The sequence below is a fragment of the Variovorax boronicumulans genome, from assembly GCF_029892485.1.
GTDB classification, from domain to species: domain Bacteria; phylum Pseudomonadota; class Gammaproteobacteria; order Burkholderiales; family Burkholderiaceae_C; genus Variovorax; species Variovorax boronicumulans_B.
Genome location: NZ_JARXVG010000018.1, coordinates 1 through 54482, shown reverse-complemented (window position 1 = coordinate 54482; position 54482 = coordinate 1). Strand labels below are relative to the sequence as shown.

The 54482-nt window shown below is 66.3% G+C and carries 57 protein-coding genes (1 of these 57 running past the window's edge); 33 read left to right on the top strand and 24 right to left on the bottom strand.

The genetic code is table 11. From position 1 onward, the window contains the following. On the top strand, positions 1-467 hold the 3' portion of the coding sequence (locus M2282_RS28665) for a LysR family transcriptional regulator (protein ID WP_280812175.1). 421 nt of this gene lie to the left of the window's left edge; the window shows 467 of its 888 coding nt (coding positions 422-888); the start codon falls outside the window, past its left edge; its stop codon occupies positions 465-467. Here M2282_RS28665 and M2282_RS28660 read toward each other — a convergent pair. From M2282_RS28660 to M2282_RS28635, 6 genes are all read right to left on the bottom strand, one after another. Beyond that, positions 458-1492, bottom strand: a complete 1035-nt coding sequence (locus M2282_RS28660; protein ID WP_280812174.1) for a serine/threonine protein kinase — start codon at positions 1490-1492, stop codon at positions 458-460. The two genes, M2282_RS28665 and M2282_RS28660, sit on opposite strands and share 10 nt — an antisense overlap. Positions 1493-1526: 34 nt before the next feature. Beyond that, positions 1527-2642 (bottom strand): DUF2855 family protein, encoded by a 1116-nt coding sequence (locus tag M2282_RS28655; RefSeq protein ID WP_280812173.1) that lies wholly within the window; start codon positions 2640-2642, stop codon positions 1527-1529. A gap of 170 nt (positions 2643-2812) precedes the next feature. After that, the gene (locus M2282_RS28650; RefSeq protein WP_013543998.1) at positions 2813-3238 is read right to left on the bottom strand and encodes an organic hydroperoxide resistance protein; all 426 of its coding nucleotides are present in this window, start codon (positions 3236-3238) and stop codon (positions 2813-2815) included. A gap of 84 nt (positions 3239-3322) precedes the next feature. After that, positions 3323-3778, bottom strand: coding sequence for a MarR family winged helix-turn-helix transcriptional regulator (locus M2282_RS28645; RefSeq protein ID WP_280812172.1), 456 nt, complete (start codon positions 3776-3778; stop codon positions 3323-3325). An 82-nt stretch (positions 3779-3860) separates the two neighbouring features. Continuing rightward, a complete protein-coding gene (locus tag M2282_RS28640) occupies positions 3861-4703 on the bottom strand; it encodes an ABC transporter permease (RefSeq protein WP_280812171.1) in 843 nt (280 codons plus the stop codon). Positions 4704-4706: 3 nt separating this feature from the next. Next, positions 4707-5687: an ATP-binding cassette domain-containing protein gene (locus M2282_RS28635; protein ID WP_280812170.1), complete on the bottom strand. Its 981-nt coding sequence runs from the start codon at positions 5685-5687 to the stop codon at positions 4707-4709. Between the two features lie 88 nt (positions 5688-5775). Here M2282_RS28635 and M2282_RS28630 point away from each other — a divergent pair, with 88 nt between their 5' ends. Beyond that, entirely contained in the window at positions 5776-6618 is an 843-nt protein-coding gene (locus M2282_RS28630) for a hypothetical protein (protein ID WP_280812169.1), read from the top strand. After that, on the top strand, positions 6615-7295 hold the full coding sequence (locus tag M2282_RS28625) for a hypothetical protein (protein ID WP_280812168.1): 681 nt from the start codon (positions 6615-6617) through the stop codon (positions 7293-7295). The genes M2282_RS28630 and M2282_RS28625 overlap by 4 nt, the downstream gene beginning before the upstream one ends. A gap of 2 nt (positions 7296-7297) precedes the next feature. On the opposite strand, the gene M2282_RS28620 is transcribed toward M2282_RS28625, so the two are convergent. Next, positions 7298-8188, bottom strand: coding sequence for a LysR family transcriptional regulator (locus M2282_RS28620; RefSeq protein ID WP_280812167.1), 891 nt, complete (start codon positions 8186-8188; stop codon positions 7298-7300). 126 nt (positions 8189-8314) lie between these two features. Between M2282_RS28620 and M2282_RS28615 the strand changes: the two genes are divergently transcribed. Both M2282_RS28615 and M2282_RS28610 read left to right on the top strand, forming a co-directional pair. After that, positions 8315-8971 (top strand): glutathione S-transferase family protein, encoded by a 657-nt coding sequence (locus M2282_RS28615; RefSeq protein ID WP_280812166.1) that lies wholly within the window; start codon positions 8315-8317, stop codon positions 8969-8971. Further along, positions 8968-9939, top strand: a complete 972-nt coding sequence (locus M2282_RS28610; protein WP_280812165.1) for a pyridoxamine 5'-phosphate oxidase family protein — start codon at positions 8968-8970, stop codon at positions 9937-9939. Before M2282_RS28615 ends, M2282_RS28610 begins: the two co-directional genes overlap by 4 nt. A 5-nt stretch (positions 9940-9944) precedes the next feature. Here the strand turns inward: M2282_RS28610 and M2282_RS28605 are convergent, their stop codons facing one another. After that, the gene (locus M2282_RS28605) at positions 9945-11117 is read right to left on the bottom strand and encodes a cytochrome P450 (RefSeq protein WP_280812164.1); all 1173 of its coding nucleotides are present in this window, start codon (positions 11115-11117) and stop codon (positions 9945-9947) included. 83 nt (positions 11118-11200) lie between these two features. Here M2282_RS28605 and M2282_RS28600 point away from each other — a divergent pair, with 83 nt between their 5' ends. Then, positions 11201-11896 (top strand): ArsR/SmtB family transcription factor, encoded by a 696-nt coding sequence (locus tag M2282_RS28600; RefSeq protein WP_280812163.1) that lies wholly within the window; start codon positions 11201-11203, stop codon positions 11894-11896. A 9-nt stretch (positions 11897-11905) separates the two neighbouring features. Here M2282_RS28600 and M2282_RS28595 read toward each other — a convergent pair whose 3' ends face one another. Further along, positions 11906-12868 carry a Bug family tripartite tricarboxylate transporter substrate binding protein gene (locus M2282_RS28595; protein ID WP_280812215.1) on the bottom strand — a complete coding sequence of 321 codons (963 nt, stop codon included), beginning with the start codon at positions 12866-12868 and terminating at the stop codon, positions 11906-11908. A 151-nt stretch (positions 12869-13019) separates the two neighbouring features. After that, entirely contained in the window at positions 13020-14537 is a 1518-nt protein-coding gene (locus tag M2282_RS28590; RefSeq protein WP_280812162.1) for an AMP nucleosidase, read from the bottom strand. 61 nt (positions 14538-14598) lie between these two features. Here M2282_RS28590 and M2282_RS28585 point away from each other — a divergent pair, with 61 nt between their 5' ends. Then, entirely contained in the window at positions 14599-15498 is a 900-nt protein-coding gene (locus tag M2282_RS28585; protein ID WP_280812161.1) for a ketopantoate reductase family protein, read from the top strand. Positions 15499-15608: 110 nt separating this feature from the next. On the opposite strand, the gene gorA is transcribed toward M2282_RS28585, so the two are convergent. Continuing rightward, on the bottom strand, positions 15609-16967 hold the full coding sequence (gene gorA, locus M2282_RS28580; RefSeq protein ID WP_280812160.1) for a glutathione-disulfide reductase: 1359 nt from the start codon (positions 16965-16967) through the stop codon (positions 15609-15611). A 125-nt stretch (positions 16968-17092) separates the two neighbouring features. On the opposite strand from gorA, the gene M2282_RS28575 reads away from it, so the two are divergent. Then, positions 17093-19126 carry a PEP/pyruvate-binding domain-containing protein gene (locus M2282_RS28575; RefSeq protein WP_280812159.1) on the top strand — a complete coding sequence of 678 codons (2034 nt, stop codon included), beginning with the start codon at positions 17093-17095 and terminating at the stop codon, positions 19124-19126. A 33-nt stretch (positions 19127-19159) separates the two neighbouring features. Here the strand turns inward: M2282_RS28575 and M2282_RS28570 are convergent, their stop codons facing one another. The 3 genes from M2282_RS28570 to M2282_RS28560 all read right to left on the bottom strand — a co-directional run bounded on the left by M2282_RS28570 (position 19160) and on the right by M2282_RS28560 (position 22976). Further along, positions 19160-21109, bottom strand: coding sequence for a TRAP transporter large permease (locus M2282_RS28570; RefSeq protein WP_280812158.1), 1950 nt, complete (start codon positions 21107-21109; stop codon positions 19160-19162). Beyond that, positions 21106-21774: a TRAP transporter small permease subunit gene (locus tag M2282_RS28565; protein WP_280812157.1), complete on the bottom strand. Its 669-nt coding sequence runs from the start codon at positions 21772-21774 to the stop codon at positions 21106-21108. The genes M2282_RS28570 and M2282_RS28565 overlap by 4 nt, the downstream gene beginning before the upstream one ends. A 92-nt stretch (positions 21775-21866) precedes the next feature. Beyond that, positions 21867-22976 (bottom strand): TRAP transporter substrate-binding protein, encoded by a 1110-nt coding sequence (locus M2282_RS28560; protein ID WP_280812156.1) that lies wholly within the window; start codon positions 22974-22976, stop codon positions 21867-21869. Between the two features lie 218 nt (positions 22977-23194). On the opposite strand from M2282_RS28560, the gene M2282_RS28555 reads away from it, so the two are divergent. Beyond that, a complete protein-coding gene (locus tag M2282_RS28555) occupies positions 23195-23605 on the top strand; it encodes a rhodanese-like domain-containing protein (protein WP_280812155.1) in 411 nt (136 codons plus the stop codon). A gap of 321 nt (positions 23606-23926) precedes the next feature. Here the strand turns inward: M2282_RS28555 and lysM are convergent, their stop codons facing one another. Then, positions 23927-24391 (bottom strand): peptidoglycan-binding protein LysM, encoded by a 465-nt coding sequence (gene lysM, locus M2282_RS28550; protein WP_280812154.1) that lies wholly within the window; start codon positions 24389-24391, stop codon positions 23927-23929. A gap of 134 nt (positions 24392-24525) precedes the next feature. On the opposite strand from lysM, the gene M2282_RS28545 reads away from it, so the two are divergent. Beyond that, a complete protein-coding gene (locus tag M2282_RS28545) occupies positions 24526-25302 on the top strand; it encodes a type III pantothenate kinase (protein ID WP_280812153.1) in 777 nt (258 codons plus the stop codon). A 15-nt stretch (positions 25303-25317) separates the two neighbouring features. Here the strand turns inward: M2282_RS28545 and M2282_RS28540 are convergent, their stop codons facing one another. Genes M2282_RS28540 through M2282_RS28530 form a run of 3 tightly spaced genes read right to left on the bottom strand, consistent with a single transcriptional unit; the run spans position 25318 to position 28377 of the window. Continuing rightward, a complete protein-coding gene (locus tag M2282_RS28540; protein ID WP_280812152.1) occupies positions 25318-26646 on the bottom strand; it encodes a serine hydrolase domain-containing protein in 1329 nt (442 codons plus the stop codon). A gap of 30 nt (positions 26647-26676) precedes the next feature. Beyond that, on the bottom strand, positions 26677-27492 hold the full coding sequence (locus M2282_RS28535) for a crotonase/enoyl-CoA hydratase family protein (RefSeq protein ID WP_206175992.1): 816 nt from the start codon (positions 27490-27492) through the stop codon (positions 26677-26679). A gap of 36 nt (positions 27493-27528) precedes the next feature. Beyond that, a complete protein-coding gene (locus M2282_RS28530) occupies positions 27529-28377 on the bottom strand; it encodes a 3-hydroxybutyryl-CoA dehydrogenase (protein ID WP_280812151.1) in 849 nt (282 codons plus the stop codon). Between the two features lie 194 nt (positions 28378-28571). On the opposite strand from M2282_RS28530, the gene purT reads away from it, so the two are divergent. From purT to M2282_RS28480, 10 genes are all read left to right on the top strand, one after another. Beyond that, positions 28572-29786, top strand: coding sequence for a formate-dependent phosphoribosylglycinamide formyltransferase (purT, locus tag M2282_RS28525; RefSeq protein ID WP_280812150.1), 1215 nt, complete (start codon positions 28572-28574; stop codon positions 29784-29786). 120 nt (positions 29787-29906) lie between these two features. Further along, the gene (locus tag M2282_RS28520; RefSeq protein WP_280812149.1) at positions 29907-30848 is read left to right on the top strand and encodes an alpha/beta hydrolase; all 942 of its coding nucleotides are present in this window, start codon (positions 29907-29909) and stop codon (positions 30846-30848) included. A 124-nt stretch (positions 30849-30972) separates the two neighbouring features. Then, complete coding sequence (locus M2282_RS28515; protein WP_280812148.1) at positions 30973-31803, top strand: helix-turn-helix domain-containing protein; 831 nt, start codon at positions 30973-30975, stop codon at positions 31801-31803. Between the two features lie 16 nt (positions 31804-31819). Continuing rightward, positions 31820-32695 carry a branched-chain amino acid ABC transporter permease gene (locus M2282_RS28510; RefSeq protein WP_198788684.1) on the top strand — a complete coding sequence of 292 codons (876 nt, stop codon included), beginning with the start codon at positions 31820-31822 and terminating at the stop codon, positions 32693-32695. A gap of 6 nt (positions 32696-32701) precedes the next feature. Then, the gene (locus tag M2282_RS28505) at positions 32702-33778 is read left to right on the top strand and encodes a branched-chain amino acid ABC transporter permease (protein WP_280812147.1); all 1077 of its coding nucleotides are present in this window, start codon (positions 32702-32704) and stop codon (positions 33776-33778) included. After that, on the top strand, positions 33775-34599 hold the full coding sequence (locus M2282_RS28500; RefSeq protein WP_280812146.1) for an ABC transporter ATP-binding protein: 825 nt from the start codon (positions 33775-33777) through the stop codon (positions 34597-34599). Before M2282_RS28505 ends, M2282_RS28500 begins: the two co-directional genes overlap by 4 nt. 469 nt (positions 34600-35068) lie before the next feature. After that, positions 35069-35842, top strand: coding sequence for an ABC transporter ATP-binding protein (locus M2282_RS28495; RefSeq protein ID WP_176661852.1), 774 nt, complete (start codon positions 35069-35071; stop codon positions 35840-35842). A 4-nt stretch (positions 35843-35846) separates the two neighbouring features. Continuing rightward, positions 35847-37727, top strand: a complete 1881-nt coding sequence (locus M2282_RS28490) for an AMP-dependent synthetase/ligase (protein WP_280812145.1) — start codon at positions 35847-35849, stop codon at positions 37725-37727. 41 nt (positions 37728-37768) lie between these two features. After that, a complete protein-coding gene (locus M2282_RS28485) occupies positions 37769-38932 on the top strand; it encodes an ABC transporter substrate-binding protein (RefSeq protein WP_280812144.1) in 1164 nt (387 codons plus the stop codon). 65 nt (positions 38933-38997) lie between these two features. After that, positions 38998-39459, top strand: coding sequence for an EVE domain-containing protein (locus tag M2282_RS28480; RefSeq protein WP_280812143.1), 462 nt, complete (start codon positions 38998-39000; stop codon positions 39457-39459). A gap of 10 nt (positions 39460-39469) precedes the next feature. Here M2282_RS28480 and M2282_RS28475 read toward each other — a convergent pair whose 3' ends face one another. Together M2282_RS28475 and M2282_RS28470 are read right to left on the bottom strand one after the other, a co-directional pair. Beyond that, complete coding sequence (locus M2282_RS28475) at positions 39470-40123, bottom strand: MarC family protein (protein ID WP_280812142.1); 654 nt, start codon at positions 40121-40123, stop codon at positions 39470-39472. Positions 40124-40128: 5 nt separating this feature from the next. After that, positions 40129-40875: an SDR family oxidoreductase gene (locus tag M2282_RS28470; RefSeq protein WP_280812141.1), complete on the bottom strand. Its 747-nt coding sequence runs from the start codon at positions 40873-40875 to the stop codon at positions 40129-40131. A 74-nt stretch (positions 40876-40949) separates the two neighbouring features. Here M2282_RS28470 and M2282_RS28465 point away from each other — a divergent pair, with 74 nt between their 5' ends. Beyond that, entirely contained in the window at positions 40950-41552 is a 603-nt protein-coding gene (locus tag M2282_RS28465; protein ID WP_280812140.1) for a 2-hydroxychromene-2-carboxylate isomerase, read from the top strand. A gap of 55 nt (positions 41553-41607) precedes the next feature. Continuing rightward, positions 41608-42291 carry a dienelactone hydrolase family protein gene (locus M2282_RS28460; protein ID WP_280812139.1) on the top strand — a complete coding sequence of 228 codons (684 nt, stop codon included), beginning with the start codon at positions 41608-41610 and terminating at the stop codon, positions 42289-42291. 45 nt (positions 42292-42336) lie between these two features. Here M2282_RS28460 and M2282_RS28455 read toward each other — a convergent pair whose 3' ends face one another. Beyond that, on the bottom strand, positions 42337-43251 hold the full coding sequence (locus tag M2282_RS28455; protein WP_280812138.1) for a LysR family transcriptional regulator: 915 nt from the start codon (positions 43249-43251) through the stop codon (positions 42337-42339). A 108-nt stretch (positions 43252-43359) separates the two neighbouring features. On the opposite strand from M2282_RS28455, the gene M2282_RS28450 reads away from it, so the two are divergent. Together M2282_RS28450 and M2282_RS28445 are read left to right on the top strand one after the other, a co-directional pair. After that, on the top strand, positions 43360-43692 hold the full coding sequence (locus M2282_RS28450; RefSeq protein WP_280812137.1) for an alpha/beta hydrolase: 333 nt from the start codon (positions 43360-43362) through the stop codon (positions 43690-43692). A gap of 215 nt (positions 43693-43907) precedes the next feature. Then, entirely contained in the window at positions 43908-44276 is a 369-nt protein-coding gene (locus M2282_RS28445) for a DUF4148 domain-containing protein (protein WP_280812136.1), read from the top strand. A 74-nt stretch (positions 44277-44350) separates the two neighbouring features. On the opposite strand, the gene M2282_RS28440 is transcribed toward M2282_RS28445, so the two are convergent. The 3 genes from M2282_RS28440 to M2282_RS28430 form a co-directional block, all read right to left on the bottom strand. Then, positions 44351-45529: a magnesium transporter CorA family protein gene (locus M2282_RS28440; protein ID WP_280812135.1), complete on the bottom strand. Its 1179-nt coding sequence runs from the start codon at positions 45527-45529 to the stop codon at positions 44351-44353. A gap of 64 nt (positions 45530-45593) precedes the next feature. Further along, a complete protein-coding gene (gene hemB / locus M2282_RS28435) occupies positions 45594-46607 on the bottom strand; it encodes a porphobilinogen synthase (protein ID WP_280812134.1) in 1014 nt (337 codons plus the stop codon). A gap of 112 nt (positions 46608-46719) precedes the next feature. After that, positions 46720-46974, bottom strand: coding sequence for a hypothetical protein (locus M2282_RS28430; protein ID WP_280812133.1), 255 nt, complete (start codon positions 46972-46974; stop codon positions 46720-46722). Here M2282_RS28430 and M2282_RS28425 point away from each other — a divergent pair. The 9 genes from M2282_RS28425 to M2282_RS28385 form a co-directional block, all read left to right on the top strand. Then, positions 46951-47379: a CopD family protein gene (locus M2282_RS28425; protein ID WP_280812132.1), complete on the top strand. Its 429-nt coding sequence runs from the start codon at positions 46951-46953 to the stop codon at positions 47377-47379. The two genes, M2282_RS28430 and M2282_RS28425, sit on opposite strands and share 24 nt — an antisense overlap. A 4-nt stretch (positions 47380-47383) precedes the next feature. Next, positions 47384-48508, top strand: coding sequence for a VanZ family protein (locus M2282_RS28420; RefSeq protein WP_280812131.1), 1125 nt, complete (start codon positions 47384-47386; stop codon positions 48506-48508). 37 nt (positions 48509-48545) lie between these two features. Beyond that, positions 48546-48899 carry a (2Fe-2S) ferredoxin domain-containing protein gene (locus M2282_RS28415; RefSeq protein ID WP_257864168.1) on the top strand — a complete coding sequence of 118 codons (354 nt, stop codon included), beginning with the start codon at positions 48546-48548 and terminating at the stop codon, positions 48897-48899. 70 nt (positions 48900-48969) lie between these two features. After that, positions 48970-49602: an alpha/beta hydrolase gene (locus tag M2282_RS28410; protein ID WP_280812130.1), complete on the top strand. Its 633-nt coding sequence runs from the start codon at positions 48970-48972 to the stop codon at positions 49600-49602. Positions 49603-49642: 40 nt separating this feature from the next. After that, positions 49643-50812, top strand: coding sequence for a D-alanyl-D-alanine carboxypeptidase family protein (locus M2282_RS28405; protein WP_280812129.1), 1170 nt, complete (start codon positions 49643-49645; stop codon positions 50810-50812). A 194-nt stretch (positions 50813-51006) separates the two neighbouring features. After that, positions 51007-51384, top strand: a complete 378-nt coding sequence (rpsL, locus tag M2282_RS28400; protein WP_013543948.1) for a 30S ribosomal protein S12 — start codon at positions 51007-51009, stop codon at positions 51382-51384. 150 nt (positions 51385-51534) lie between these two features. Continuing rightward, positions 51535-52008, top strand: coding sequence for a 30S ribosomal protein S7 (rpsG, locus tag M2282_RS28395; RefSeq protein WP_093023827.1), 474 nt, complete (start codon positions 51535-51537; stop codon positions 52006-52008). Positions 52009-52104: 96 nt separating this feature from the next. Continuing rightward, positions 52105-54204: an elongation factor G gene (gene fusA, locus M2282_RS28390; protein ID WP_280812128.1), complete on the top strand. Its 2100-nt coding sequence runs from the start codon at positions 52105-52107 to the stop codon at positions 54202-54204. A 141-nt stretch (positions 54205-54345) separates the two neighbouring features. Beyond that, the coding region (locus M2282_RS28385) for a GTP-binding protein (RefSeq protein WP_280812214.1) at positions 54346-54482 on the top strand (137 nt) is incomplete at its 3' end.

Genomic DNA, 54482 nt, shown 5'->3' with positions numbered 1-54482 from the left:
TCGACCTCGGCTTCGTTCACACGAGCCGCATGCCGCCCGAGCTGCGTCACCGTCTGCTGCTGTCGGAGCCCTTCGTGTGCTGCCTGCCCGCAGGGCACTCGCTGGCACGCAAGAAGGTGCTGGCCCCGGCCGACCTGCGCGACCAGCCTTTCGTGCTGTTCTCGCGCGAAGCCTCACCCGACTACCACGAGCGCATCCTGTCGATCTGCGCCGATGCGGGCTTCCTGCCCGAGGTGCGGCATGAAGTGCGTCACTGGCTGGCCGTCGTGTCGCTCGTGTCGCAAGGCATGGGCGTCGCGCTGGTGCCGCAGGCAATGCGCAATTCGGCCCTGCGAGGCGCGGTGTTCCGGCCGCTCGACAGGGCCGTGGCGCAATCGGAGGCTTATGGCGTGTGGCGCAACGGCCCGCCCAACGTGCTGGTCGAGCGGTTGCTGCAGGGCGTCGCGGAAACCGCGGCTCAGGCGTAGAGCGGCTCTTCCGCCATCTGTTCGCACTGGTCTTCCAGCACGAGGATCTGCCCCTTCCAGTAGTCGCTGGAGCCGAACCACGGGAAGTTGATCGGGAAGATCGGGTCTTCCCAGCGGCGTGCGAGCCAGGCGCTGTAATGAATGAGCCGCAGCGTGCGCAGCGGCTCGATCAGCGAGAGTTCGCGGCGGTCGAATTCGCGGAATTGCTCGTAGCCGTCGAGCAGGCCCGACAGCTGCGAGGTGCGCTGGGCGCGGTCGCCCGAGAGCAGCATCCAGAGGTCTTGAACGGCAAAGCCGGTGCGCGCGTCGTCCAGGTCGACGAAGTGCGGGCCGCCGTTGGGGCGATCGGTCGGCGTCCACAGGATGTTGCCGGGGTGCACGTCGCCGTGCAGGCGCAGCTTGCGTGGCTTGAAATCGGAGGCCGGCGGCTGCAGCGCGAGGGCGGTCGCGCGGACCATGTCCAGCGCCTCGTTGCAGGTCTTTTCCCATTCGCGTTGCATGTCGAGCGGAATCTTGTCGTTCTCCAGCAACCAGTCGCGCGAGTCGAGTCCGAAGGTCTGCAGGTCGAGCGCGGGGCGGGCCTCGAAGGGCTTGGCGCTGCCCACGGTGTGAATGCGTGCCAGAAAGCGGCCCACCCATTCGAGCACCTCGAAGTTGTCGAGTTCGGGCGCGCGGCCGCCGCGGTACGGGCTCACGCTGAAGGCGAAGCCCGCGTGGTGATGCAGTGTCTTGCCGTCGAATACCAGTGGCGGCACCGCGGGCACTTCGGCAGCGGCCAGTTCGAGCGAGAAGCCGTGCTCTTCGAGGATTTCGGCTTCGCTCCAGCGTCCGGGGCGGTAGAACTTCACCACCACGGCGCTGCGGTCCTCCAGGAACACCTGGTAGACCCGGTTTTCATAGGAGTTCAGGCCGGTGAGCCGGCCGTCGCCGTGCAGGCCGAGCGTCGCGAGCGCGTCGAGCACCACGTCGGGCGTGAGGCTCTCATAGGGATGGGTGTTGGCGGGCGCCGCGGGGGAAGGGGTCATGCAGCGATTGTCGCTACCCCCGCTCCGGCCACCATTACAAAGCGCCGGGTTGTTTGTAAAGCGAAAGGATATGCCCGGTGCGCGGGTCGCCCTTGCCGGCCAGCACCTGCGCGTAGGCGGCCTGCACCGCCTCGCCGCCGCGGTGCTGCTCGGCGTGCAGCCAGGGGTTGCTGGGGTCGGTCACCTTGGCGAGGAAGTTGCGCCAGGCAGCCACCATGCGCCGGCCGAATTCTTCCGCGCCCCATTCGGCGGTGCGCTTCTTGATCTGCGCGGGTGCGAAGAACAGCGTGGCGCGGGGGCCCGGCAGGTCCTTGCCCGCGCCCTTGGAGGCGAGCTGCTCCACGTGCGTGCCGCCGATCGAGCAGCTGTACCTGAGGTCCGCGAAGCGCGTGTGGATGGCGTTGCGCAGCCCGGCGTTGCCGGCGAAGTCGACATACACAGCCGGCGTATCGGCCGCGATGCTGTCCAACGCGTCGTAGGTCACCACGCGGTGGTAGCAGCCCAGGCTTTCGCAGAAGGCCACGTTGCCGGGCGAGGTGAGGCCGATCACCTCTAGCCCCAAGCGTTGATGCAGCTGGAACGCCGTGCCATAGGCCGTCTTGCTCGATGCGCTCGACAGCAGCATGGTGGTGGCGCCGAAGAAGTCGTTGTCGGCCATGAAGTCGTCGATCAACCACGAGGTGATGAACAGCGGGCGCAGCAGCGCCTGCAGGTCTTCGGTGTCGGTGGTGTAGAGCGGGTCGGCATTGCAGCGGAAGTACTGGTTGTAGACCGCCGGCAACTCGGCGCGGTGCGCTGCCGCGTCGGTGAAGCGCCCGGGCGAGAGACGGTCGGGGCTGAGCACCGCGCTCGATGCCATCGGCCAGTAGCCGTAGAGCCGTTCGCCCACCGCCACGCCCGGATGCAGCGACTGCACCACGCTCGCGAAACCCCACACAGGAATGCTGCCCCAGCCCTCTTCCTCGGAGGGAAAGAACTGCCAGTAGCTCATCGCGTCGCCGAAAGCGGCGTAGGTGATGTTGTTGGAGGTGAGCGCAAAGCTGTCGATGCGCACGCGCACCTGGCCATCGGCCAATGGCTGGTCGGTGGCGGTGTGCAGGCGGGTGGTGGCGAGCTGGTCTTTGCGGATGAGGAAATTGGTGGTGCTCATGGGGGCTATCTCCACGGGTCGTTGGAAGGGCGTGCGGCCACATTAGCCAAGCTTGATGAAAGGCGCTATCGCGTTGTCCCTTTCCGCGTCACCCGTGAGACAACGCCGGCCATGAAAAAAGCGCCCCTGCTTGTGGCCGGGACGCCTTGTTGGCTGCGCTGATCGGGAGATCAGACGATCGTCAGTTCGACGTCGATGTTGCCGCGCGTTGCGTTCGAGTACGGGCAGACCTGGTGAGCCGTGTCGACCAGCTTCTGCTTCTGTTCTGCGTCGAGGCCGGGCAGGGTGATCGCCAGTTGCACCGAGATGCCGTAAGCAGCACCGCCGTTCGTCGGGCCGAGGGAAACCTTCGAGTCGATGGACACGTCGTCGGGCACTTTCACGCTGATCTTCGGGCCGACGGCCTTCATCGCACCGATGAAGCAGGCGGCATAGCCGACCGCGAACAGCTGCTCGGGGTTGGTGCCGGGCTTGCCCGAACCGGGCGAGCTCAGCTTGACGTCGATTGCGCCGTCGCTGGACTTGCCTGCGCCGTCACGGCCGCCGACGGTGTGGGCTTCTGCGGTGTAGAGCACTTTGTCGAGCTTGGTGGTCATGGTGATTCCTTTGATGATGGAGGGAGGGTCAGGTAAAAAGCTTCTCTCGTTTTTTCGATCGAAGCAGGGAGAAAAGCGTGTGTGTCAGGCCGCCTTCTTGATGCGGTCGCGAAGGATTTGTATCTGCTGGGTGAGCGCAATGAGTTCGGGCACCGAGCATTCGGTGGCGGCCAGCAGGCAGCCCGGCACGTTGGCCGCGCGGGTCTTGAGCTTGCGGCCGGCGGCAGTGAGCGTGATGTGCACGCGGCGTTCGTCGGCCACGTCGCGCACCCGGGCCACATAGCCATTCGCTTCGAGCCGCTTGAGCAGCGGGGTGAGCGTGCCGGAGTCGAGCGAAAGGCGTTCGCCGAGTTCGGAGACCATGGGGCCGTCCTGCTCCCAGAGGGCCAGCATGACGAGGTATTGGGGATAGGTGAGCTGCAGCTTTTCCAGCACCGGCTTGTAGAGCCGGGTCATCGCCAACGAGGCGGAATAGACCGCGAAGCACAACTGGTTGTCCAGCTTGAGCATTTCGTCGGCGGAAACGGTGATGGAGCGCATGGCTCGAATTCTATCGAGCAATTGAATTGTGTGCAATGTAATTTGAAAGCATCCATTTCGGAATGCTTTCGGCCGCAGGTCTTCAGGCCTTGAATCGCTTGCGCGTCAACGCCAGCGCGATCCAGAACGCCACGACCGCATACACCGCCAGCACGCCCGCATGCAGCCACCAGTCGGCCGGCCACTGGTCCATGAAGAGCGGCCGCACCAGCGCCACCGCATTGGTCAGCGGCAGCCACGCGGCCACCGCTTTCACTGCCGAGGGCAACTGCTCCAGCGGAAAGAACACACCGCTCAGGAACATCATCGGCGTCATGAACAGCGTGAAGTAGTAGGTGAAGAAGTCGTAGCCCTTGGCGAGCGCATTGAAGATCAGCGCGATCGACGAGAAGGTGATGCCTGCGCCGATCAGCACCAGCCAGGCGACGATGAGCTTCGGACTGTGGCTGATGCCCAGCCCGAGCATCACGAACAGGATCGCGGTGACGGTGAAGATCGACTTGAACGCCGCCCACAGCATCTCGGCCATCACGATGTCGTCCAGGCCGACGGGCGCATTCATGATGCCGTCCCATGTCTTCTGCACATGCATGCGCGAGAACGCCGAATACAGCGCCTCGAAGCTCGCCGCATTCATCGCGCTCATGCAGATCGAGCCGCTCGCCAGGAACAGGATGTAGGGCACCTTCACGCCGTCCACCGCTACTTGACCCACGAGAGCGCCCATGCCGTAGCCGAAGGCCACGAGCCAGATCAGCGGCTCGGCGATGTTGCCGATGAGGCTGGGTATCGCGAGCTTGCGCCACACCAGCAGATTGCGCAAAAACACGGGCCACCAGCGCAGCGAGATCTCGGGTGCGCGCCACACGGAGGGCGGGGGCGGCGCGGAGTTCGTCGTCGTTGTCGTTGCAGTCGTCGTGTTCATGGCCTAGCCGTCCTCGCGGATCTGCCGCCCGGTGAGCTTGAGAAAAAGGTCTTCTAGGTTCGCAGGCCGGTGAAAGGTGCGCAGGCCGCCGTGCTGCGTCAGCGCATCGAGCAGGCGCCGCGCATCCTGCGTATAGAAGAACACCGTCTCACCGCTCACCTCGACACGCGCGGCCATGGCCTTCAGTTCCGGCGATTCGGCCAAAGACAGCGCACCGTTGCCATACACCTCGACCACGTCGGGCTCCAGGTGCTCGGCGATCAGGTCGCGTGGCTTGCCTTCGGCGATCTTGCGGCCGTGGTCGAGCACCAGCAGGCGCGAGCACAGGCGCTCGGCCTCGTCCATGAAGTGCGTGGTCAGCAGGATCGACTTGCCCTGCTGCAGCAGCACCTGCAGCCGCTCCCACATCAGGTGGCGTGCCTGCGGATCGAGCCCGGTGGTCGGCTCGTCGAGCAGCAGCAGCTTGGGGTCGTTCACCAGTGCGCGCGCCAGCGAAAGCCTCCGGCGCATGCCGCCCGAGAGCTCCCCCGGCTTCGCATCCGCCTTGTGCGAGAGCGCCGCGAACTCCAGCAGCTGCGGCACGCGCGCACGTACCTCTGCCTTGCCGAAGCCGAAGTAGCGGCCGTACACCACGAGGTTCTCGGCGCAGCTGAAGTCGGGGTCCAGCGTGTCGAACTGCGTGACCACGCCCAGCTGCGCCTTGATGGCGAGCGCATCGCGTGGCATCTGCAAGCCCAGTGCGGAGATCTCGCCGCCGTCGGGCGCGGTGAGGCCCAGGCACATGCGGATGGTGGTGGTCTTGCCGGCGCCGTTCGGGCCGATCACGCCCAGGCACTCGCCGGGCGCGATCTCGAACGACAGGTCGTCCACGACCGTGGTGTCGCCATAGCGCTTGCGCAGGTGGCTGGCGCGAAAAAGGGGGGGAGTGGGGGAAGAAGAGGGCACGCGGTCATTCTGACGCAGGCCCCTTGCGGATGTCGCCATCGCTTCAACCGATGGACAACCCGCGCATGTTCGTCGCAACTCCCGGCACAATCGACGCCCACCGAATACCGCGAGAGAAGATCCGAAGATGCTGCGTTCCCTGTTGGCGTTGTCCCTCGTGCTGCTGCTTGGCGCGTGTGCCCAGTTTCACCGGCCGCTCGCGGCGGCGGACCGGGCGAAGGTCCGGGAGGTCGATGTTCGCGTGGTCGTCGCGCAGGAGAACTTCATGTTCTCCGCACAGGCCCCTGGCGTGGCCGAGGCCACGGGCGGCGGCCTGCTCGGTGCGCTGATCGACTCCTCGGTGCAGCAGGCGCGGCAAAAGGAAATGAGCGCGGAAGTCGGTGCCATCGTCGGTCCCCTGCTCGATTACGACTACCGGGTCGAAGCCGGCCTGGCCCTGGGCGAGCTGCTGAACACGCCCAATGCGTTCCCGCTGAAGATCGCCTCGTCGCAGGTGCTTGCGGGCATGCCGCCCAAGGCCGAGCAGAACGCCCGCATCGCCGCCACGAAGACCGGCCCCGCCTACCTGGTGCTGTTGCTGCAGTACGTGCTCGAACCCGACCTGAGCGCCTTCACCACGCGCACCACGGCGCTGCTCTGGCAGGACGGCAACAAGGAGCCGTCGTACCGCTCCGCCACGATCTTCCAGACGCCGGTCGGCGGCGGAACGCGCGCCACGGTCGTGCGCCGGCTGGCCGCCAACGACGGACGGCAGCTCAAGGCCGTGATGCGCGATTCGATCAGGCAGACGCTGCACGTGGTGGGGCTGGACTTGATCGGCGCGCCTTCCGGCGCCATCCGCACCGCGCGGTTCAACGTCAACGGCACATGGTTCACGCTGGGTGGCCAGGGATTCGACAACCAGCCCGGCGGCGTGGTGTTCCGCGACCAGGACAACGCGATGTATTCGGTCCGGAGCGCCGCCCCATGAAGTCACAAGCGCAACGCGGCGGCATGGCCGCGGCAGTCCTCGTCGCCCTGTGCGCCGTGCCCGGCTTCGCGCACGCGCTCAGCGAGAGCGAGCCGCTCGACATGGTCTACGAGCAGGCACCCGAACAGGAGCAGCGCCCCAACGGCCCGCCGGTCGAATTGCTGCGTGCGCCGCAGGGCTGCACGCTGTACCTCCCGGCCATTGAGGACGCCCGCAACAACCAGCTCTACGCGGGCAACCTGACGCTGATGCTGCCGACGGTGCATGCCACGCCGAAAGCGGTGGAATCGCTGCGCAGCGGCGATGCGGGCATGTGGACGCGCACCGCGCTGCTGTCGACCAAGCGCTACGGTTTCCAGACCGTCGTCGGTGCGCCCGCTGCGGCTTCCGCTTCGGCACGACAGGTCTCGGCCGTCGTCGCGCTGCGGCTGGCCCATGCATGGTCCGCGGGGCTCAACCTGGTCTCGCATGTGGTGCTGAAGGTGAACTACCGCCTGCCCGGCGGCGAGACGGCAACGCGCCTCTACAGCGGCATGGGCACGCGCACCAACTGGGCCAGCGGCAACGGCGAGTTCATGGCGGTGCTGAACCTGGGCATGGAAGAAGCGGTGCGCAGCATGGCCACCGATGCCGCGGCGCTGTGCGAGGGCAAGCCCCTGCCAGCGCCCGCGCCGTAGCGCTACATCCGCAAGCCGCTGAACTCCGTCTTCATCCAGTCGATGAAGGCCCGCGTGCGGGCCGGCAGCAGCCGCGCATTCGGATAGATCACGCTCACCGGCCGCGGCGGCGGCTCGAAGTCTTCGAGCACGATCTGCAGGCGCCCCTGTGCCACGTAGGGCAGCACCTGGTACGAGAAGAAGGTGCCGAAGCCCATGCCCGCGGCGCAGGCCTCGATCGCGGGCGCGAGGTGGTTGAACTCCAGCCGGTTGCTCGGCGTCACGCTGATGGTCTTGCCGCCTTCGTGAAAGAGCCATTGCGGCGGCGCGTCGATGCGGCCGCGCACGCATGGCGCGCCGTTCAGGTCGCGCGGATGCCGTGGCGTGCCGTGCTGCGCGAGGTAGTCCGGGCTCACCGCCACCACGCGCCGGATGGTGCCGAGCGACTGCGCGACGAGCGACGAATCCTCCAGCGGGCTGATGCGGATGCCGACGTCGATGTTCTCCTCCAGCAGGTTCACCGCGCGGTCGTACAGCAGCACGCTGCAGCGCACCTTGTCGTAGCGCTTCATGAAGCGGGTGATGGCCGGCGCCACGTACATGTGGCCGAACAGCACCGGTGCGGTGATGGTGAGCTGGCCCGCCGGTTCGCGCGCCTCGGCGTTGAGCGCGCGGTCGGCGGCATCGGCCGCGAGCAGCACCTCGCGTGCGCTCGGCAGATAGTGGCGCCCTTCCTCGGTGAGCGACAGGCGCCGTGTGGTGCGATGGAAGAGGCGCACGCCCAGGTGCGCCTCGAGTGCGGCGAGCGCACGCACCACCGCCGGCAGCGAGGTGCCCAGCACCTCGGCGGCGCGGGTCATGCTGCCCTGCTCGGCAATCTGCACGAAGGTCTGCATGGCTTTGAAGCGGTCCATGCCGCGATTAAACCGGAAAACGCAGCAGTCAAATACAGAAATGGCTATTCATTCATTGGATGCAAGAGAGAAGAATCGGGAATACGCCAGCACGGCCCTCGTCTCGACATTCCAAAGGACCCTTTCATGAACGCCATCGCCACCCGCCCCACGCAGCCCATCAAGCTCTATGGCAGCGCCATCTCGGGTCATGTGCACCGCGTGCGCCTGTTCCTCTCGATGCTCGGACTGCCTTTCGAGGTGATCGAGCTCGACCTGAAGCAGCGCGCCAACCGCACACCCGAATTCCTGGCGCGCAATCCCTTCGGCCAGGTGCCGGTGATCGAGGACGGCGACGTCACGCTGGCCGATTCCAACGCGATCCTGGTCTACCTCAACGCGCGCTATTCGGCCGACCCGTCGCGCTGGATGCCGCAGGACGCGGTGGGTGCAGCGCGCGTGCAGCGCTGGTTCTCGGTGGCGGCCGGCCCGCTGGCCTACGGCCCGGCCGCTGCACGCGTCATGGCGCTGTTCGGCCTCGCGGTCGACCCGACCGAGACGGTGACGCGCTCGCACGCGCTGCTCGCGGTGATGGAGATCCATCTGACGCAGCAATCCTTTCTTGCCGCGCCTCACGCCACGCTGGCCGACATCGCGAACTACGCCTACGTCGCGCATGCGCCCGAAGGCCGCGTGGCACTCGACGCCTATCCGCATGTGCGCGATTGGCTCTCGCGTGTGGAAGCCTTGCCCGGCTTCGTACCAATGGTGCGCACGCCCGTCGGGCTGGCGGCGGCCGCATGATCGCCGCGCCGTTTCATGCCGGCGAGCGCGCGCTGCAAGTGCAGGCCGGTTCGCGCGAGCAGATGGCCGCCGCGGGCCCGCGCGTGATCCGCGACTACATGCCCGACCAGCACCGCGAATTCTTCGCGCAGTTGCCGTTCGTCGTGGTCGCCAGCCTCGATGCGAACCTGCAGCCCTGGGCCAGCGTGCTCGCCGCGCCCGCAGGTTTCGTGCATTCGCCCGATGCGACGCACCTGCGCATCGATGCGCTGCCCACGGCCGGCGATCCGCTCGCGGGCCAGCTCGCGCAGGGCGCCACGCTCGGCCTCCTGGGCATCGAGCCGCACACGCGGCGGCGCAACCGCATGAACGGCACGGTCGAATCGCTCGACGCGACGGGCTTCATGCTCGAGGTGCAGCAGAGCTTCGGCAATTGCCCTCGGTACATCCAGGCGCGCGAGCCGATGTTCGCTCCCGTGCGCACAGACAGCGCATCCGTGCAGCGGCTCGACGTGCTCGATCTCGCTGCGGAGCGGCTCATCGGCAGCGCGGACACGCTGTTCATCGCGACGGCCTACCCGCACGAAGCAGCAGTGGGCGACGAGGCCGATGCCAGGTCGCACGGCGTCGATGTGTCGCACCGCGGCGGCCGGCCGGGTTTCGTGCGCGTCGACGAAGGCGGCGTGCTGACCGTGCCCGACTTCAACGGCAACCGCTTCTTCAACACGCTCGGCAATCTGTTGGCGCATCCACGCGCGGGCCTGCTGTTCATCGACTATGACAACGGCGAGTTGCTCCATGTGGCGGCCACTGCGGAGATCGTGCTGGACGGGCCCGAGCTTGCCGAGTTCGAAGGCGCCGAGCGGCTGCTGCGCCTGCATGTGGAGCACGCATTGCGCCGGTCGGCCGCGTTGCCGTTGCGCTGGGGCGATGCGCAGCTGTCGCCGCACCTGGCGGGCACGGGGCACTGGGCCACCGCGCGCGGCTGAACTTCTCAGTGGAAGACAGGGATGCGCGCGTTGGCCGAGGGGCGGTAGCTCCAGCCACGCGCCCGGATCGCGTCGAGGTCGGGCTCGCGGTGCAGCAACGCATCGAGCCCCGCGGCTGCGAGCGTGCAGGCCAGCGCCTGGCCCGGGCAGGCATGCATGCCATGGCCGAAGCCGAGCATGCGGCGCCGTTCGCGAACGAGCTTGAAGCGGTCAGGGTCGGGGTTGAAGGCCGGATCGCGGTTGGCCGCGGCCAGCACCAGCAGCACCGCATCGCCCGCTGCCAGTGGCGTGCCTGCGATGGTGATGGGCTCGATGGTGAAGCGGCGCGTGTTGTGGACCGAAGGGTCGTGCCGCGCCGTCTCTTGCACGATGGCTTGCAGCCCGTCGCGCGTGCGCGCGGCCTGGCGCAACGCGGGCTCGCGCAGCAAAGCGATGAGGCTATTGCCCAGCAGGCCCGCCGTCGCGTCGCAGGTCTGCGAGAGCAGGCCGACGATGTTGGCGAGCAGGGAGCGCGGGACCGGCGCGCCGGCGCCGCTTTCGGCCAGCACGGCCGCGAGCAGCGTGCCGTGGCGAGGCGGTGCACTGGCGGTCAGCGCCTCGAACCGCGTCATCAGTTCGCCCGCCGCAACACTTGCGCTTTGCAGTTGATCGTCCGTGGACAGCGGCGACAGGCAGGCGACGAAGTCGCGCATCCAGCGGTCTATTTGCGGCAGCGTTTCATCCGCAAAACCGAGAAGCTGCGCGACCGCTTGCACGGGCATGGAGAACAGCGCATCGGACAAAGGTTCTGCCGGGACGTTGCGTGCGATCTGCAATGCCGCTGCATGCGCGGCATTCAGGTCCAGCCCGGCCAGTGCGCGTTGCAGCGCAGGCCGATGGGCCTGGTGCGCCGTGCCGTCGTTCATGCGCACCAGGTGGCCGAACACTTCACCGGCGGGGCTGCCCACGATGGCGCTGGGAACCGGTTCGGCGGCCGGCCGCACGCGCAGCGCGCCGTGCGCGAGCAGCACCGATCCGACGACCTCCGCACGGCTCGCGACCCAGACGCGCAGCTTCTGGTTCCACACGAGCGCGGGGCCCGCACGCAGCCCGGCATAGAAGGGATAAGGATCGGCATGCGTGACGGCCGCGACCGGATCGACGGGCATGTCGGAGAGCGAAGTGGGGCTTGTATTCATGGCGCGCAGTGTGCAATTGCCGCCGCCGTCACACTTCGCCCGCGAACGAAGTGTCGATTGCGGCCGCGTTTTACGATGGGCGCATGGACACGACTTCATCTTCCAACGCGGACCTGCAACTGGCCCGCCTCGCCGGCGCCATCGCCGAGCCGGCCCGCGCCCGCATGCTGAACTGCCTGATGGACGGCCACGCGCGCACCGCGACCGAGCTTGCCACTGTCGCCGAGGTGGCCGCCTCCACCGCGAGCGCGCACCTCGCGCGCCTGAAGGAAGAGCGATTGGTCGAAGTGCTCGTGCAGGGCAAGCACCGCTACTTCAGGCTCGCCGATGACAACGTCGCGGCCGCGCTCGAAAGCCTGATGGTCGTGGCCGGCGCGCCGCGCGCGGTCGAGTTCAAGCCGAACACGCCGAGCCGCCTGCGCGCCGCGCGCACCTGCTACGACCACATGGCGGGCACGGCCGGCGTTGCGCTGCACGACCGGCTGCATGCGCAGGGCTGGCTCAGCGGCCTGCAGAGCGGCTCGTACGAACTCACGCCCGAAGGCGCGATCGCGTTGGAAAGCCTGGGTGTGGAAATCGATGCGGTGCGCCGCTCGCGCCGTCGTTTTGCCTGCGCATGCCTCGACTGGAGCGAACGCCGCCCGCATCTTGGCGGTGCGCTGGGGGCTGCATGGCTGCAGTTGTCGCTGCGCCGCGGCTGGGTGCGGCAGGAACTCGACGGGCGCGAACTCAAGCTCACGCCCAGGGCGCAGCGCGAGATGCCGGAGCTGTTCGCCTGAAGGCTGTTCTCAGGCCTTGAGTTTCAGCAGATAGATCATCGGCCCGGCCATCGCCAGGTCGAGTTCGAGGAAGCTCTCGAAGTCCTTGCCCGCCATCCAGTACGCATCCCAGTTGTTGCGCTTGATGGTCTTTTGCCAGACATCGGCGCCGGTGGCGCGGCGCACGGCTTCCAGCAGCACGGCGCGGCGCTCGGCCGGCACCTTCTTGCCGGTGAGCACGCCGCGCCAGTTGGCGAGGTCGGCGTCCACGCCCTGTTCGCGCACCGACGGAATGCCCTGGAACGGACGCTTCGCCGACACGCCGATCGCGCGCAGCTTGCCGCCGGCCAGCGCCTCGCTGAATTCGCTATAGCCGGAAATGCCGGCCACGGCCTTGCCCGTTTCCAGCGCCTCCACCACCTGTGCGCCGCCCGGGTACGGCTGGTAGACCAGATTCGCGGCGTTGCCGGCCACGCGCGCCAGCATGCCGGCGTACATGTGGTCGACGCCGCCGGCCGAGCCGCCGGCGATGACGGTCTTGGCCGCATCGGCACGCAGCTGGGCGATCAGGTCCTTGGGGGTCTTGATGGGCGAATCGGCCTTCACTGCCACGACTTCGTAGTCGCTGGTCAGGCGCGCCACCGGGGCGACCTGGGCCATGGTGACTGCGGGTTTCTGCAGTGCGACCGCACCGACCATCACCATGCCGCTCATCAAGAGGGTGTCGGGGTCGGCGTCGTATTTCTCGACGTACTTTGCCAGGCCGATGGTGCCGCCCTTGCCGCCGATGTTCTCGTAGACCACGTCGCCCACCGCGCCCGAGGCCAGCAGCGCCGCGCCGAGCGCGCGGCCGGTCTGGTCCCAGCCGCCGCCTTCATTGGCGGGAATCACGATGCGCAGCTTGGCAACCAGCTGCGATTCGGCCGCGCCGGCCGACCGGGGCCACAGCAGCGCGGCCTGGCCGGCGCCTGCGGCGGCAACGCCGCCCGCCATCCATGCGCTGAAGTTGCGGCGGGAAAGGCCCGCGGTCGACGATCTAGACATTTTGTTTCCAGTTGCTTACAAAGGTAACCGGATGATGTCTGCGAAACGTGAAAAACGCCCGCATCCATGTCTAGGTGAAAACCCTAGGTGACGCCAACTATTACTGGAAAGCGACCTCCGCGAAGCTGCGCAGCTTGCGGCTGTGCAGCCGGGTCGAACCCTCTTCCCGAAGGATGTCGATGGCCCGCATGCCGATGCGCAGGTGCTGCTCCACCCGCTCGCGGTAGAAGTGGTTGGCCATGCCGGGCAGCTTGATCTCGCCGTGCAGCGGTTTGTCGCTCACGCACAACAAAGTGCCGTAGGGCACGCGGAAACGGAAGCCGTTGGCCGCGATGGTCGCGCTTTCCATATCGAGCGCCACCGCGCGGCTCTGGCTGAAACGGCGCTGCGGCTGGTTGCCGGGCAGAAGCTCCCAGTTGCGGTTGTCGGTGCTCGCCACGGTGCCGGTGCGCATGATCTTCTTGAGGTCGGGGCCTTCGTAGCGCGTGATGTCGGCCACGGCCTTTTCCAGTGCGAGCTGGATCTCCGACAGCGCCGGAATCGGCACCCACAGCGGCAGTTCCTCGTCGAGCACATGGTCCTCGCGCACATAGGCGTGCGCCAGCACGTAGTCGCCCAACTGCTGCGTGTTGCGCAGGCCCGCGCAGTGGCCCAGCATCATCCAGGCGTGCGGGCGCAGCACGGCGATGTGGTCGGTGATGGTCTTGGCGTTGGCCGGACCCACGCCGATGTTCGTCATGGTGATGCCGCTGTAGTCCTCGCGCACCAGGTGGTAGGCCGGCATCTGCGGCAGCCGCGGCGGTGCCGTGCCTTGGCTGCCGTCGAGCAGGTGGCCGAAGGTGGCGCTAGCGCCGGCATCGAGCCCGCGCCGGCGCGTGACCACGTTGCCCGGCTCTATGAAGGCGATGTATTCGCTGTTCTCGTCGGCCATGGCTTCGTGGCCCAGCCGCACGAACTCGTCGATGTAGAACTGGTAGTTGGTGAACAGCACGAAGTTCTGGAACCACTCGGGCGCGGTCCCGGTGTAGTGGCGCAGGCGGTGCAGCGAGTAATCGACGCGTGCGGCCGTGAAGAGCGACAGCGGCTGCGCCTCGCCGTCGCGCGCCTCGAAGGTGCCGTTGGCGATGCCGTCGTCCATCACGCCCAGGTCGGGCAGGTCGAACACGTCGCGCATCAGCGCGCGGCGGTCGTCGCTCATCGTGCCTTCGATGTGGTCGTTCTCGGCGAACGAGAAGTGAATTGGAATGGGCTGGGTGCTGGTGCCCACCTCGAGTTCGACCTGGTGGTTTTCCAGCAGCAGGCGGAACTGGTCGAGGTAGTAGCGCGAGAAGAGATCGGGCCGCGTCAGCGTGGTCTCGTAGCGGCCGGGCCCGGCCACGAAGCCGTAGCTCAGGCCGGCATTGGCCGGCGGCGTGTGGCGCGAAACGGTGTGGGTGTGCACCCGGACGAACGGATAGCAGGCCCGCACCCGGCCCGGCAGCGCCTCGCCGGCCACGAAGCGCAGCATCGACTCGCGCAGATGGGCGAGCCCGCCCTGGTAGATGGCCTTGACCTGGTCGAGCGCGGCAGCGGCGTCGGTGAAGCGGGCGGGGGCGACGAATGTGGGCATGTAGGGCATGGCGGCATTGTGCAATGGGCCGTTAACCTATGGCTGGACAGACAACCAGGAAAACGAATCGATGAAAGTCGCAGTCATGGGCGCCGGCGCAGTCGGCTGCTACTACGGCGCCATGCTGGCGCGCGCGGGCCACGAAGTGGTGCTGATCGGGCGGCCTTCGCATGTGGAGGCCGTTCGCGCGAACGGCCTTCGGCTGGAGACGAAGAGCTTCGACGAACAGGTGCGGCTCGGTGCGAGCACCGAGGCGAGCGCGGTGCAGGGCGCCGATCTCGTGCTGTTCTGCGTGAAGTCCACCGACAGCGAATCGGCCGCCGCGCAGATCAAGCCGCACCTCTCGCCCGATGCGCTGGTGCTTACGCTGCAGAACGGTGTCGACAACGACGAGCGCGTGCGCTCGGTGCTTGCCAACGAAGTGGCGGCCGCCGTGGTCTACGTGGCGACCGAGATGGCCGGCCCGGGCCATGTGAAGCACCATGGCCGCGGCGAGCTGGTCATCGCGCCTTCGCGCGCGAGCGAGCAGGTCGCGCAGCACCTGGTCGCCGCTGGCGTGCCCACCCAGATTTCCGACAACGTGCGCGGCTCGCTCTGGGCCAAGCTGGTCCTGAATTGCGCCTACAACGCGCTGTCGGCCGTGTCGCAACTGCCCTATGGCGAACTCGTGAAAGGCACGGGCGTGGCCGATGTGATCCGCGACGTGGTCGCCGAATGCCTCGCCGTGGCGAAGGCCGAAGGCGTCACCATCCCCGGCGACACCGATGCGGCCATCCGCGGCATCGCGCAGTCGATGCCTTCGCAGTACTCATCGACCGCGCAGGATCTCGCACGCGGCAAGCTCAGCGAGATCGACCATCTCAACGGCCTGGTCGTGCGCCGCGGCGAGGCGCTCGGTGTGTCCACGCCCGCGAACCGCGTGCTGTTCGTGATGGTGAAGCTCCTCGAAGGAAAACAGCAGCCTCGCTGACCCCCTCTTTTCGCGGAACACCGCGGAACCGGCTTCGCCGGGCCGCAGGTGTTGCCCCCGGTAGGGGGTTGGAGAAGCGACACGAAGTGCGCGAAGCCTGGGGGCGAGCCCTATCCAGGCATGGGTTCGCGCATGGTGACGAACTCTTCGGCACCCGTCGGGTGAATGCCGATGGTGCTGTCGAAGATCGCCTTCGTCGCACCGGCGCGCATCGCCACCGCGAAGCCCTGCACGACTTCGCCTGCGTCCGCGCCCACCATGTGCAGGCCGACTACGCGGTCGCTCTTCTTGTCCACCACCAGCTTCATGAAGGTGCGCTCGCTGCGGCCCGAGAGCGTGTGGCGCAGCGACTTGAATTCGCTGGAGAACACCGTGACCTCGCCGAACTTCGCACGCGCATCGAGTTCGGTGTAGCCGCAGGTGCCGATGTTCGGATGGGTGAACACCGCCGTGGGGATGAATTCGTAGTCCATGCGGCGCTTGCCTTTGCCGAACAGCTCGTCGACCACCACCATCGCTTCGGCCAGCGCGACCGGTGTGAGCTGCACCCGCGTGGACACATCGCCCACCGCGTAGATCGACGGCACCGAGGTGCGGTAGTGCGCATCGACCGCGATGGCGCCCTTGTCGTCTAGCTTCACGCCAGCCGCTTCGAGGCCGAGCCCCTGCGTGTTGGGCACGCGGCCGGTGGCGAACAGCACCGTGTCGGCTTCGACCTGCTGGCCGCGCGCGAGCGTCACGACCAGCCCGTGCGGACCGCGCGCGATCGACGAGGCCTCGCAGTTCAGCCGCACATCGACGCCCGCCTTGCCCATCTCGTTCGCGAGGAACTGACGCACGTCGTCGTCGAAGCCGGTGAGCAGATGCGCGCGGCGGTGCAGCTGCGTCACCTTGGAGCCCAGGCCGTTGAAGATCGACGCGAATTCGCACGCGATGTAGCCACCGCCCACCACCAGCAGGCGCTGGGGGAACGGGTCGAGGTCGAACATCGCATCGGACGTCACGATGTGCTCGCGGCCCGGAATGTCCGGCACGAAAGGCGTGCCGCCGGTGGCCACGAGCAGGTGGCGCGCGGTGTGGCGCTTGCCGTCGATTTCCACCGTGTGGCCATCGACCAGCTGCGCCCATCCGGCGATCACCGCGACGCCCGAGTTCTTCAGCAGCGAGGCGTAGATGCCATTGAGACGGCCGATTTCCTTGGCACGCTGCGACTTGAGGAGCGCCCAGTCGAACTGCGGCTCGGCGGGCAGTTTCCAGCCGTAGCCCGCGGCCTCCTCGAACGATTCGGCATAGCCGGCCGCATAGCTGTAGAGCTTCTTGGGAATGCAGCCCACGTTGACGCAGGTGCCGCCGAGATCGGCGGCCTCGGCCAGCCCCACGCGGGCCCCCGTCTGCGCCGCCATGCGCGCAGCGCGAACGCCGCCGCTGCCGCCGCCGATGACGAAGAGGTCGAAGTCGAATGTGGGCATGAGAAGAAGCTCCTTTCGGGCGACTGTAGCGGGCGGTCGATGGCAGCGCTTTCCATGGGACTTGGCGCGTGTGCCGCCCGCGGCGACGCAAGCGAGAATTCGCCCCGCAACAAGAGGGACACCCCATGAAGAACAACAGCACCCAGGATCGGACGCGCAAGGCACCGGCGTGGCTATCGGCGTTGGCACTGTGCGCAGCGGCCATCGCGCCCTTGCCGGCCGAGGCGCAACTCGCGCGCAAGCCCTCCTTCTACCAACGGCAGAACGAGCCGCAGCCCGAGGGCCCGGCTGCGCAGCTCGTTCCGCGTCCCGCGGTGCCCGGTTCGTTGCCGGCGCTGCGCGGGCAGGGCGACTTCGACACGCTGGCCCGTGTCTACGACCCCGGCACGCCGATGCAACTGGCCCATGTGCTCTTCATCGTCGATCGCCAGGCCAGGCCGGTGCGCACCTATTACATCGATACGCCGCGCTACCAGCTGCACGTGCGCTTCGTGCGCGACACCGGTCTTTCGCCGCGCGCCGGCAAACGCGAGATCGACCGCAACTACCTCGTGCCCGACCGCCGCTTCCTGTTCGGCACGCTGAGCTGGCAGCAGAACATCGGCAGCTTCACCTATGAATTCTGGGAAGGCGACCAGCTCACCGCGCCGCTGCTCAAGCAGGCCGACGCACAGGTGAAGGCCAGCTTCTTCGCGCCCGTGAAGTTCAAGACCAATTCCACGTTGCACGATCGCGTCGCCAAGGAAGCGGGCATCGATTTCGTGAGCCAGGAGGCGCTGATCCGGGAGCAGCCCTACATGCCCATGAACCTCGGCACCGCGACGGGACGCGTGCGCATCGTGGACGACGCATCGGGCCTGAACGCACTGTTGCCCGACGACATCGCCGTGCTGCGCCAGGTGCCGATCAACCTGCCGCCCGTGGCCGGCGTGCTGACCGAGAGGCCATCGACCGCGCTCTCGCACGTCAACCTGCTGGCCAAGGGCTGGGGCATTCCGAATGCCTATGTGCGCGGCGCCGCGACGGTGCTGCGCGAGCATGCGGGCCAGTGGGTCGCGCTCAAGGTCGCGGCCTCGGGCTATCAGGTGCGTCGTCTCACGGCCGAAGAAATCGCAGCGCTCCCGCCGCGCGCCGTGCGCAGCGCCGCCACAGGCGCAGTGCCCGGCAGCGACAGGGCCGTGAAGCCCGACCTGCGCGAAACGCGCCTGCTGCCGCTGGCCTCGCTGCGTGCGCGCAACAGCGCGCAGTGCGGCTCGAAGGCCGCCAACCTCGGCGCCCTGCTGGCCGCGCGCATTCCATCGACCACCGTGCCCGACGGCTTCTGCATTCCGTTCGCGCACTACGACCGCTTCATGCGAACCCACGGCCTGGCCGATCGCATCGCGCGCATGCAGCAGCAGCCCGGCTTCGCGAGCGATCCGCAGCAGCGGCAGAAGGCGCTCGCGCAATTGCGCGACGAAATCGTGAAGTGGCCCGTCGATACCGCCACGGCCGCATCGTGGCGCGCCGCGTGGCAGTCGCAACTGGGCGGCGGCGGCGTGTTCGTGCGCAGCTCGTCCAACTCCGAAGACCTGCCCGGCTTCAGCGGCGCCGGGCTCTACACCACGGTGCCCAACGTGAAGACCGGGGATGCGCTCGAGCTCGCGGTGAAGAAGGTCTGGGCCTCGGTGTTCAACCCCGAGGCCTGGGAGGCGCGCAGCGCCGCGGGCTTCGGTGCCGAGTCGGTGCTGATGGGCGTGTTCGTGCAGACCGCCATCGACTCGACCAACGCCGGCGTGATGATCACCCGCGATCCCTTCGACGCCGGCCACCCCTACGTCACCTACATCTCGGCCAAGCGCGGCATCGGCATCCGCGTGGTCGAGGGGCAGCGCGTGGCCGAGCAGGTGATGTATTCGAGCTGGTCGAAGGCGATCCAGGTGCTGAGCCGGTCGGCCGAAGAGACGGCGCTGCAGCTCGACAAGGACGGCGGCGTGAAGGAGGTGCCGGTGGAGCAGGGGCGCAACGTGCTGACCGATGAGCTCGTCGTGCGGCTCGCCAATGTGGGCGCTGCCGTGAAGCGCACCTTCCACGCGGTCGATCAGGACATCGAATGGGCGACGGTGGGCGACAGGATCGTGCTGTTGCAGGCGCGGCCGTACGTGGAGCGGCGGCGCTGAAAAAAGGGCGTGCCGGGCACGCCCTTCATCGATTCAGCCATAGAGGTACTGCGGCAGCCACAACGTCAACCCCGGCCAGATGTACATGAACACCATGCACAGGATCACGATCAGCATGTACGGCATCATCCCCGCGAATATCTGGTTGATCGTCACGTGCGGTGGCGACACTCCTTTCAGATAGAAGGCCGACATCGCCACCGGCGGCGAGAGGAAGGCCGCCTGCAGGTTCACGAACACCAGCACGCCGAAGAGCAGCGGATCGATCTGGAAGTGCGCCAGCAGCGGCAGGAAGATGGGCACGAAGATCACGATGATCTCGGTCCACTCCAGCGGCCAGCCCAGTACGAAGATGATCGCCTGCGACAGCAGCAGGAACTGCAGCGGCGACAGGTTCATGCTCAATACCCACTCCTCGATGATGCGTTGCCCGCCCAGCAGCGCGAACACCGCCGAGAAGAGGGCCGAGCCCACGAACAGCCAGCAGACCATCGAGGTGGTCTTCAGCGTGAGGAAGACCGCCTCCTTGGTCTTCTTGAAGTCCAGCGTGCCGGCCTGCCACGCCATGAGGAAGGCCCCCGCCGCGCCGACCGCCGCCGACTCGGTGGCGGTCGTGATGCCGAACAGGATCACGCCCAGCACCACCAGCGTGAGCGTGGCCAGCGGCATCACGGACGACACCAGCATCCGCAGGATTTCGAACTGCTCCGCGTCCATGCGCCAGTAGTACCAGCCGAGCAGCGCGAGCGTGAAGACGCTCGCGAGCAGGAAGCCTGTGTAGAAGGCTTCGGGCACGGCGGCGGTCTTCGGTGCATCGACTGCTTCGCCGAGTTGTTGAAGTCCGCCCTCGGCGCTTGATGGCGGTGAAGCGGTTTCGCTGCCGGGTGGCTCCTCCACACCGCCGGGCGGCTCCTGCAGGCCGCCTTCCGATCCGGCTTCCTTCGGCGCGTCGTCGGTCGGCGGTTCGGCCAGGCCCGTGCCGCTTTCAGAGGAAGAAGACGAGGACGCCTCGGGCAGTGTCGCAGCTGCTCCCGCGGTCCTCTGCGTCGCCTGCTGCTCTGCCACGACCGGCGCGTTGTTGTCCTTCTGCGAGTAGATCGTCACGTACCACCACACCGAGCCCAGCGTCACCGCAGCCAGCGCCAGCGGCACCAGTGCGTTCAGCAGGCTGCGCAGCAGCATCCACCAGGTGATGCGCACGCCTTCGGCCGCGCCACGCAGCGCGCGCGCCGGCGACACGACCGCAGCGAACAGCGCGGGCAGCATGCGCGGCGAATAGCTGGCCGCGATGTGCGCGACCCATGGCGTGATCGGCGCACGCTGCTTGTCTGCAGGCAGCTTGGGCGCGACCTTCGGCTGCAGCACGGCCCAGCCGATCACGTAGATCAGGTAGAGAAACGCGAGGAAGAAGCCCGGGAACATCGCGGCCGCATAGAGCTTGACCACCGACTGCCCGGCCACGGCCGCGTACACGATGATCATCACCGAGGGCGGAATCAGGATGCCGAGCGTGCCGCCGGCCGTGATCACGCCGGCGGCAAGCCGCGTGTCGTAGCCCGCGTTGAGCATCGGCCGCATCGCGATCACGCCCATCAGCACCACCACCGCGCCGACCAGGCCGCTCGCGATGCCCCAGAAGGTGCACACGATCAGCGTCGTCACCGCGAGCGAACCGGGCACGCGGCGGAAGGCGAGCTGCACGCTGTGGAACATCTTGTCCACCAGCGCGCCGCGCTCCATCACATAGCCCATCAAGACGAAGAGCGGAATGGAGAGCAGCGTTTCGTTGGTCATCGCACCGAAGGCGCGCTGCACCATCAGGTCGAAGACCTTGTTGTCCAGCCAGGGCATCGACGGGTCGTAGAAGGCTATGAAGCCGAAGAACATGCCCAGGCCCATCAGCGTGAACGCCGTGGGGAAGCCGAGCATGATCACGACCACGATCAGGCCGAGCATCGAGAGGCCGAGTGCGGGTTCGCTCATACGGCACCTCCGGTCGAGTCGCTCTTGCGTTGTTGTGCGGCCTGCTCGATGGACTTGGCCCTGTCGATCACTTCGCGCTTGTCGGCCTCGTCGACGTAGCTGCTGCCGGCGAGCTGCTCGCCGACCACGTCCATCTCTTCGGCATCCTTCAGCCGCGGCGTCCACACGCCGGTCTTCAGGCACAGCGCGCAGCGCACCATCTCCGCGATGCCCTGCAGCAGCAGCACCGCGCCGGCGATCGGAATGACGAACTTGAAGGGGTACACCGGTATCGGGTCGGCATTGAAGGTCTGCTCGCGCATCGCGAGCGATTCGCCGAAGTAGGTCCAGCCCGACCAGGTGAGCGCCACCACGCCGGGGAGGAAGAAGACCGCGAACAGCACGAGGTCGAGCGCAGCCTGCGTGCGCGGCTTCATGCTGCCGTAGAAGAAGTCGCCGCGCACATGGCCGGCCTGCGAGAGCGTGTAGGCGCCGCCCATCATGAAGAGCGTGCCGTAGAGCATGTTGTTGGCGTCGAAGATCCAGGCGGTGGGCGCGTTGAGCGCATAGCGCTTGAAGACTTCGCCGCACACCAGCAGCATCAGCGCCACGATGAGCCACGAGAAGGTCTTGCCCACGACCATGCTGAACCGGTCGACGGTATGGAGGAAACGTTGGATGGTCATGAAGGCATGGCAGGCAGAAAAGCACGCATCAGAAAGCCAGCCATCCGGAGCGTTCCGGATGGCTGGCGCAAACCGTCATCGGCAGATCTCTCTCAGCTCTTCTTTTTGCTGAAGTAATGGTTGTAGGCCATCTTGAAATCGACGCCGTAGTCGTTCTGCCACTGCAGCGCGCGCTCGGCGAAGACGCGCTGCGAATCGAGCACCTTCTTGAAGAGCGGGTTCTCCCCGGCCTTCTTCTCCACCGTCTTGTCCCACGCGGCGAGTTGCGCGCGCAGCACCGCATCGGGCGTCTTGTAGAACTTGATGCCGGCCTTCTTCATGTCCGCATAGTCCTGCGAATTGCGCTGCACCGCCTTCCAGCTCATGTCGGCGCTCGCGGCCTGCACGGCGTAGTCGATGATCGAGCGCAGCTCCTGCGACAGCCCGCTGTACTTGCCCTTGTTGAACAGCACCTCGAACTGCTCGCCCGACTGGTGGAAGCTCTGCAGCATGCAGTTCTTCACCACGTCGGGAAAGCCCAGCGTGCGGTCGCTCGATGCGTTGTTGAACTCGGCCGCGTCGATCAGCCCGCGGTCCAGCGCAGGCACGATTTCGCCGCCGGGCAGCGGGTTCACCGCGGTGCCCATCTCGGTGAACATGTCCACGGCCAGCCCCACGGTGCGGAACTTGAGCCCCTTCATGTCTTCCACCTTGGCCACCGGTTTCTTGAACCAGCCCAGCGGCTGCGTGGGCATCGGGCCGTAGAGGTAGGACACCACCTCCATGTTCAGGCTCTTGTAGATCTCCTCGAGCAACGCCTTGCCGCCGCCGTAGTTGTGCCAGGCCAGCACGGTGTTGGCGTCCATGCCGAAGCCCGGACCCGAGCCCCACAGCGCCAGCGCCGAGTTCTTGCCGTAGTGGTAGGCCACCACGCCATGGCCGCCGTCGAGCGTGCCCTTGTTCACCGCCTCCAGCAGCTGGAACGCAGGCACCACGGCGCCGGAAGGCAGCACCTCGATCTTCAGGCGGCCGCCGGCCATGTCGTTCACCTTCTTGGCGAAGTCGTTGGCGTACTCGTGGAAGATGTCTTTCGCGGGCCAGGTGCTCTGGAAGCGCAGCGACGTGGTCTGGGCCATGCTGACCATAGGCGCCGACATGGCGCCTGCGGCCACGGCTGCACCCTTCAGGAGGTTGCGGCGGCGGGGTGATTTGCTCTCTGTCATGTTGTCTCTCTCCATCCAATTTCTGACCGAAGAAACCCTGCCCGCCATCTTGGAGTTATGTTCGACAGGCCCAAGCCCGATCTTTGGCGCGCGCGAAAACGCGACAAACAGGGTTTTCACGAACCGGTGAAAAATTCCACCATCCGGCGGGCGCCGGGCGAGGTAAAGATGACCGCAGCCCGCGAGGTAACCCTAATGAAATGGAAGGATGCAGAGAAATGACTGAACCCGTTGGTGAAAAAGGCTACGCCGGCGACGTGACGCCCGAGCAGGCCGCACAGTGGCTCACGAGCGGCGAGGCCGTGCTGGTCGACGTGCGCACCGATGCCGAGCGCGAGTGGGTCGGCTATGTGCCAGGCGCCGTGCCGCTGGCGTGGAAGCAATGGCCGGGCATGGCGCTGAACCCGGCGTTCGATGACGGTGTGCGTGCTGCGGGTGAAGGCGGCAAGAAGCTGGTGCTGCTGTGTCGCAGCGGTGTGCGTTCCATCGCGGCCGCCAAGCGCGCTACCGAACTGGGGCTGGAGGCTTACAACATCCTCGAAGGCTTCGAAGGGAATCCGGATGAGCAGGGGCATCGCGGATTGCTCGGTGGGTGGCGCAAGCGCGGGCTGCCCTGGAAGCAGAACTAGCGTTCGGTGCGGCGATCACGCCGACGGGGTACCTTGCTCCGCGAATGTCCTCCGCCCTTCGGGCTCCCCCTTTATTTCGCTGCGCAAGGCACCCCGTCGGCGTGATCGTCATGCGCAGCGGTCGTTGATCGGCCGCACACCGGCAGCGTGCCCAAGTGCACAGGGCATCGGGTGCTCCCCGCAGCGAAATCAAGGGGGAGGCCGCAGGCCGGAGGACATTCGCGGAGGGGAGTACCCGGTGGCCTGTGCACACGCCCTGAACAAAGACCGCGAAAAAACAAAAGGCCCACCGTTTCCAGTGGGCCTTTTGTTGCGATCGGATCAGCTCAGCGCCGGAATCCGCAGCTTCTGCCCCGGATAGATCTTGTCCGGATGCGACAGCATCGGCTTGTTCGCCTCGAAGATCGCGTTGTACTTGTTGGCGTCGCCGTAGTACTTCTTCGAGATGGCCGAGAGCGTGTCGCCCTTGACCACGTCGTGGTACTGCGCGGGTGGTGCTGCGGGGGCGACCAGGTTGTTGTCCACGCTCGTGACGTTGGCCACGTTGCCTGCGGCGAGCGAGGCTTTCTCGCTGGCCTCTTGCGAGGGCGCCTGGCCTGCGAGGGTCACCACGCCGCTGCTGGCGGTGTAGGTCACTTCGAGTCCGGTGAGGCCGAGGTTCTGTGTCTCGATGTAGGTCTTGATAGCGGCTGCGGCCGCCGTGTTCGCATCGGGCGTGGCCGCCTGGGCCGACGAGCCGCCGAACAGTTTTTCACCGGCTTCCTTGATGAAACTGAGCAATCCCATGGTGTTCTCCTTGTGCCGTGATGGATGGAATTTGCGAATGTAGCGGTGGACCACCGCAGGGCAGCGTAGGCCCATGCCGCGTGTGTCAAAGACGCGCCAGCAGGAATAACAACAAAGTCGCAATAATCCCGCGCATGGCATCCCCCTTCCTCGCAATCGACATCGGCAACACCCGCCTCAAATGGGCGCTCTACGACGGGGCGCATCCGGGCGCCGCGTTGCAGGCCTCGGGCGCGGAGTTCCTGGACCACATCGAACGATTGGCCGATGGCCCCTGGGCCGACCTGCCTGCACCCGGTTCCATGCTCGGCTGCGTGGTGGCCGGCGACACCCTGCGGCGCCGCGCCGAAGAGCAGATCGTCGAGCGCTTCGACTGCACGCCGCGCTGGGTGGTGTCCAGCCCGGGCGAGGCGGGCATCGTCAACGGTTACGACCACCCCACGCGCCTGGGTGCCGACCGCTTCGTGGCAATGATCGGCGCCCGCCACCGCATGCTCGCGCAAGGGCCGGCGCGGCCGATGGTGGTGGTGCTGATCGGCACGGCGGTCACGGTGGAGGCGATCGACGCCAGCGGCAAGTTCCTCGGTGGGTTGATCCTGCCGGGCCACGGCATCATGCTGCGCGCGCTGGAGTCGGGCACCGCGGGCCTGCATGTGCCGACCGGCGAAGTGCGTGAATTTCCCACCAACACCAGCGATGCGCTCACCAGCGGCGGAACCTACGCCATCGCGGGCGCGGTCGAGCGCATGGTGCAGCACGTGCGCTCGCACTGCGGCGAGGAGCCGGCCTGCTTCATGACCGGCGGCGCGGGCTGGAAGATGGCGCCCGTCATGAACGGGCACTTCGAACTGGTCGAGAGCCTGATCATGGACGGCCTGCTCGTGATTGCCCGCGAGCGCGCCGCCCTTTGATGAACTGAAGAAGAATCAGGGCCGCGCGATCAGCGCCTCGGCCACCGCCTGGAATGCCGGCAGCGTGAGCGGATCGTTCCCGCCATTCGCCGCTATCGGGTGAGCGGCGTAGCGCACGATCACCATCTCCGCCTTCGGATCGACGTAGATGCTCTGGCCGTGGATGCCGCGCGCCATGTAGGCGCCATGTGGGTTGTGCGACACCCACCACATGTCGCGGTATGACCAGCCCTGCAGCAGTGCATAGCCGGCCTTGGCGAACTTGGCCGGGTCGCCGCCGCGCTGGATGTCTTCGACCACCGCCTTCGGAATGGCTTGCTGTCCGTTGGGCGCGCGCCCGCCGTTGCGCATGGTCTCGCCGAAGCGCGCGAGGTCGCGCAGCACCGTGTTCAAGCCGCCGCCGCCCGACTCGGTGCCGATGCGGTCGACCATGAAGTACGCGTCCTGCTCGGCGCCGATGCGGCGCCAGATCTTCTCGCTCAGCAGGTCGGCCAGCGACTGGTTGCTTGCGCGGCGAAGAATCCACGCGAGCACCTCGGCGTTCACCGTCTTGTAGGCGAAGGCGGCGTCGTGCGCGCCTTCCTTCTTCAGCGTCACGAGGAATTCGTAGAACGACTTGGGGCCCGTGTAGTTCGGCCCTTGCGTCAACATGCCGCCGGCGCGTGCGTAGTCCCAGATCTCGGCCTTCGGGTCGGCGTAGTTCTCGGAGTAGTGCACGCCGACGGTCATGTCCATCACCTGGCGCACCGTGGCGTCGCCATACGCGGTGTCCTTGAGTTCGGGCAGGTACTTGGTGACGGGCGCCGACGGATCGAGCTTGCCCTCGTCCGCAAGAATCGCCGCGAGCGTGCCGACGAAGGACTTGGTCACCGACATCGCGATGTGCGGCCGCTCGGGCGTGAGCGCGCCGAAGTACTTCTCGTAGACCACGCGGCCGCGGTGCATCACGAGGATGCCGTCGGTGTAGGTGCGCGGGATCATCTGCGCGAAGGTCACGGTCTCTTCGCCGCCGAGCGGCTTGAAAGTGACGGCCTCGATGTCGTCGCGCGGTGCCAAAGGCAAGGGGCTCGCGGCGCCACTGCCACGCCACACGTTGGCCGTGGGCACTGTCTCGCGCACGTGCGAGAAGCTCCAGCGCGTGCGCGGAAACACGCCGCCGGCCGGGTTGTCGAAGGTGATCTGCTTGTCGGGCGGGGGCGGAAAGCCCTTCATCCAGCCGAGCGCGTCGGCCGAGGTGGCCGCGGGGTCGGGCAGCGCGGCGGGTGCGGGCGTCTGTGCGTAGGAGGTGTTCACGGCGAGCAGTGTGAAGGCGGCGGCAAGCGCCGTGCGTTTGAAAAAGGACATGGGTCTACAAGGCTCCGGTGGAATTCATCATCAACGACCGCTGAAACGCGCGGGACGCCGCTCGACGAAGGAGCGCACGCCTTCGGCCGCGTCCTCGCTGTTGGAGAGCCGCTTCTGCGTCTCGATGAATTCCGACACCGCCGCGAGCGGCCCTTGCTCGACGGCCTTGATCACATTGAGCCGCGTGGCCACGACCGCGAGCGGTGCCTGCGCCGCGATGCGCTGCGCAATGGCCAGCGCCGCATCGAGCTCCTGCCCGGCCGGCACCACCTTCTGCACGAAGTTCAGGCGATAGGCCTCGGCGCTGTCGAACTCGTCCGCCGTGAGCAGATGCAGCATCGCATTGCCCACGCCCGCGCGCTCGGCCATGCGCAGCGTGGCGCCGCCCGTGGCCATGATGCCGCGCTGCACTTCCATCTGCGAGAAGCGGCAGTTGTCGGCGGCCACCACGATGTCCGCGCCCAGCATCAGCTCGATGCCGACCGTGAAGCAGATGCCCTTCACGGCCACCACCATCGGCTTGGTGCGGCGGCGGTAGTCGGGCAGGCCGAAGTCGTGCGGCTCCACCAGGCCGGCGGGAATCGCCTTCTCGCCGCGCTTCATGTACTCGGTGACCGCCGGCAGATCGAGGCCCGCCGTGAAGTGGTCGCCGAAGGCATGCAGCACGCCAACGCGCAGGTTCGGGTCGTCGTCCAGGCGCGTGTAGGCCTCGGCCAGTTGCTTGAACATCGGCGGCGTCCAGCCGTTGCGCTTGGCCGGACGGTTGATGCCGATCAGCAGCACATGGTCGAGCACCTGGGTGTCGATGCAGCCTTCGACGGGCGGTGTGGTGGGCGTGGCAGTCATTGGTTTTTTGTCTCCGGGTTGTTCTTGTTGTGAGGCTCAGTAGGTGTACACGCCGCGGCCGGTCTTGCGGCCCAGTTGACCTGCAGCAACCATTTCCTTGAGCAGGGGGCAGGGGCGGTACTTGGAATCGCCGAACTGCTCGAGGTACACCTCCATCACGGCCAGGCACACATCGAGGCCGATCATGTCGGCCAGCGCCAGCGGGCCGATGGGCTGGTTGCAGCCCAGCTTCATGCCGGCGTCGATGTCTTCGGCGGTGGCGATGCCTTCGGACAGCACGAAGAAAGCCTCGTTGATCATCGGCACCAGGATCCGGTTGACCACGAAGCCCGGCGCGTTCTTCACCGTGATCGGCGACTTGCCCAGCTTCTCGGCCAGCGCCTTGACGGCGTCGTGCGTGGCGTCGCTCGTGAGGTAGCCGCGGATCAGCTCCACCAGCGCCATCATCGGCACCGGGTTGAAGAAGTGCATGCCGATGAAGCGGTCGGGGCGCGAGGTGGCGGCGGCCAGTTGCGTGATCGAGATCGACGAGGTGTTCGACGCGACGATCACCTCGGGCGCCAGCAGCTCGTCGACCTGCTTCAGGATCTTGAGCTTGAGCGCGTGGTTCTCGGTGGCCGCCTCGATGACGAGTTGCGCGCCCTTCAGGTCGTCGTAGTTGGTGGAGCCCTTGATCAGCGCGAGCGCCGCGGCCTTCTGCTCGGCAGTGAGCTTTTCTTTCTTGATCAGGCGGTCGAGGCTGCCCGAGATGGTGGCGAGGCCCTTGTCGACGGCCGCCTGGGCCACATCGATCATCACCACGTTCACACCGGACACCGCGCAGGCCTGCGCAATGCCATTGCCCATCGTTCCGGCGCCGATGATGCCGACGGTCTGGATCGTCATGAGAAAACTCCTTGGAAGTACAAAAACGGAAAGGGGGAGCGGGTGGGGCGCGAGGCGGCCACCGCGGCAGGACAACGATTGTGGAGCAGCCCCGCCGGGGTGCCGTTCCCGGATGCGACACCGAGGTTCTCGGGTGGCTTACAGTGCGGCGGTTGCTGTTTTCTCTCTCTTTTTCTCTCTTTTCGACTTCGACCATGACCACCCTCGGTACCCCCCTTTCCCCCTCCGCCACCCGCGTGATGCTGCTCGGCTCCGGCGAACTCGGCAAGGAGGTGCTGATCGCCCTGCAGCGCCTCGGCGTCGAGACCATCGCGGTCGACCGCTACGAGAACGCGCCCGGCCAGCAGGTGGCCCACCACGCCCGCACCATCACCATGAGCGACCCCGCGCAGTTGAAGGCGCTGATCGAGGCCGAAAAACCCATGCTCGTGGTGCCTGAGATCGAGGCCATCGCCACGCAGACGCTGCAGGAACTCGAAGACGCCGGCGTCGTGCGCGTGATTCCAACGGCCCGCGCCGCCCGCCTCACGATGGACCGCGAAGGCATCCGCCGCCTGGCCGCCGAGACGCTGGGCGTGCCCACCAGCCCCTACAAGTTCTGCGACTCGCTGGCCGAGTTGCAGGCGGCCATCGACGGCGCGGATGGAAAAGGAATTGGCTACCCCTGCATCGTCAAGCCGGTCATGAGCAGCTCCGGCAAAGGCCAGAGCAAGATCGACGGCCCCGCCGACGTGCAGAAGGCCTGGGACTACGCCATGGCCGGCGGCCGCGTGAGCCACGGCCGCGTGATCGTCGAAGGCTTCATCGACTTCGACTACGAGATCACGCTGCTGACCGTGCGCGCCAGGGACGCGGCCGGCGCCGTCGAAACGAAGTTCTGCGACCCCATCGGCCATGTGCAGGTGAGCGGCGACTATGTGGAAAGCTGGCAGCCGCACCCCATGGCGCCCGCCGCGCTGCAGAAGGCGCAACAGATCGCAGAGGCCGTGACGGCCGACCTGGGCGGCCAGGGCCTCTTCGGCGTCGAGCTGTTCGTGAAGGGCGACGAGGTCTGGTTCAGCGAAGTGAGCCCGCGCCCGCACGACACCGGCATGGTCACCATGGCCACGCAGTGGCAGAACGAGTTCGAGCTGCATGCGCGCGCCATCCTCGGCCTGCCGGTCGATACCTCGCTCAAGAGCCCGGGCGCAAGCGCGGTGATCTACGGCGGCGTGGACGCCACCGGCATCGCCTTCGACGGCGTGGCCGAGGCGCTGCAAGTGCCCGGCAGCGACATCCGCCTGTTCGGCAAGCCCGAGAGCTTCGTCAAGCGCCGCATGGGCGTGGCGCTGGTGCATGCGGCCGACACCGACACGGCGCGCAAGCTCGCCAAGGAAGCCGCCTCGCGCGTGAAGCCGCGCACGGCCTGAGCCTTCCGAGGGTGAACCCGGGTGCAGCACCCGGGTAGCCAGTTTCCGCAAGCCGCCTTGCAACGACGCGGGCATCGTGCGTGAAGATCGAGGGACATCCACTCGACCCTCGGAGACACCATGCTGCATCCCCAGGCGCGCGCCTTGCTCGACTTCATCGAGTCGCGCGGCATTCCGCCGACCCACACGCTCTCGCCCGCCGATGCGCGGGCCTTCTACCGCGAGCGCCGTGCCGCCACGCAGCCGCTGCCCGCGGAAGTGGCCGAAGTGCGCGACCTTGCTGCGGACGGCCTGCACGGCACCATCCCGGTGCGGCTGTACCGGCCGCTTGGTTCGGGCGCCGGGCCGCTGCCCGTGCTGGTGTACTACCACGGCGGTGGCTGGGTCATCGGCGACCTCGACACGCACGACGTGCTGTGCCGGGAGCTGGCCAACGGCGCGGGCTGCGCGGTGGTCGCGGTCGACTACCGCATGGGCCCCGAGCACCGCTTTCCCGCCGCCGTCGACGATGTGCTGGCCGCTACGCGCTGGGTGCGTCGAGAGGCCGCGACGCTGGGACTCGATGCGAGCCGCCTGGCGGTCGGCGGCGACAGCGCCGGCGGCAATCTCGCGGCCGTGGTCGCCATCGCGGCGCGCGATGCGGGCGACCTGCCCATCGCCTTCCAGCTGCTGATCTACCCGGCCACCGACATGCGCCGCGGCCATCCCTCGCACCAGGCGAACGGGCAGGGGTACCTCCTGACGAGCGACACGATGACGTACTTCCACGACCACTACATCACCGACGCGAAGCACGACCTCGACTGGCGCGCCTCGCCGCTGCTGCACACAGACCTCGCGAAGCTGCCGCCCGCGCTCGTGATCACCGCCGGCTACGACCCGCTGCGCGACGAAGGGCTCGCGTATGCGGAGGCGCTGACCGCCACGGGCAACCGCGCGGACTACGTCTGCTTCGAGCGACAGATCCACGGCTTCATCACCATGGGAAAGGTGCTCGACGAGGCCAACACGGCGGTCGCGCTTTGCGCCACCGAGTTGCATCGCGCGCTGTCGGCGAACTGAGGGCGGACTAGGGAAAGTCCCCGCGCAAATGCATGCCGCGCAACAGGGTTGCGCCGCTACGATCCAGCCAACACGAAGCCGCCCCCCGCTGGGCAGGCCAGACCCGATGCAGGAGACAAACACCATGCAGCGAGCGAGTAATGCGCCCCCGGAAAACGGTGGCGCACGGCAGGGCGAACGCCTCATGTGGCTCACGCCGCAGCGCGTGTTCTACGCCGGCCTGCTCGGTGCGGCGGCAGAGCGCACGATGGGCGGGCACGGTGTGTACGTGTCGCCCGCGGGCGTGCCGCCGATCCGCATCCGCATCGGTGGCGGCGCCTGGCAGACGGGCGAGCTCATCGTGGTGCCGCCGCAGGTGCCGCACCATGTCGAGAGCCAGCATCCGCTGATCTTCAATTTGCTGATCGAATCGGAATCGGTCGACCCCGCGCGCATGCCCGCCTTCATGCAGCACTGCGGCCCGGTCGATGCGCCGGCCTTCGTGCAGCGTGTGCGTGACGCCCATGCACACCTGCTCGCGGCCTCGGGCCGCGGCACGGATTTCGAGGGCTTCGATTTCGATGCGCTCTTCTTCGGCGAAACGCTCGCGCCGCGCGCGATCGATGCGCGCATCCGCAAGGTCATCGATGCCCTTGTTGCCGATCCGTCCGCGCCCACCTCGGCCGAAGACTGCGCGGCCTCGGTGCACCTGTCGTTCTCGCGCTTCCTGCATCTCTTCAAGCAGGAGACCGGCATGGCGTTTCGCGCCTTCCGTGCCTGGAAGCGCGCGCGCAGCTTGCTGCGCTATGTGCGCCAGACCACCACGCTCACCGACATCGCGCTGGACACCGGCTACCCCGACTCGACGCATTTCAGCCATTCGATCCGCCAGGTCTACGGCTTGAAACCCAGCGACATCCTGGCGGGCTCCCGCCGTCTCGCGCTGCACGACGCGGCCGGCGGCTTCCGGCAGTAGACGCAGAAGAGGCCCCATGCAGATCCTCCAACTCCTGCTGTCGGGCATTGCGCAAGGTTGCATCTACGGGCTGATCGCGCTCGGGTTCGTGCTGATCTACAAGGCCACCGAGACCGTGAGCTTCGCCCAGGGCGACCTGATGATGCTGGGCGCCTTCGGTGCGTTCGCGGGCATGTCGCTCTTCGGCATGCCGTTCTGGCTCGCGGCGATCCTCGCGGTGGTGGCGATGGCGGCCTTCGGCGTGCTGCTGGAGCTGGCGGTGATCCGGCCGATCCTCGGGCAGCCGCAGTTCTCCATCGTGATGCTGACCATCGGCATCGCCTACGTGGCGCGCGGCCTCATCACCATGGTGCCGGGCATCGGCACCGAGACCCACACGCTGCCCGTGCCCTACAAGGACCAGATCTGGAAGCTGGGCGAGCTGGTGGTCAACCTCGAACAGCTCGCGATCATCGTCGCCACGGCGATCCTGTGCGCGCTGCTGTTCGCGATGTTCCGCTACAGCAAGCTGGGCATCGCGATGCAGGCCTCGTCGCAGAACCAGCTGGCGGCCTACTACATGGGCATTCCGGTGAAGCGCCTCAACGGCCTGGTATGGGGGCTGGCGGCAGCGGTCGCGGCCATTGCGGGCATGCTGCTCGCGCCCATCACTTTCGTGCACGCGAACATGGGGTTCATCGGGCTCAAGGCTTTTCCGGCGGCGGTGGTGGGCGGCTTCGGCAGCCTGCCGGGCGCGATCGTCGGCGGGCTGGTGATCGGCATCGTCGAATCGTTCGCCGGTTTCTATTTGCCCGACGGCTTCAAGGACACGGCGCCGTACATCGTGGTGCTGCTGATGCTCATGATCAAGCCCAACGGTCTGTTCGGCGAAAAGCTGCGCAAGAAGGTGTAGTCCGATATGCGCTTCATCTTCAAGACCACCTACGACCAGGACATCCGGCTCGCCCGGCACGGCGGCCATGTGTTCTGGTACGGCCTGCTCATCGCGTTCCTCATCGCCGCGCCGTGGGTGATCGAGGAGTACTGGCTCGCGCAACTGACCTTCGTGCTGATCTATGGAATCGTCGGCCTGGGGTTGATGCTGCTGGCAGGTTTCACAGGGCAGTTCTCCATCGGGCATGCGGCGTTTCTTGGCGCGGGCGCGTACACGCAGGGCGTGCTGACCAACATGGGCGTGCCGTTCCCGATTGCGCTGCTTGCAGCCGCGGCGCTGTCCGCAGCAGTCGGCGTGGTGGTCGCGTTGCCGGCGCTGCGCGTGAAGGGCATCTACCTGGGCATCGCAACCCTGTCGTTCGGCTTCATCGTCGAAGAAGTGTTTGCGCGATGGGAGAGCGTCACCGGCGGCAACGCGGGGCTGCATGTGAAGTCGCCGCAGCTCTTCGGCTGGTCGTTGGGTTCGGGCGACGGCTTCTACTTTCTGTGCCTGGTGGTGGCGGTGCTCAGCACGCTGGGCATCCTGAACCTGCTGCGCTCGCCAACGGGACGTGCCTTCGTCGCCATCCGCGATTCTGAAATTTCGGCGCAGAGCATGGGCATCCACCTTGCGCGCTACAAGACGATGTCGTTCGCGATCTCGGCCGCACTCGCGGGGCTGGGCGGCGCGCTGTATGCGCACAAGCTGAGCTTCATCTCGCCGGACCAGTTCAACATCCTTCAGTCGATCGACCTGTTGCTGATGGTGGTGATCGGTGGCCTCGGCTCGGTGCACGGAGCTTTCCTGGGCGCGATCTTCCTCATCGCAATGCCGCAGCTCATCTCGATGGGCAAGGACTGGCTGCCGGCCGTGATCGGGCAGGCGCCCGGCCTGCAGGGGCTGGTGTATGGCGTGGTGCTGATCACGTTCGTGCTGTTCGAGCCGCTGGGGCTCTATGGCCGGTGGCTCAAGGTCAGGACGTACCTGCAACTCTTCCCGTTCTACCGCAAGGGCCTCCTCAAGCGGCAGAAGTCCTTCACCAAATCGGACCGGCTGAGATGAGCAGCGGCGGCGACATCCTGCTTTCGGCCAAGGACCTGAGCGTGCGCTTCGGCGGCGTGCTCGCGGTCAACAAGGTGAGCTTCGATGTGCGGCGCGGCGAAGTGTTCACGCTGATCGGGCCGAACGGCGCGGGCAAGACGACGGTGTTCAACCTGATCAGCCGCATCTACACGCCGACCACGGGCGAGATCACATGGCACGGCGAGGCGACCGGCCCGCTCGCGCTGACGCAGCAGGCGCCGCATGCGATTGCCGCGCTGGGCATTGCGCGCACTTTCCAGAACATCGAACTCTTCGAGCATGCGACCGTGTTGCACAACCTGCTGATCGGTCGCCACACGCACCGGCAGACGGGGTTCTGGAGCGAAGTGTTCTTCACGCCCGCCACGCGGCGTGCCGAGATCGCGGCACGCGAAAAGGCCGAGCAGGTGATCGAGCTGCTGGACCTGCAGCATCACCGCGACTCGATGGTGGCCGGCTTGCCCTATGGCGTGCGCAAGGTGGTGGAACTGGCGCGCGCGCTGTGCACCGAGCCCAAGCTGCTGCTGCTCGATGAGCCGTCGTCGGGGCTCAATGTCGAAGAGACGGTGGACATGGCGTTCTGGATTCAGGACATCCAGCATGAGCTGGGCGTGTCGGTGTTGATGGTCGAGCACGACATGTCGCTCGTGTCGAAGGTGTCGGACCGCGTGTTGGCAATGAACATGGGCGAGGTGCTGGCCACCGGTACACCGCGCGAGGTGCAGGCGGACGAGCGTGTCATCGAGGCTTACCTCGGCACAGTGGACGACGTGAGCAGCTTGAGGAGGGTGGCGGCGTGAATGCTTCGTTCGCTATCTTTGGAGAGGCGCCCGGTATGCGGTGCGGCGCGGGCGCCCCCACTGCGCCGGCCCTTCGGGCTCCCTTCCGGTGCTCGCTTTCCGCGGGGTCTCGCCCAAACTCGCTTCGCTCAAACAAGGGCGAGCCCTTGTCCGCGGAAAGCTGCGCTCCTCAGCGGCGCAGAGGGGGCGCCCGCGCCGCACCGCACACCGGGCTCCGGGGGCGATGGAAACACCCTGTGCGTACCCACGGCGTTGGGGCCCCTGCCCCGGGTGGGCCGTTGAGGCACCGCCGAGCAGCGCAGCGACGGGCGGATCAGGGCTCGCCGCTGTTTGAGCGAAGCGAGTTCGGCGAGACCCCGCCCGTCGTGAGCAGCGCAGGGGAGCCCGAAGGGCCGGTGACGTCGACCCGCCCGGGGCAGGGGACCCAACGCCGTTCCCCGCCCTCCGCAAGAATTCGGAGTGCAACGCCATGACCGACGTCGTACTCCAGCTGCTCAACGTGGAAAGCGCCTACGGCCCCATCAAGGCCATCCGCGGCGTGAGCCTTAAAGTCAAACAGGGCGAAATCGCCACGGTGCTGGGATCGAACGGCGCAGGCAAGACAACGATCCTCAAGACCATCTCCGGAATCATCGACCCCCGAAAAGGCAGCATCGAATTCCAGGGCAAGGACATCACCGCCAAAGACCCCGCCTTCATCGTGCAGCAGGGCCTGAGCCATGTGCCCGAAGGCCGAGAGGTGTTCCCGCTGCTGTCGGTGAAAGACAACCTGCTGATGGGCGCCTACACCCGCAAGGACCGCGACGGCGTGGCGCGGGACATGGAGACCGTCTACACCTACTTCCCGATCCTCAGGGAGCGTGCCACGCAGGACGCGGGCCTGCTCTCCGGCGGGCAGCAGCAGATGCTCGCGATCTCGCGCGCCATCATGGCGGCGCCGCATCTCATCCTGCTGGACGAGCCCAGCCTCGGCCTGAGCCCCAAGCTCACGAAGGAAATCTTCGAGATCGTCGTGCGCATCAACCGCGAGCGCGGCACCACCATCCTTCTGGTCGAGCAGAACGCCAACATGGCGCTCAATGCCGCCGACCACGGCTACGTGCTGGAGAACGGCCGCATCGTCATGGAGGACTCCTGCGACCGCCTGCGCGAAAAGGAAGACATCAAGGAGTTCTACCTCGGCGTGAAGGACGATGGCGTGCGTGGCGAGCGGCGCTGGAAAAAGAAGAAGAACTGGAGATGACCCCATGAGCACACTCGCATTGCGCGCTCCTGCCGGTCTCTGGGACCTGGCGCATCTTCAGCCCCGGCTCGACGTGGTCGTGCCCGGCGACACCGTTCCCGCCGTCTTCTGGAAGGCCGTCGAGCTGCGCGGCGACAAGGTGTGGATGCGCCAGAAGGAGCTCGGCATCTGGCGCACCTGGACGTGGCGGCAGACCGCCGAGGCCGTGCGCGAGATCGCGGGCGGACTGCTGGCGCTGGGCTTCGCGCACGGCGAGTGTTCCTCGATCCTTTCCAACACGGTCATCGAATGGGTGCTGTGCGATGTCGCCGTGCTCAGTTGCGGCGGCGTATCGAACGGCATCTATCCGACCGATGCGGCCTCGCAGGTCAGCTACCTCTGCGAAGACTCGCGCACCACCGTGCTCTTCGTGGAAGACGACGAACAACTCGACAAGGCGCTCGAAGTGCGTGCGCAGCTGCCGCTGCTGCGCAAGGTGGTCGTGTTCGACATGGACGGGCTGCGCGACCTCGACGATCCCGGCGTCATCAGCCTCGATGCGCTGCGCGCCCTCGGCCGCGAGCATCTGAAGGCGAATCCGCAGGCGCTGGAACAGCGCATCGCCGCCTGCCGCGCCGAAGACCTCGCGATCCTCGTCTACACCTCCGGCACCACCGGCAAGCCCAAGGGCGCCATGCACAGCCACCGCGGGCTGGTCTACACCATGCGCGGCTACAACGCGCTGCTCGCGCAGGGCGAGACCGACGAGCGCATGTGCTTCCTGCCGCTGTGCCACATCGCCGAGCGCATGGGCGGCGAGTACTTCGCGATGTACACCGGCTCGATCCTCAACTTCGTGGAGAACCCGGAGACGGTGCCGGAGAATGTGCGCGAGATTTCGCCCACGGTGTTCACGGCCGTGCCGCGCGTGTGGGAGAAGTTCTATTCGGGCGTGATGATCGCGCTGAAGGAAGCGAGCGGCCTGCAGCAGGCCGCCTATGGCTGGAGCATCGGCGTGGGACAGGAGATTGCCGAGCGCGTGCTGCAGGGAAAGCCGATCGGGGCCGGGCTGCGCTTGAAGTTCCGCATCGCGCGCTGGCTCGCGCTCAACAACGTGCGCAAGCTCATCGGCATCCATCGCGCGCGCTTTCTGGTGACCGGCGCGGCGCCGATCTCGCCCGACCTCGTGCGCTGGTACCTCGCGCTCGGCGTGCCGATGCTGGAGGTGTGGGGCATGACCGAGTCGTGCGGCGCCTCCACCGGCGTGCCGCCATCGCGCATCGCGCCGGGCTCCATCGGCCCGGCCACCAGCTACAACGAAGTGCGGCTGGACCCGGCGACGGGCGAGATCCTGGTGCGCGGCCCCAATGTCTTCATGGGGTACCTCAATCTGCCCGAGAAGACGGCCGAGACCATCGACGCCGACGGCTGGCTGCACACGGGCGACGTCGGGCTGGTCGACGCGGAAGGGTATTTCCGCATCACCGACCGCATGAAGGACATCATCATCACGGCAGGTGGAAAGAACATCACGCCGAGCGAGCTGGAGAACGAACTCAAGTTCAGCCCCTACATCACCGACGCGGTGGTGATCGGCGACAAGAAACCCTACCTGACGGTGATCGTGATGATCGATCAGGAGAACGTCGAGAAGTTTGCGCAGGACAACGACGTGCCGTTCAGCAACTACGAGAGCCTGACGCGCGCGCAAGAGGTGCTGGACCTGATCCAGGGCGAGGTCGACCGCGTCAACGCGAAGTTCGCGCGCGTGGAGCAGATCAAGAAGTTCTTCCTGCTAGAGACGCAGCTGAGCGCCGAGGACGAGGAGCTCACGCCGACGATGAAGCTCAAGCGCAAGCTGGTGCAGACGAAGTACGCGGAGCGGATCGAGGCGATGTACCGCTGACCGGTCCAACGTTTTTTGTGTCAACCCGAGGAGACAACCGAATGAAGCTCAAGACAGTGACGACGTTGGCCGTGCTGGGCCTGATCGCGACGCTCGCGTCCGCGCAGCAGCAGGGCGTGAGCAAGGACGAGATCCGGATCGGCACGATCCAGGACCTGTCGGGCCCGCTCGCGGGCTTCGGCAAGCAGGCGCGCAACGGCATGCAGCTGCGCGTGGACGAGCTCAACGAGCAGGGCACCCTGAACGGCCGCAAGCTCAAGCTCTTCGTGGAGGACTCCGGCTACGACCCGAAGAAGGCTGTGCTCGCCGCGCAGAAGCTGGTGAACCAGGAAAAGATCTTCATCATGGCCGGCCACATCGGCACGGCGCAGAACATGGCGGCGATGCCGGTGCAGTTCGACAAGAACATCGTCAACTACATGCCGATCACCGCGGCACGCGAGATGTACGAGCCGCTGAACCGGCTGAAGTATTCGTTCGCGGCCACCTACTACGACCAGATCCGACTGGCGCTGCCCAAGATGATCAAGGACAAGGGCGCCAAGAAGGTCTGCACGATCTACCAGGACGACGAGTTCGGGCTCGAGGTGCAGCGCGGCGCCGAGGCGGGGCTGAAGGCCGCGAACATGGAGCTGACAGAGAAGACCTCGTTCAAGCGCGGCGCCACCGACTTCAGCTCGCAGGTCGCGAAGATGAAGGCCGCGAACTGCGACCTGGTGGTGCTGGGCACCATCATCCGCGAGACCATCGGCACGGTGGGCGAGTCGCGCAAGACGGGCTTCAACCCGACCTTCATCGGTTCGAGCGCGGCCTACACCGACCTGATCCACAAGCTGGGCGGCAAGGCGATGGACGGCGTGTACGCGACCATGACCGTGCAGAACCCCTACACCGACGAGCAGTCGCAGCCGCTGCGCTTCTGGGCCAACAAGTACAAGACCAAGTTCAACGAAGACCCGACGGTGTTCTCGGTGTACGGCTACGTGATCATCGATTCGTTCATCAAGGCGGCGACCAAGGCAGGCCCGAACCTCACGACCGACAGCTTCATCAAGGCGATGGACAGCATGACCTTCGAGCCCGACATGTTCGGCAGCCCGAAGAGCAGCTACACCGCCACCAAGCGGCTGGGCAACGAGCAGTCGCGGCTGTCGCAGATCAAGGACGGCAAGTGGGTGGTGGTGTCGGACTACGTGACACCGTAAGCGGCGGCCCAGGTAGTTACAAGGGCGGGCGGCTATATTTCGCGAAAACCCATCGCGAGAACGCCATGCCCCAGTACTGGTTGATGAAATCCGAGCCCGACGAAGTCTCCATCGACGACGCGCTCGCCGCGCCCGGCGCCACCGTGGCGTGGACCGGCGTGCGCAACTACCAGGCGCGCAACTTCATGCGCGACGGCATGAAGGTCGGCGACGGCGTGCTGTTCTATCACTCCAGCTGCCCGGAGCCGGGCATCGCCGGCATCGCGCGCGTGGCGTCGGGCATCAAGCCCGATCCCACGCAGTTCGATGCGAAATCGCCGTATTACGACGCGGCCTCGAAGAAGGACGACCCGCGCTGGCTGCTGGTCGATGTGCAGGCGGTGCGCAAGACCCGGCTGCTGGCCCTGCCTGAGCTGCGCGCCAAGCCCGAACTGGCCGAACTGATCATCCTGCGCAAGGGCAACCGGCTGTCGATCACGCCGGTCGAGCCCGCGCACTGGAAGGTCATCGAGAAGATGCTGGCCTGAACTCCTGTGTTCAGGCGACCTTCGACAGGATCGGGAACAGCTTGCCGAGCCCGTCCGCCATCACCTCGACGGCCAGCGCCGCGAGGATCAGGCCCATCAGCCGCGTCATGATGTTGATGCCCGTCTTGCCCAGCACGCGCGCGATCGGCTGCGCGAGCGAAAACGCCAGCGCGGTCGCCAGCGCCACCACCACGCCGTAGCCCACGAGCACTGCGAGTTCCCACAGGTGCTGTGCCTTGTCGGCGTAGATCACCACGGTGGAAATGGTGGCCGGCCCCGTCAGCAGCGGAATGGTGAGCGGCACCACCGCGATGGAGGCGCCCATCGAGGCCTTGACCTCAGTGGCGCGCAGCTCCTCGACGTTGGTCTTGCTCTCGGCCGGTTGCGCATTCAGCATCGACAGCGAACTCATGAGCAGCAGCAATCCGCCGCCGACCTGGAAGCTCGCGATCGAGATGCCGAAGAACGACAGCAGCTGCAACCCCAGCAGCGCGCTCACTGCGATGACCACGAACGCGCTGAAGGCCGACATGCGCACCGTGTGGCGGCGCTGCGCATCGGAGTACCCCTGCGTGTAGTGGATGAAGAAGGGCACGATGGCCAGCGGGTTGACGATGGCCACCAGCGTGACCAGCGGCTTGATGAGGTCCATCGAGGTGCTCATGGTGCTCACCTTCCGCCGGTCACGTCGAGCAGGGCCATGGTGGTGTAGCTCGCCTCGTCCGACAGCAGCCAGAGGATGGCGCCCGCGATTTCCTCGGGGCTGCCGGTGCGCTTCATCGGCACGGTGGGCGCGAGCTCGGCGGCGCGGTCGGGCATGCCGCCGGAGGCGTGGATCTCGGTGTCGATGAGGCCCGGGCGCACCGCATTGACGCGGATGCCTTCGTCGCCCACTTCCTTGGCCAGGCCGATGGTGAAGGTGTCGATGGCCGCCTTGCTGGCCGCGTAGTCGACGTACTGGCCCGGCGAGCCCAGGCGCGCGGCGCCGCTGGAGATATTGACGATGGCGCCGCCCGCACCGCCGTGCCTCGTGCTCATGCGGCGCACCGCTTCGCGCGCGCAGATGAAGCTGCCGATCACGTTGATGCGGAACATGCGCTCCAGCCGCGCCACGCTCATCTCGTCGACACGCGCCTGCACGTCCACCACGCCGGCGTTGTTGACCAGGGCGGTGAGCCGGCCGAGCTTGGCATCGACCTTCTCGAACATCGCGATCACCTGGGCTTCGTTGCCCACATCGGCCTGCACGGCGATGGCGGTGCCGCCGCCATCACGGATGGTGCGCACCACCTCGTCGGCCGCCAGCGAGTTGCTGGCGTAGTTGACGGCCACTGCGTAGCCGCGCTGCGCGGCGAGCAGTGCAGTGGCGGCGCCGATGCCGCGCCCACCGCCGGTGATGAGTAGCACTGGATTCAAAACCTACCTCCTGCAGAGAAACTGTGCGTCAGTTAAAACCGTTGGCTTGGATTACATCATTCGAGGGCCAGCGCATGAGCACGAAAACGATTGACTACTACTTTGCGCCCCAGAGCCCATGGACCTATCTGGGTCATACCCGGTTCGAGGCGATTGCGGCCGAGGCGGGTGCCACGGTGCGCGTGCGGCCCATCGACCTGGGGAGCGTGTTTCCGGTGTCCGGCGGGCTGCCGCTGGGCAAGCGTGCGCCGCAGCGGCAGGCCTACCGGCTGGTCGACCTGGCGCGCTACTCCCGCCATCTCGGCCTGCCGCTGAACCCCAAGCCCAAGTTCTTTCCCGTGGCCAGCGACGATGCGGCGCGGATCATCATCGCGGTCGACATCAACGACGGTACGGCTGCTGCGATGCGCATGAGTGCCGCGGTGTTCGCGGCGGTCTGGGTGCAGGAGCGGAACATCGGCGATCCCAACGTGCTCGAAGCGCTGGTCGTCGAATGCGGCCTGCCCGCCAAGCGTGCGGAGCAATCGCAAAGCCAGGCGGTGCAGGAGCGCTACGAGGCCTATACGCAGGAAGCCATCGACATCCAGGTGTTCGGCGCGCCAAGCTATGTGATCGATGGCGAGATCTTCTGGGGGCAGGACCGGCTCGATTTCGTCGAGCGGGCGCTGCGCCAGTGACGGCGACGGATTTCTTCATTCAATTCATTCAATTGCCATCAGGAGCATGACAAACATGGGTCAATTCATCGATCTCACAGCCAAGGACGGCTTCAGCTTTCCCGCCTACGTGGCCGAACCCGCGGGCAAGCCGCGCGGTGCGGTGGTGGTGGTGCAGGAAATCTTCGGCGTGAATTCGCACATCCGCTCGGTGGCGGACGGCTATGCGGCGGATGGCTATCTCGCGGTCGCGCCATCGACCTTCCCCCGCGTGAAGCCCGGCGTCGAGCTGGGCTACAGCGACGAGGACATGAAGGAGGGCTTCGGCCTGAAGACCGCGGTCGAAGCGCTGCCCGCGCCCGGCGTGCTGCAGGACATCGAGGCGGCCATCGCCTATGCCTCGAAAGCCGGCAAGGTCGGCATCGTGGGTTATTGCTGGGGCGGTCTGCTGACCTGGCGCGCCGCGTGCCTGCTGCCGGGCCTGGCCGCTGCGGCGCCGTACTACGGCGGCGGCATGACCTCGCCGGAAGAAACCGCGCGCCAGCCCAAGGTGCCGGTGCTGGCGCACTTCGGCAACCAGGACCACTGGATTCCGCTGGACACCATCGAGGCCTTCAAGAAGGCGCACCCCGAGGTGGAAGTGCATGTGTATCCCGTCGGGCACGGATTCAATTGCGACCAGCGCGGCTCGTACGACGCAGACGCGGCCAAGCTGGCGCGCGAACGCACGCTGGCGTTCTTTGCCAGGCACGTCGGCTGACGCTTCCCCTGGAGAGCAAAAAATCCCGGTGAGAACCGGGATTTTTTATTGAGGCGCCTTTTTCTTGAGGCCCGGCGCGTCGCCCACGCGGGTCTGCAGGAAGTCGAGCAGCGCGCGCAGCGCCGCGCTGTTGTGGCGCCGCTGCAGGTACGCGGCCGACAGCCACATGTCCTTGCGCGTGAAGCCCTGCAGCACCGGCACGAGCTCGCCGTGCTCGATGTGCGATTGCACCAGGATCGAGGGCAGGTAGATCACGCCGAAGCCGCGCATCGCCACCCGGATCAGCGGCGCGCCCTCGGTGCAGTCCATGCGGCTCTTGACGTGCACGTCGAGAGGTTCTCCGCCATCGTCGAAGCGCCACACCGGCTGGGCGCCGAGCAGGGAGTGGGTGAGCGCGTCGTGCCCGGCCAGCTCGCGCGGATGCTCGGGCTTGCCGTGCTTCTTCCAGTAGATCGGCGAGGCGCAGACCACCATCTCCATGAGCCGGAGCTTGCGCACGATGAGGTTGGCATCCTCGACGGGGCCGCTGCGGATGTCGACGTCGATGCCTTCTTCGGCGAGGTCGACCGTGCGATTGGTCAGCTGCAGGCTGATGCTCACGTCCGGGTAGTAGCGCATGAAGTCGGCCAGGAGATTGGGAAACTCGCCGTTGCCCATGCCGTGCGGGGCCGAGATCCGCAGCCGGCCGGCGGGCTGGCTCGCGCGATCCTGCAGCTCGGCCTGGGTGAGCTCCACCATTTCGAGCACCGGTGTGCTGCGTTCGAGCAGCAACTGGCCGGCGTCGGTGAGGCTCACGGAGCGGGTGGAGCGGTTGAGAAGCCGCACGCCGAAACGGGTTTCGAGTTCGGCCACGTACTTGCTGACAGTGGCTTTCGACATGTCGAGCTTCTTGGCGGCCTGCGAGAAGCTGCCGTGGGAGGCGACTTCGCGAAAGGTTCTGATCAGATCGAGACTGTCCATGTCAAAGAGCCCATTGTTTCCGTTCGAGGAACGCGGTGGTTCGATTCTGCGGCGGTTTTCTTAGGCGACCTGGATCACACTCAGGCCACGCGCCGAAGGAGCCGAACCATGAACATCTCGAACATCATCGCTGTTGCCGCCCTGTCGATCCTGACCGCGGTGGGCGCGCAGGCGCAGGGCTTCGAGCCGGTGCAGCCGCTGAAGATCGGCGAAAGTCGGGTCGAACTGGCCGCCGAGGGCGCAGCGGCTGCGCGCGGCGGCAATGTCTATGGCGATGTGGTGGCAGCGCCGCTGACTGCGCAGCCCAGCCGGCTCGATCGGGCCTCGGTCCATGCGGAGGCGGTCGCTGCCGCCCACGCGCCGAACCAGAACCTGGACCGCCGCGCCTTCGCGAACAGCGAAGTGCCGCGGCAATTCCGGGCGACGCGTCCGACCCGATAGTTCAAGACTTCAGATTCCCAAGGGCCGGAGCCGCGCATGCGGTGCCGGCCTTTTTGCCGTGTGCATGCATCTGTGTCGAGATTGTTTCAATAGAGGAAACACCGTGTCTCTGTTCCGAGCGTTTTCGCTAAGGAATTTCGTCTGAAACTCGCCGCACAGGCAAGCGACCGAGCAAGCCTGGTGGACAAACCATCCGACTTACACAAGGAACTGACATGAAGACCTCGCACATCCTCGCCGCCGCTGCTCTGACCCTCCTGGCCGCCACCGGCGCCCAAGCCGAAACCTACCAAGGCGTGAACACCGCCGTCTCGACCAAGAGCCGCGACGAAGTCAACGCCGAAGCCGTGCGCGCCGCAGCGGCTCCGAACCAGAACGTGACCCGCGGTTCGCGCGGCCCGGAAACGGTCGCCGTGTCGAAGGACCGCGCCATCGTCGAAGCCGAAGCCGTTCGCACCGCCTACGCTCCCGACCAGAACGTGACCGGCGGCTCGCGCGTCAACAGCAAGGTCATCTCGACGATGGCCCACCCGATGGACGCACGCGTTCAAGCCCAGCAAGGCACGGGCGCTACCGCCAAGTAAAAGGAGCCCGCCCCTCGGGGCAGTTCAGCAAGAAGGCCACGCGAATGCGTGGCCTTTTTGCATTGGGCGGGCGGTCAGCGTGTTCGCGCGAGGTAGCGCTTGCGCCAGAAAACCAGCACCAGCAGCACTGCGATGACCAGCATGGCGGTCATCGCGATCCAGAAACCGTCGGCCTTGTGCACCAGTGGGATGAACTCGAAGTTCATGCCGAAGATGCCCGCGATCAGGTTCAGCGGCAGGAAGATCGCGGTCAGCACGGTGAGCACCCGCATGATGTCGTTGGCCCGGTGGCCCTGGACGCTGAAGTGCATTTGCACCGCCGTCTCGGCGTTCTGCTCGAGCCGGTGCACGTGGTGCACCACCCGCTCGATGTGCTCCAGCACGTCGCGGCTGCGGATCATGATCAGCTCCCGCTCGCGCTGTTCGGCCTCGCCCTTGGGCGGCGGCAGGGTTTCGAGCGAGTCGATCCAGTCCTGCATGGCGGCGCGCTGGTCTTCGCAGATTTCGTCCAGATGGTGCAGCGACTGCCGCGCCTCCATCAATGCACCCCAGTTGGTGAAGCGGCTGCGCGGATCGATCAATTCGGTCTGCCAGTGATCGAGCTGCCTGGTGAGCTCGCGCCGCAGGTCGAGGTAGCCATCGACGATCTGGTTGATGACGCGCAGCATCAGGTCCGAGGGCCCCGTGGGCACGCGCGTGGAGACTGCGCGCACGTCCAGCGCCGGGGCGCCGCGGTCATCGGACGACCCGGCCGCCAGCAGCCGCGCGGCAAAGGCGTCGCGCACCGCACCGTCTTCGGGATGCACCGACAGCAGCACCCGGTCGAACACGGCGAAACCCACCGGCCGCGTGTCGACCCGGCGCAGCACGGGCGGTCCGCTGCGGGGCTTGGGGGCGGTGGAGGTGGCGGGAGGAATGGGCGGCGCCTCGTTGCCGTTGCCTTTCCCGTTGCCCAGTGCCGCCTGCCCCTGGCTGGTCGCCAGGCGCCGGAACACCAGCACGTCGTACTGAGAGGTGTAGTCGTAGTGCGAGGGCAACTGGTCGTTGAGCAGGTCGGCCACGTGCAGGTCCACCAGCTGGGTCTGGCACAGCGTCTGGAGGATCTGCTGGACCTCGGCCAGGGAGACGCGAAATTCCTCGCGCGTGAGCGAAATCCAGAGGTAACCGCTGGCGGCACACGCGCCCGGCACGGCCAGCGGCATCAGCGCCGGATGCTCGCCGACCTGCGAGCGATTGATTTCGAAGATGCGCATGGCTCGACCTTGGTTTTCTATCTACCGCCCGGTTCGCCCATGCGGAACAGGCCCGGGGGAGCTATTATTTTTGTAGCAGGCGCGCCGCATCGAGCGCGAAGTAGGTGAGCACGCCATCGGCGCCTGCGCGCTTGAAGGCCAGCAGGCTTTCGAGCACCACGGCGTCGTGGTCGAGCCAGCCGTTCTGGGCGGCGGCCTTGAGCATCGCGTATTCGCCGCTCACCTGGTAGGCGAAGGTCGGCACATGGAATTCGTCCTTCACACGGCGCACGATGTCCAGGTACGGCATGCCGGGCTTGACCATCACCATGTCGGCGCCCTCGGCAATGTCGAGTGCCACTTCGCGCAGCGCTTCGTCGCTGTTGCCGGGGTCCATCTGGTAGACCTTCTTGTTGCTTTTGCCAAGCGTGGCGGCCGAGCCGACCGCGTCGCGGAACGGGCCGTAGAAGGCGCTGGCGTACTTGGCGCTGTAGGCCATGATCCGCGTGTGAACGTCGCCGCGGGCTTCGAGGGCGGTCCGGATGGCGCCGATGCGGCCGTCCATCATGTCGCTGGGCGCCACAATGTCCACGCCCGCTTGCGATTGTGTGAGCGCCTGCTTCACCAGCACCTCGACGGTAGTGTCATTGACGATGTAGCCGCTGTCGTCGAGCAGGCCGTCCTGCCCGTGGCTGGTGTAGGGGTCCAGGGCCACGTCGGTCATCACGCCGAGTTCGGGAAAGCGCGACTTGAGTGCGGCGACCACGCGCGGAATCAACCCGTCGGGGTTGAAAGCCTCGTCGCCTGCCGGCGTCTTCAGACTCGCATCGATCACCGGAAACAGCGCCATCACAGGAATGCCGGCCGCGACGCACTGCTCGGCGACCGGCAGCAGACGGTCGAGGCTCAACCGATCCACGCCGGGCATCGAAGGAACGGCATCGCGCCGGTTCTCGCCTTCCTGAACGAACACCGGGTAGATCAGGTCCTTGACGGTCAGCGTGTTCTCGCGCACCAGGTCGCGGGTGAAAGCGTCGCGGCGCAGACGTCGTGGACGGCCGGCGGGGTACAAGGCAAGGGGGGAGTGGGGGCGCGTCATATCCCGAAAATTGTGCCTGAAGCATTCGATCGCCGTGTTGTCGCCTGCGGGATAGGTTGTCTGACAACTACGGAAATTCGTAGATAGAAAGTTCTAAATATTTGGTTATGAATCACAAAGAAAGTGCCCCTGTCGCTTGAAACCTTGTTTCGTCTTTGTTAAATTCTCCAGCGGGCGGCTTGCCGCTCCCCGCTTTTCCTCCCTGAGCGGGTGCCTTGATGTGTGACAGCAAAAGGGCTTCCCAGCCCGACGTGAAGACGTCGGGCTTTTTTTTGGCCGAGGCTTTTCGGGCGTTACGTGACGAGGCGGCGTAGCTGGAGCGGTGCACTACTAAACTGCCGCCATGCTCTGGGTCAAAACTCTTCATATCGTCTTCATCGCAAGCTGGTTCGCGGGACTTTTCTACCTGCCGCGGATCTTCGTCAATCTTGCGATGGTGCCCCCGGAGTCGGTGGCAGAGCGCGAACGCCTGTTGCTGATGGCGCGCAAGCTGCTGCGGTTCACCACCTTCCTGGCCGTCCCGGCGCTGGGCTTCGGCCTGTGGCTGTGGCTGGGCTATGGCATCGGCCGTGGGCCGGGCAATGGCTGGATGCACGCCAAGCTGGCGCTGGTGCTGGTGGCCATCGGCTACCACCATGGCTGCGGCGTGCTGCTGCGGCGCTTTGTGGCGGGCGGCAACCAGCGCAACGACCGCTGGTACCGCTGGTTCAACGAGCTGCCGGTACTGCTGCTGCTCGGCATCGTGATCCTGGTCGTCGTCAAGCCGTTCTGACCCGATGGACACGGTGGAGAAGCCGCACAAGTCCGCCGCGCTTCCCCTTGCGCTCGCCTATGCGGCGCTGATCGTCTATGCCAGCCTCTATCCCTTCGCGGACTGGCGCGACCAGGGCATTGCGCCCTGGGCCTATCTGTCGGCGCCCTGGCCCAAGTACTGGACGGGTTTCGACTTCGCGGTCAATGTCGCGGGCTACGTGCCTTTCGGCTTCCTGTGCGCCCTGGCGGTGCTGCGCACGCGCCGGACTGCCGGCGTCGGGGGCGCGGTGCTGCGCGCCACCGCGGCCGGCGCCGCAATCGCCTTCGCCATGGAAACGCTGCAGAGCTACCTGCCCGCGCGCATCCCTTCCAACGTCGACCTGGGGCTGAACACGACCGGCACGATCCTCGGCGCCGTGCTGGCGGCGGGGCTGGAGCGCCTGGGCGCGGTGGCGCACTGGGGCCGTGCCCGCTCGCAATGGTTCCTGGAGGATTCGCGCGGTGCCCTCGTGCTGCTCGCGCTCTGGCCGTTCGCCTTGCTCTTTCCCGCGGCCGTCACCTTCGGACTGGGCCAGGTGTTCGAGCGGCTCGAGGTCGCGATTTCCGAATGGCTGCTCGACACGCCCTTCATCGACTGGCTGCCCGTGCGGCAGTTCGAGCTCGAGCCACTGGTACCGCTGGTGGAGCTGCTGTGCGTGATGCTCGGTGCACTGGTGCCGTGCCTGCTGGGCTACCTGGTGGCGCGCACGGTGGTCCAGCGTGCGGTGCTGCTCCCGCTGATCTTTCTGGCGGGCGTGGCGGCCTCGGCGCTGTCGGCGGCCCTGAGCTATGGGCCTGTGCATGCCTGGGCGTGGCTCGACCTGCCCGTGCAGGTCGGCATGGCGGCTGCGTTCGTCGCGGGTGCGCTGCTGGTGGCCGCGCCGCGCCGCCTGTGCGCGGCCCTGCTGCTGGTGGGGCTCGTGCTCCAGCTGAGCCTGCTGAACCAGGCGCCCGAGAGCGCCTACTTCGCGCAGACGCTGGCCACCTGGGAGCAGGGGCGCTTCATCCGTTTCCACGGACTGGCCCAGTGGCTGGGGTGGATCTGGCCCTTCGCGGTGCTGGCCTACGTGGTGGCGGCCCTGTCGCGCAGGACGCGGCCGGCACCTTAGGCCCGGGCGCCCGGATGGCGGTCACTAAAATCGGCCGATGCCCAGTTCCACCCCTGCCGCGCCGTCCGGCTACTACGGCCGCCATATCTTCTTCTGCCTCAACGAGCGCAAGAACGGCGAAGACTCCTGCGCCATGCACAACGCGCAGGAGGGTTTTGATCGCTGCAAGGCCAAGGTGAAGGAAGCGGGCCTGTCGGGGCCCGGCAAGGTGCGGGTCAACAAGGCCGGATGCCTGGATCGCTGCGCCGGCGGGCCGGTGGCGGTGGTGTATCCCGAAGCCGTCTGGTACACCTTCGTCGATGCCGACGACATCGACGAGATCGTCGAGTCGCACCTGAAGAACGGCGAGGTCGTCGAGCGGCTCCTGCTGCCCGCCGACGTCGGACGCTGAACTTTCCCGCGAACCCGCCGCTCGTACCGTGCTCCCTGCCGGCGCTGCCGGTCCGCTCACTCACCCAGCCATGAACTCCCAGACCGAAAAGATCAGCCTCCAGGGCGCCGCTGGCGCGATCGAGGTGCAGCGCGACCAGCCGGCCAGCACCCCGCGCGGCATCGCGGTGATCGCCCATCCGCATCCGCTGTTCGGCGGCACCATGGACAACAAGGTCGTGCAGACCTTGGCGCGCGCCTTTGTCTCCTGTGGCTGGACGACGGTGCGCTTCAACTTTCGCGGCGTTGGCGCCAGCGAAGGCGTGCATGACGAAGGGCGGGGCGAGCTGGAAGACATGCTGAATGTCGTCGGCCAGCTGGCGCCCGAAGGCCCCCTGGCCATTGCCGGTTTTTCGTTCGGCGCTTTCGTCGCAACCGGCGCGGCCGAGCGACTCTGGGCCGGGCGCGACGTCCAGCAGGTCGTGCTGGTCGGAACGGCCGCCGCGCGCAACACCGTGGCCACGCTGCCCGCCGAAGCCCACGATCGCATGCTGGTGGTCCACGGCGAAGCCGACGACACCGTGCCGCTCGCAGCCGTGATGGACTGGGCGCGGCCACAGTCACTTCCTGTCACGGTTATTCCCGGGGGCGGCCATTTCTTTCACGGACAATTGCCGCTGCTCAAAAGTCTCGTTGCCCGCCACCTCCGCGCGGGCGTTGAATGAAAGCCTCGCAGGCTTGTTTTCGTCTCTTCCCATCCTCCCCATGAATCGTTTTTTCAATGCGCTTCGCGCACTGGTGCTGACTGCTGCTGCCTCGGTCGGCGTGATCGCTGCCGCCCAGGTGCCGGCACCGCCCGAAATCGCCGCGCGCAGCTACCTGCTGCTGGACGTGACCGCGAACCAGATCCTTGCGCAGAAGGACATCGACAGCCCGGTGGAGCCGGCTTCGCTCACCAAGCTGATGTCGGCGTACATCGTGTTCGACGCGCTGCGTGCCAAGAAGATCACGCTGACCCAGACCTTCCCGGTCAGCCAGCGCGCCTGGAAGATGCCGGGTTCCCGCATGTTCATCGACCCGAAGATGCAGGTGCCGGTAGAGGACCTGATCAAGGGACTGATCGTGCAATCGGGCAACGACGCCACGGTGGCGCTGGCCGAGGGCGTGGGCGGGACGGTCGAGCATTTCGTCGAGCTCATGAACGCCCAGGCCAAGGCGCTGGGCATGAAGAACACCAGCTACAAGAACCCTGAAGGCCTCACGGCGCCCGGCCACACGACCACGGCCCGCGACCTGAGCATCCTGGCGACCCGCCTGGTGCGCGATTTCCCGGAAGAAGCCAAGTACTACGCGATCAAGAAGTACCGCTACCCGGGCACGCCGTCCACCAACGACACCAACCGCAACCTGCTCCTCTTCCGTGACCCGACCGTCGACGGCCTGAAGACCGGCCATACCGAGGCCGCCGGCTACTGCATGATCGCCACCGCCAAGCGCGACTTCCCGAACCTGACCGGGGGCCGCCGCCTGCTGTCGATCGTGCTGGGCACCTCGGGCGAGACCGTGCGCGCCAACGAGTCGCAGAAGCTGCTGAACTGGGGCTACACGGCCTATGACGCCGTGCGCCTGTTCGATGCAGGCCAGCCGGCCGCCACGCCGGCGGTCTGGAAGGGCAAGGAGAACGTCCTGAAGCTGGGCCGGCCGGAAGCCATCGTCGTCGCGGTTCCCGCCGGCACCGCCAGCAAGATCAAGACCCAGGTGGCGCGTCCCGACCCGCTGGTGGCGCCCTTCGCCAAGTACCAGCCCGTGGGCTCGCTCAAGGTGACGCTGGATGACCAGCCGGTGGCGGATGTGCCGCTGGTGGCCCTGGAAGCCGTCGAGCAGGCCGGCATCTTCGGCCGCGCCTGGGATGCCGTCCGCCTCTGGATCAAGTAGGGAGGCCGGGCAATCGGGCCGCCAGCACGCGCTGGCGGCAACCTGACTTTGCCGTTTCAGGCTCGCCTGCTATACTCGTGGGCTTTTCGGAATTTTCCGAAGGGTTTCACGTTTTCGTTATTCCCGGCTTCCTTGAGTCACGACCAAGGGCGGTTTTTCAACCAGGGCCGGGTTGTTTTGGGACTAATTCATTCATGCCAACCATCAATCAACTGGTGCGTCAGGGTCGAACGGTCGAAAAGATCAATTCGAAGAGCCCTGCCATGCAGAACTCGCCGCAACGCCGCGGTGTCTGCACCCGCGTCTACACCACGACGCCAAAGAAGCCCAACTCGGCGCTTCGTAAAGTTGCCAAGGTCCGCCTGACCAACGGCTTCGAAGTCATTTCCTACATCGGCGGCGAAGGCCACAACCTGCAGGAACACAGCGTCGTGCTGGTTCGCGGCGGTCGTGTCAAGGACTTGCCCGGTGTTCGCTACCACATCGTGCGCGGTTCGCTCGACTTGCAAGGCGTGAAAGACCGCAAGCAGTCGCGCTCCAAGTACGGCGCGAAGCGTCCCAAGAAGGCTTAAGCCTTCCTGTCGTCAGAAAACAAGCGGTGTTCGGTTGCCTTGGCGGGTACATCGAACGAAGTGACCCAATCCCGGGTCGAGTAAGTGAGAGTCCTGACTGGCTCTCGCGGTACCGGAAACGGTGCCAACTGAAGCAAAGAGGTTAGAAAAATGCCACGTCGTCGCGAAGTCCCCAAACGTGAAATCCTGCCGGATCCCAAGTACGGCAATGTCGAGCTGTCGAAGTTCATGAACGTGATCATGGAAGGCGGCAAGAAGGCGATCGCCGAGCGCATCATTTATGGCGCGCTCGAATTCATCGAAAAGAAGAACCCGGACAAGGACCCGCTCGAAGCTTTCACCGTTGCCATCAACAACGTGAAGCCGATGGTCGAAGTGAAGTCGCGCCGCGTCGGCGGTGCGAATTACCAGGTGCCGGTCGAAGTCCGCCCGGTCCGTCGCCTCGCCCTGTCGATGCGCTGGATCAAGGAAGCCGCTCGCAAGCGCGGCGAAAAGTCGATGGCCCTGCGTCTGGCCAACGAACTCATGGAAGCCACGGAAGGCCGTGGCGGCGCCATGAAGAAGCGCGACGAAGTGCACCGCATGGCGGAAGCCAACCGGGCGTTCAGCCACTTCCGCTTCTAAAAATCAAACTTCGCTTGGGCGTTGGGTGTCGAGTGTCGGGCGTTGTGCCCGTACTCGGGGCCCAGCGCTCAACGCATTTCAACCCGAAAGTAAATCATGTCCCGCAAGACCCCCATCGAGCGCTACCGCAACATCGGCATCTCCGCGCACATCGACGCTGGCAAGACCACGACGACCGAGCGCATCCTGTTCTACACCGGTGTGAACCACAAGATCGGTGAAGTGCACGATGGCGCCGCCACGATGGACTGGATGGAGCAAGAGCAAGAGCGCGGCATCACGATCACCTCGGCTGCCACCACCTGCTTCTGGAAGGGCATGGCGGGCACGTTCGACGAACACCGCATCAACATCATCGACACCCCCGGCCACGTGGACTTCACCATTGAAGTCGAGCGCTCGATGCGCGTGCTGGACGGCGCCGTCATGGTGTACGACGCTGTCGGCGGCGTGCAGCCCCAGTCGGAAACCGTCTGGCGCCAGGCCAACAAGTACAAGGTCCCGCGTCTCGCGTTCGTCAACAAGATGGACCGCACCGGCGCCGACTTCCTGCGCGTGCGCCAGATGATGGTGGACCGCCTGAAGGCCAACCCCGTCGTGATCCAGATCCCGATCGGTGCCGAAGAGCACTTCCAGGGCATCGTCGACCTCGTGAAGATGAAGGCGATCATCTGGGACGAAGACAAGGGCGTGACCTTCACCTACGGTGAAATCCCCGCGAACCTGGCCGACGTCTGCGCCGAATACCGCGAAAAGCTGGTCGAGGCCGCTGCCGAAGCCAGCGAAGAGCTGATGAACAAGTACCTCGAAGGCGGCGAGCTCTCCGAGTTGGAAATCAAGGCGGCCATCCGCCAGCGCACCATCGCCGGCGAAATCCAGCCGATGCTGTGCGGCTCGGCCTTCAAGAACAAGGGCGTGCAGGCCATGCTCGACGCGGTCATCGAATACATGCCCGCACCGACCGACATTCCCCCGGTCAACGGCACCGACGAAGACGAAGCCCCCGTCACCCGCAAGGCTGACGACGGCGAGAAGTTCTCGGCGCTCGCATTCAAGCTGATGACCGACCCGTTCGTGGGCCAGTTGACCTTCGTGCGCGTCTACTCGGGCGTGCTGACCAAGGGCGACAGCGTCTACAACCCCGTGCGCGGCAAGAAGGAACGTATCGGCCGTATCGTGCAGATGCACGCGAACAACCGCGAAGAAGTCAACGAAATCCGCGCCGGCGACATCGCCGCCTGCGTGGGCCTGAAGGAAGTCACCACGGGCGAAACCCTGTGCGACCCGTCGGCCATCGTGACGCTCGAACGCATGGTGTTCCCGGAATCGGTGATCTCGCAGGCCGTCGAGCCCAAGACCAAGGCCGACCAGGAAAAGATGGGCATCGCCTTGCAGCGTCTCGCTCAGGAAGATCCGTCGTTCCGCGTCAAGACCGACGAAGAATCGGGCCAGACCATCATCGCCGGCATGGGCGAGCTCCACCTTGAAATCATCGTGGACCGCATGAAGCGCGAATTCGGCGTGGAAGCCAACGTGGGCAAGCCCCAAGTGGCGTACCGCGAAACGATCCGCAAGACCGTCGAAGATGCCGAAGGCAAGTTCGTTCGCCAGTCGGGCGGCAAGGGCCAGTACGGCCACGTCATCCTGAAGCTCGAGCCGCAGGAAGCGGGCAAGGGCTTCGAATTCGTCGACGCCATCAAGGGCGGTGTGGTTCCTCGCGAATACATCCCCGCAGTGGAAAAGGGCGTTGTGGAAGCGCTGACGCAAGGCGTGCTGGCGGGCTACCCCGTCGTGGACGTCAAGGTCACGCTGCACTTCGGCTCGTACCACGACGTGGACTCGAACGAAATGGCGTTCAAGATGGCCGCGATCTTTGGTTTCAAGGAAGGCGCCCGCAAGGCCAGCCCCGTGATCCTGGAGCCGATGATGGCCGTGGAAGTCGAAACGCCTGAAGACTACGCCGGCAACGTGATGGGCGACCTGTCCTCACGCCGCGGCATGGTGCAGGGCATGGACGACATGATCGGTGGCGGCAAGTCCATCAAGGCCGAAGTGCCGCTGTCGGAAATGTTCGGCTACTCGACCACGCTGCGCTCGATGTCGCAAGGCCGCGCCACGTACACGATGGAGTTCAAGCACTACGCCGAAGCTCCGCGCAACGTTGCTGAAGCGATCGTCGCTGCACGCGCCAAGTAAGTTTTGAAGAATGCAGGGCCACGCAGTGCGTGGCTCTCTTTGTCTGCGATTCGGTGCCGCCACGTTCCCGTGCGAGGCGAACCAGCAATCGGGTGCAGACATAAAACCAATACACGGGAATGCTCTTTCAAGGATTGAAAAATGGCAAAAGGTAAATTCACCCGCACCAAGCCGCACGTGAACGTGGGCACGATCGGTCACGTTGACCACGGCAAGACGACGCTGACGGCTGCGATTGCAACCGTTCTGTCGGCCAAGTTCGGCGGCGAAGCCAAGGC

Coding starts and splice junctions, on each gene's coding strand:
- M2282_RS28595 (WP_280812215.1), bottom strand. CDS start 12,868: ATGGCGGGCGGCGTTGCCGCCGCAGGCGCCGGCCAGGCCGCGCTGCTG.
- M2282_RS28515 (WP_280812148.1), top strand. CDS start 30,973: ATGCAGCGAGCGAGTAATGCGCCCCCGGAAAACGGTGGCGCACGGCAG.
- rpsG (WP_093023827.1), top strand. CDS start 51,535: ATGCCACGTCGTCGCGAAGTCCCCAAACGTGAAATCCTGCCGGATCCC.
- M2282_RS28620 (WP_280812167.1), bottom strand. CDS start 8,188: ATGGACCGCTTCAAAGCCATGCAGACCTTCGTGCAGATTGCCGAGCAG.
- M2282_RS28490 (WP_280812145.1), top strand. CDS start 35,847: ATGAGCACACTCGCATTGCGCGCTCCTGCCGGTCTCTGGGACCTGGCG.
- M2282_RS28415 (WP_257864168.1), top strand. CDS start 48,546: ATGCCCAGTTCCACCCCTGCCGCGCCGTCCGGCTACTACGGCCGCCAT.
- M2282_RS28650 (WP_013543998.1), bottom strand. CDS start 3,238: ATGACCACCAAGCTCGACAAAGTGCTCTACACCGCAGAAGCCCACACC.
- purT (WP_280812150.1), top strand. CDS start 28,572: ATGACCACCCTCGGTACCCCCCTTTCCCCCTCCGCCACCCGCGTGATG.
- rpsL (WP_013543948.1), top strand. CDS start 51,007: ATGCCAACCATCAATCAACTGGTGCGTCAGGGTCGAACGGTCGAAAAG.
- M2282_RS28505 (WP_280812147.1), top strand. CDS start 32,702: ATGCGCTTCATCTTCAAGACCACCTACGACCAGGACATCCGGCTCGCC.
- M2282_RS28640 (WP_280812171.1), bottom strand. CDS start 4,703: ATGAACACGACGACTGCAACGACAACGACGACGAACTCCGCGCCGCCC.
- M2282_RS28645 (WP_280812172.1), bottom strand. CDS start 3,778: ATGCGCTCCATCACCGTTTCCGCCGACGAAATGCTCAAGCTGGACAAC.
- M2282_RS28605 (WP_280812164.1), bottom strand. CDS start 11,117: ATGAATACAAGCCCCACTTCGCTCTCCGACATGCCCGTCGATCCGGTC.
- M2282_RS28465 (WP_280812140.1), top strand. CDS start 40,950: ATGAGCACGAAAACGATTGACTACTACTTTGCGCCCCAGAGCCCATGG.
- M2282_RS28610 (WP_280812165.1), top strand. CDS start 8,968: ATGATCGCCGCGCCGTTTCATGCCGGCGAGCGCGCGCTGCAAGTGCAG.
- M2282_RS28510 (WP_198788684.1), top strand. CDS start 31,820: ATGCAGATCCTCCAACTCCTGCTGTCGGGCATTGCGCAAGGTTGCATC.
- M2282_RS28575 (WP_280812159.1), top strand. CDS start 17,093: ATGAAGAACAACAGCACCCAGGATCGGACGCGCAAGGCACCGGCGTGG.
- M2282_RS28565 (WP_280812157.1), bottom strand. CDS start 21,774: ATGACCATCCAACGTTTCCTCCATACCGTCGACCGGTTCAGCATGGTC.
- M2282_RS28630 (WP_280812169.1), top strand. CDS start 5,776: ATGCTGCGTTCCCTGTTGGCGTTGTCCCTCGTGCTGCTGCTTGGCGCG.
- M2282_RS28585 (WP_280812161.1), top strand. CDS start 14,599: ATGAAAGTCGCAGTCATGGGCGCCGGCGCAGTCGGCTGCTACTACGGC.
- M2282_RS28405 (WP_280812129.1), top strand. CDS start 49,643: ATGAATCGTTTTTTCAATGCGCTTCGCGCACTGGTGCTGACTGCTGCT.
- M2282_RS28460 (WP_280812139.1), top strand. CDS start 41,608: ATGGGTCAATTCATCGATCTCACAGCCAAGGACGGCTTCAGCTTTCCC.
- M2282_RS28420 (WP_280812131.1), top strand. CDS start 47,384: ATGGACACGGTGGAGAAGCCGCACAAGTCCGCCGCGCTTCCCCTTGCG.
- lysM (WP_280812154.1), bottom strand. CDS start 24,391: ATGGGATTGCTCAGTTTCATCAAGGAAGCCGGTGAAAAACTGTTCGGC.
- fusA (WP_280812128.1), top strand. CDS start 52,105: ATGTCCCGCAAGACCCCCATCGAGCGCTACCGCAACATCGGCATCTCC.
- M2282_RS28560 (WP_280812156.1), bottom strand. CDS start 22,976: ATGACAGAGAGCAAATCACCCCGCCGCCGCAACCTCCTGAAGGGTGCA.
- M2282_RS28445 (WP_280812136.1), top strand. CDS start 43,908: ATGAAGACCTCGCACATCCTCGCCGCCGCTGCTCTGACCCTCCTGGCC.
- M2282_RS28455 (WP_280812138.1), bottom strand. CDS start 43,251: ATGGACAGTCTCGATCTGATCAGAACCTTTCGCGAAGTCGCCTCCCAC.
- hemB (WP_280812134.1), bottom strand. CDS start 46,607: ATGACGCGCCCCCACTCCCCCCTTGCCTTGTACCCCGCCGGCCGTCCA.
- M2282_RS28600 (WP_280812163.1), top strand. CDS start 11,201: ATGGACACGACTTCATCTTCCAACGCGGACCTGCAACTGGCCCGCCTC.
- gorA (WP_280812160.1), bottom strand. CDS start 16,967: ATGCCCACATTCGACTTCGACCTCTTCGTCATCGGCGGCGGCAGCGGC.
- M2282_RS28480 (WP_280812143.1), top strand. CDS start 38,998: ATGCCCCAGTACTGGTTGATGAAATCCGAGCCCGACGAAGTCTCCATC.
- M2282_RS28440 (WP_280812135.1), bottom strand. CDS start 45,529: ATGCGCATCTTCGAAATCAATCGCTCGCAGGTCGGCGAGCATCCGGCG.
- M2282_RS28530 (WP_280812151.1), bottom strand. CDS start 28,377: ATGACGATCCAGACCGTCGGCATCATCGGCGCCGGAACGATGGGCAAT.
- M2282_RS28425 (WP_280812132.1), top strand. CDS start 46,951: ATGCTCTGGGTCAAAACTCTTCATATCGTCTTCATCGCAAGCTGGTTC.
- M2282_RS28625 (WP_280812168.1), top strand. CDS start 6,615: ATGAAGTCACAAGCGCAACGCGGCGGCATGGCCGCGGCAGTCCTCGTC.
- M2282_RS28535 (WP_206175992.1), bottom strand. CDS start 27,492: ATGACTGCCACGCCCACCACACCGCCCGTCGAAGGCTGCATCGACACC.
- M2282_RS28555 (WP_280812155.1), top strand. CDS start 23,195: ATGACTGAACCCGTTGGTGAAAAAGGCTACGCCGGCGACGTGACGCCC.
- M2282_RS28500 (WP_280812146.1), top strand. CDS start 33,775: ATGAGCAGCGGCGGCGACATCCTGCTTTCGGCCAAGGACCTGAGCGTG.
- M2282_RS28655 (WP_280812173.1), bottom strand. CDS start 2,642: ATGAGCACCACCAATTTCCTCATCCGCAAAGACCAGCTCGCCACCACC.
- M2282_RS28430 (WP_280812133.1), bottom strand. CDS start 46,974: ATGAAGAGTTTTGACCCAGAGCATGGCGGCAGTTTAGTAGTGCACCGC.
- M2282_RS28495 (WP_176661852.1), top strand. CDS start 35,069: ATGACCGACGTCGTACTCCAGCTGCTCAACGTGGAAAGCGCCTACGGC.
- M2282_RS28450 (WP_280812137.1), top strand. CDS start 43,360: ATGAACATCTCGAACATCATCGCTGTTGCCGCCCTGTCGATCCTGACC.
- M2282_RS28615 (WP_280812166.1), top strand. CDS start 8,315: ATGAACGCCATCGCCACCCGCCCCACGCAGCCCATCAAGCTCTATGGC.
- M2282_RS28635 (WP_280812170.1), bottom strand. CDS start 5,687: ATGGCGACATCCGCAAGGGGCCTGCGTCAGAATGACCGCGTGCCCTCT.
- M2282_RS28570 (WP_280812158.1), bottom strand. CDS start 21,109: ATGAGCGAACCCGCACTCGGCCTCTCGATGCTCGGCCTGATCGTGGTC.
- M2282_RS28410 (WP_280812130.1), top strand. CDS start 48,970: ATGAACTCCCAGACCGAAAAGATCAGCCTCCAGGGCGCCGCTGGCGCG.
- M2282_RS28520 (WP_280812149.1), top strand. CDS start 29,907: ATGCTGCATCCCCAGGCGCGCGCCTTGCTCGACTTCATCGAGTCGCGC.
- M2282_RS28540 (WP_280812152.1), bottom strand. CDS start 26,646: ATGTCCTTTTTCAAACGCACGGCGCTTGCCGCCGCCTTCACACTGCTC.
- M2282_RS28545 (WP_280812153.1), top strand. CDS start 24,526: ATGGCATCCCCCTTCCTCGCAATCGACATCGGCAACACCCGCCTCAAA.
- M2282_RS28485 (WP_280812144.1), top strand. CDS start 37,769: ATGAAGCTCAAGACAGTGACGACGTTGGCCGTGCTGGGCCTGATCGCG.
- M2282_RS28475 (WP_280812142.1), bottom strand. CDS start 40,123: ATGAGCACCTCGATGGACCTCATCAAGCCGCTGGTCACGCTGGTGGCC.
- M2282_RS28590 (WP_280812162.1), bottom strand. CDS start 14,537: ATGCCCTACATGCCCACATTCGTCGCCCCCGCCCGCTTCACCGACGCC.
- M2282_RS28660 (WP_280812174.1), bottom strand. CDS start 1,492: ATGACCCCTTCCCCCGCGGCGCCCGCCAACACCCATCCCTATGAGAGC.